Here is a 57,671-nt window from a genome sequence, read left to right as displayed (position 1 = left end):
TCCAGCCCATCATCCATTTCATCCCAAAGCCAAGCCCTCCAAGGAAGGTAGGCCGTGAAACACCATAGAAGGAAGTGGATTCTTCCGCTATGGTTTGAACATCCGGATACAGGGCATAGATGGTTTCATTCAGTTTTTTGACGAAGCTGATCGCTTCCAGATTTTCATTTCCACCAAATTCATTCGGGTCCCATGCGCCTCTTTCCCTGCTGTAGTCGAGGTGAATCATGGAAGCCACCGCATCTACCCTCAGTCCATCTGCATGGTATTTATCCAGCCAGTAAACGGCATTGCTGAGCAGGAAGGAACGCACTTCATTACGTCCATAATTAAATATATAGCTGTTCCAGTCGGGATGGTAACCCTTACGCATATCCGCATATTCGTAAGTATGAGAGCCATCAAACCGGAAAAGTCCGTGCGCATCATATGGAAAATGGGAAGGCACCCAGTCGAGGATCACACCGATGCCGGCTTCATGAAAGGCATCTACCATTTCCATGAACTGTTGTGGTGTACCGTATCGGGAAGTGGGGGCATAATAACCGGTGAGCTGGTAACCCCAGGAGCCATCGAAAGGATGTTCCATGATGGGCATCAGTTCCACATGGGTAAAGCCCATTTCCTGTACATATGGCACCAGCATTTTGGTGATTTCCGGGTAAGAATAGAATTTCTCATCTGCCATAGGATCAGGTTTGCGCCATGATCCTAAGTGTACTTCATATACGCTGAAAGGTTTTTTCAGTGAGTTATGCTGGTGGCGTTTTTCCATCCAGGCTTTATCTTTCCATTTGTAGTCGAGCGCATGAACGATGGATGCTGTTTTAGGGCGCACTTCCCAATGGGTGGCGTAAGGATCTCCCTTAAACAATTCTTCTCCGCTGTTGGAGCGGATAAAATATTTGTAGAGGCAACCATCGGCTACGTCCGGGATAAATCCTTCCCAGATGCCTGAGCTGTCCCAGCGGGGTAACAAGGTATGACTGTAATGGTCCCATTCATTAAAATCGCCGGTAACGGAAACGTATGCTGCATCCGGCGCCCATACGGCGAAATACGTACCTGCGATCCCATCGCAGTGCGTAGATCTGGAGCCAAATTTTTCGTATAGCCGGTAGTGTGAGCCTGCCTGAAACAGGGCAATATCTGCGGATGTAAAAAGGGAAAAGGGTATAACGGACTGTTTAATGCTATAGGAATCTCCGGTCATAGCTCTGCTTGGTTGAATTGTCTGGATTAACAAGATAGTTTAATTTTCAAAGCAAAGAAAAAAATTTCGGATTCCCATAAAAAGAAAGAGTCGCCATGTGGCGACTCTTTACTTATATATGCTGCTTAGGCATTGTACTTACGTTTGAATGGAGGTCTGCTACCACCGCCGGAGAATTCTCTTTTTTCTCCGCGGTTGCCGCCACCACCTTCGGTGCTGTGCCAGCGTTTGCGTGGACCGCCTTCTTCTCTGCGTCCACCGCCGCCGCCGCCACTACGACGTTTATCGCCGTCCTGGGACATTTCGATCCTTACGGAGCGACCGTTGTATTCCACTTTCTTGAATGATTGTGTTACTTTTTCAACGGCATCGTTTTCTACTTCGAAGAAGGAGTAAACGCCTTTCAGATCGATACGGCCGATTTTGTTACCACGTAAACCGGTGTTATCGCACAGGTAACGGAGCATATCGCCGCGGTTGAAATCGTCAACAGAGCCGAGGTTGATGAACAGGCGGGTAAACTTACCGTCACCACGACGCTGTCTTTCTTCGAAACCACGTTTTTCTTCTTTCACGTTCAGATCAGCTGCATCCTGGTAGTATTCCAGGAACTGGTTAAATTCCAGGGAAGCGAAACGCTTGATCAGCTCTTCTTTGCTCATATTGGCAAATTCTTCGTTGATGCGTTCCAGGTATGGTTCGATCTGTTCTTCGTTAACGGTTACGTTGTGTACTCTGTGTACCAGGCCGAAGAGTTGTTTTTCGCAAACGGCGAAACCGTCCGGAACATCACCTTTGGTAAATTTCTTACCGATTACTCTTTCGATCTGACGGATTTTACCGATGTCGCGGCTGCTGATGATAGCGATAGAAATACCGGATTTACCAGCTCTGGCAGTACGGCCGGAACGGTGGGTGTAGTTTTCTACGTCATCAGGCAGTTCGTAGTTGATAACGTGTGTAACGTTGTCGACGTCGATACCGCGTGCTGCCACGTCAGTAGCTACCAGTACCTGGAGTGCTCTTTCGCGGAAGCGTTTCATCACTTTATCGCGCTGTTGCTGTGTGAGGTCACCATGCAGGGCATCTGCGTTGTAACCGTCTTTAATCAGTGATTCAGCGATTTCCTGTGATTCAATTTTGGTACGGGTAAAAACGATACCGAAGATATCCGGGTTGTAATCAACCAGGCGTTTCAGTGCCGCATATTTTTCACGTGGGCGTACCACGTAGTATTCGTGTTCGATATTGGCGTTACCGCTGTTTTTGTTACCTACAGTCAGTTCAAACGGATCCTCCATGTATTTCTGGGCGATACGGCGTACTTCCTGTGGCATGGTTGCGGAAAACAGCCAGGTTGTTTTTTCTTCAGGGGTGTTGGAGAGGATGCTGTTGATGTCTTCCTGGAAGCCCATGTTCAGCATTTCATCTGCTTCATCCAGTACGGCGTAGCGTACGTTGTCGAAGTTGATGGCGCCACGATCGATGATATCGAGCAGTCGGCCCGGAGTTGCTACAACGATGTGTACTCCTCTTTTCAGTTCGCGCAGCTGCTGTACGATGCTGGAACCGCCATAAACGGCTACTATACTTACATCACCGAGGTGTTTGCTGAAGTTTTTCAGGTCATTGGTAATCTGCAGACAAAGCTCACGGGTAGGGCAAAGTACCAGACCCTGTGGTTTATGCAGATTTACGTCGATTTGCTGGAGTAAGGGCAGGCCGAAAGCTGCCGTTTTACCAGTGCCCGTCTGGGCAAGACCTACAAAGTCGCGGTCACCACTCAATAATACGGGAATTGCCTTTTCCTGAATAGGGGTTGGAGCAACAAAGCCCAAGTCTGTAATTCCCTTTAAGATGGACTCTTTTAAGCCCAGAGATTCAAATGTTGTCATTGATTTACATTGATCAAGCTCCGTCGGGAGCTGTTGTAATAGGCCCCTTTTATTGAGGGGACTGTTGAAATATTTTTTCTGTTACCGGGCCTTTTGCCCGGACAAAGAGGCAACGCCTGCTGTTGCGTTCTTACACCAGTTCTCCTTCGAGGTCGTAGTCGAATGCCTTGGTGATGCGTACTTCCACGAAGTCGCCGGGTTTCAGGCGTTTGGTGGTATTAATGATCACTTCGTTATCTACTTCCACAGAGTCAAATTCAGTGCGGGCAAGATACCTGCCAGACTCTTTTTTATCTACGATTACTTTGAAAACCTTCCCTACCATTTCCTGGTTTTTCTCCAGGGAGATTTCCTGTTGCACGGCCATAATATCCTGTGCTCTTCTTTCTTTTTCCTCAGCCGGGATGTTGTCTTCCAGCTCGTAGGCGCTGGTGCCTTCTTCATGGCTGTAGGTGAATACGCCTACACGGTCGAAGCGCATTCTTTCGAGGAATCCTTTCAGTTCTTCCACATCATCTTCGGTTTCACCAGGGAATCCGGCGATGAGGGTTGTACGTAAGGCGATACCGGGTACTTTTTCACGAATGGCATGTACCAGTTCTTCGATTTCCTCGCGGGTGATCTGGCGTTTCATGGCTTTGAGCATACCGTTGGCGGCGTGCTGCAAAGGCATATCCAGGTATTTGCAGATGTTCGGGAACTCGTTCATCACATCCAGAATTTCCATTGGAAACTTGGTAGGATAAGCGTAGTGGAGGCGAATCCACTGCAGTCCTTCTACCTGGGCGAGGGCGCGCATCAGGTCGCCGAGGCGACGCTGTTTATACAGGTCCAGGCCATAGTAGGTGAGTTCCTGCGCGATGAGCATGATCTCTTTCACACCGAATTTTACCAGCTTTTCTGCTTCTGCCACCAGTTCTTCAATTGGTTTGGAAACGTGCTGACCACGCATCAGCGGGATTGCACAGAAAGCGCAGGTACGGTTACAACCTTCTGCGATTTTCAGATAGGCGTAGTGTGAAGGAGTCGCTAACAATCGTTCTCCGATCAGTTCTGCCTTATAATCCGCATCAAATTTTTTAAGGATAAGCGGGAGTTCCATGGTTCCAAACCAGGCATCCACGCCTGCGATCTCTGATTCCAGATCGCCACGGTAGCGTTCGCTCAGGCAGCCGGTGACGTATACTTTGTCCAGCTTGCCGCGTTCTTTAAGCTCTACCTGTTCGAGGATGGTGTTGATGGATTCTTCCTTGGCTTTGTCAATAAAACCGCAGGTGTTAACTACTACGATATTGTGATCTCTCTTTGTGCTTTCGTGCACCACGTCGATTTCGTTAGCAGCGAGCTGACCGCTCAATACTTCCGAATCAACCATGTTCTTGGAACAACCAAGTGTAATAATATTAACCTTGTCTTTCTTTAAAGTTTTCGTCTTCAATGCGAATGTTTTAGCGCTTGCGGTACTGGTTATTTACCGGACCGCTTACCGCCACGAAGACACACAGACACTAACATGATAAAACAGCAGACTTACTGTACGTGACTTTGAGCCTTAGTGGGGGTTGAGTAAGGAAGGTGCAAAGGTACAAAAAGAATTGATAATTATGAAATTAAAGATAAACAGCTGCAAATAAACTCTTTACAGCTGCTAAACCGATTTACGCTGAGATCGCTTTTATCAGCCTGTCTGCTTTGTTTTTAGCCAGTTCACGCTTTTTGTGGTACCACCAGCGCGGGGCCATTTTGATAAGCAGGTTGTTCATTCCGCGCAGGCCTACGATATGGTAAAGTCCGTTTAATTTACCGGCCAGGGAGTGATCCAGGGCGCGCAGGCTCATGGCAAAGCCGCTGTCGAGGTACTCCATATGGTGCCAATAGCCACCCGGCATAAACAGGGTGTCGCCGTGCTCCAGAATGGTGGTGAAGCCGGTAGCATAATCCAGTGCCGGAAAATCAGCCGTATTCAGCTGTTGGTGCCAGTTAACGAAGTTGGCGGCGCTTTCCACGGTAAAAGGCATCCGGTAAATGTAGGGCGACTGCTTATTTTCCAGGAGCAGGACCCTTTTGCGACCTACAAACTGGGTATGAAATATATGGGAGAGGTCGATATCGTAATGCATATGTGCTACGGAGCCGGCTCCGCCAACAAACAGCATCGGGTATTTTTTAAGCAGGCCTTTGGAGAACGCCTCGGGCCAGGTAAAATCCTGGGTGAGCTGAGGTGCGTGTTGGAAGATGTTAAACAGGAAGATGCGGAGTGCTACCGGGCCTTGCTGGATGAGGTCGAGATAGTCTCCAAACTGAATATAGTCATCGGCGCCGTTAACGGGTGTATTGGCATCTGCCCGGGTATTATTGTATACACCTACTGTTTTGTCTCCTACGATGGATTTAAAATAATCCCATGTCCACTTCTCTTTCGCTGGCCATTGTTTACTGAGCGATGTAATTACTACCGGTTTACGTGGCAGGTAATAGTTTCTTTTGAATTCCTCCGGTGTAATAGTATCAACTCGATCTATGCTTGAAATATTCATAACTGCGAATTGTTATTAAAAAGGGTACCAAAAAACAACTACTCTAATTTAGCGAAGGCTCGGTTATGCGGCAACAAAAATCTGGTCTAATGCAGAAAGTCAAACAAAAAGCTGACCAATAAGCGTTTTCAGTATAATGCAAAGGTAAATGCATTTGTTCGCTTGCTGGTCAGCTTCGTTTTATGGAAAGATGAATTATCTAAAATTCGAAACAGGAATTATATCAATATCAGTATCAATCATTTACAGTAAACAATGAATCTACGAAGGCGTGCTTGTCAAAGACCTGCAGATCTTCCATTTTTTCACCGATACCGATATATTTAACCGGGATTTTGAACTGGTTGGCAATGGCCAGCACTACCCCACCTTTCGCGGTACCATCGAGTTTGGTGATGGCCAGGGAGGTGACTTCTGTAGCGGCTGTAAATTGTTTGGCCTGTTCAACGGCATTCTGGCCGGTGGAACCGTCCAGTACGAGCAGTACTTCGTGTGGTGCATCCGGGATTACCTTTTTCATCACACGTTTGATTTTTGTGAGCTCGTCCATCAGGTGGATTTTGTTGTGGAGTCGGCCTGCGGTATCGATGATGATAACATCAACATCACGGGCAACCCCGCTTTGTACGGTATCGAAGGCAACGGCGCCGGGGTCGGAGCCCATGGCTTGCTTTACGATGGGCACGCCTACTCTTTCGCTCCAGATGGTCAGTTGATCTACAGCTGCAGCGCGGAAGGTATCGGCAGCACCGAGTAGTACAGTTTTGCCAGCTTTTTTGAAGTTATAGGCGAGTTTACCGATGGTGGTGGTTTTACCTACCCCGTTTACGCCTACTACCATGATTACGTATGGTTTCTTATCTGCCGGGACGTCGAAGTCGCGGAATCCGCTATCGGGAGCATCTACCAGGAGTGCTGCAATTTCTTCTTGCAGTAACCGGTTTAACTCACTCGTTCCCAGGTACTTATCTTTAGCTACGCGTTGTTCGATTTTATCGATGATTTTCACAGTGGTTTCAACACCTACATCGGCGGACACCAATGCTTCTTCGAGGTTATCCAGTACTTCGGTATCGACGGTGGACTTACCAGCGATGGCGCGTCCGATCCTGGAGAGGAAACTTTCCTTTGTTTTTTGGAGTCCCTGGTCCAGGCTTTCCTTTTTCTCTCTGGAGAATAGATTTTTGAAAAAGCTCATATCAGTAATAGTGGGCCAACGATGGCGGCCGGGTTCATTTTTCAATTAGGTCGCTAAAATACGGCTTTTCTTGGAAAGAAGGGCTGTTATCGCGATGGCTCGCGTTTTGATCGCCATAACCACCGCCACCACCACGGTTATAACCACCGCTGCCAGGTTTGTATGTAGGTTTTACCAGCACCTCCGGTGCCGCTAAAAACCGGGGAGAGCGGACCGGGTGGTCTGTTCTCCCGTTAAACATAAGATTGTATGAAGCCATATAGGCAAACACAAAAAGCTGTCCTGTTAAAGGACAGCTTTTAAGTATGATATTAGTAAAGCCGAATTACTTAGCGTTGATATGCTCCTGCACTTTGTCTTTGTGCACGATAGCTTCTTTGAAAGTATAGGCACCAGTTTTAGGAGAGCGTACTGCTTTCACAACTTTAGTCCACACTTTTGCATCAGCTGCTGCTTTAGCGTCTTTTACCTTCGAGTTCTTTGAAACTGCTTTTGCCATTGTATTGCATTTGTTTTATGGTCGATGGCTATATGGCCGTGTATTGCATTACAGCCATTAACCACTAACAATTAACTATTTAATTTCTTTGTGTACAGTCACCTTTCTCATGATAGGGTTGTACTTCTTCAGCTCCAGACGCTCTGGAGTATTTTTCTTATTCTTTGTAGAGATGTAACGGGAAGTTCCAGCCAGACCTGAGGTTTTGTGCTCAGTGCATTCCAGAATTACCTGCACTCTGTTACCTTTTTTTGCCATTTTGTATACAAATTAAGTGAGTCCTAGACTTAAATTTCCTGACCAGCTGCACGCAATTCCTTCACTACTGCATACAAACCTCTTTTATTGATGGTTCTCAAACCGTCAGCAGATATCTTTAAAGATATCCATTTGTCTTCTTCCGCCAGGAAAAAACGTTTTTTCTGCAGGTTAGGCAGAAACCTTCTCTTTGTCTTAATATTGGAGAAGGAAACATGGTGACCTGTAATCGGCTTCTTTCCTGTCACCTGACATACTCTTGCCATGATCTAAAAATTTTAGGAATGCAAAAGTCAGTTTTTTTTGTGGACTTAGCAAATATAATTGCATGAATTTATTCACAAATTCAAAATTTGTCATGTATAACACCCGTCCACAAGTAGTACCTGATCTTACATCAGTTTGATAATCAATTATTTACAGCAGTAATTTTCACAATCCCTGCTTTTCATATATTTTTTAAAGCAATACAATAAGGCTCTTCAGCACAGCGCCCAATCTCACCGCTTCCAGCACACGCTGCGGCTCAGTTCCGTGCTTTACCACCGCTTCTTCATGGGAGGTTACGCACATTTCACAACCATTCAGTGCAGAAATAACCAGGCTCAGCAGCTCGAAAAACTCCTTACCCAGTACCGGATTTGCCATAATGCTCATACGGATACCTGCAGCTGTGGTGGTGTAAAATTCCTTATTTACAAAATGTCTGAATCGATAGTAGATGTTATTGGCATTCATCAGGGAAGTGCAGCTCAGGATCTCGGAGATCTCTTTTTCATTGGCACCTTCCTGTTTGGCCAGTTTCTCAAAGGATGACTGCAAAGCAGCATGCTTTTCGTTAACCGCAACAGACAGTCCTATCAGATAGGCTTCCTTCTTGCTGAGGGTACTTGCACCCAGTGCATTTGTAACGTTAATTTTCAGATCTTTCAGGTAACGCGCATCCGCATTTACCAGCGCCTGTAACTTCTCAGATACCGGCAACTCTGCCAAACCAACAGCTTCTAACAATTGTACAGCGGTATCCTGATTGGTTGTTGCAAACATATTCTATTTCTGATTTAAAACCCCGGGAAACAGCAAGCCGCCTCCCGGGTATGTAAAGTAGTATTGATAATGATTAAGCAGTCAGGGTAGCTTCACCTTTCTGCCAGTTGCAAGGGCACAGCTCATCTGTTTGCAGTGCATCCAGTACGCGCAGTACTTCTTTCACGCTGCGGCCTACAGACAGATCATACAGAGATACCCAACGTACAATGCCCTGAGGGTCTACAACGTAAGTAGCACGGTAAGCCACTTTTTCATTGGATTCCAGGATACCCAGCTCTTCAGCCAGTGATTTGGAAGTATCTGCCAGCATTGGGAACTGCAGTCCACGCAGATCTTCGTGATCTCTTCTCCATGCAGCGTGTACGAACTCACTGTCAGTAGAAGCACCAATCAGTACGGCATCGCGGTCAGCGAAATCCTGTGCATGTTTGTTGAATTCAGCAATCTCAGTTGGACATACAAACGTAAAGTCTTTAGGCCACCAGAACATCACCATCCATTTACCGGAGTTTTTCAGCTCTTCTGAAGACAGTTCGTAGAACTCTTTACCTTTCTCGATTGAAACTACAGCCGTTTTTTTGAACTCAGGAAACTCTGATCCTACGGATAAGATAACATTTTTCATATTCTATACTCGATTTTTGATTTGTTGCTAAGCTATTGTCGTTTTTGCTGGCGCAAAGATCACTTTACATTCATTATTAATCAAATAGATTTTAAAAATGTGATATTGAGTTTGTCTATATATAGGAAATAATACCGTAGTGAAGCATTCCAGCCTCCCTCCCCCTCCCTATATGCAAAAAATTCATCCCGGCACTCACATTTTTATGGGATTTCCGTAACATTTTGGCACGGTAATTAGTTATATAAGTGAGCTTTTATACTTGGAACTAATAAAATCAGCATGGAAATGAAAAAGAAATACTTATTACTTGTGATCGTAACGATTGGACTTGCTTTGATTCCGTTTATTAAAAACAGCATCATTAAACAGGATGAATTTGACGCTACCAAAGATCTGTTCATCTAGCGTTTAGCGGGTCCTAATTTGCCGTTCAAAACTTCCCCACAGCGGGGTCAGGACTCTTATTGCTGTTAGGATCATAGTGCTGCCATATAGCAGAACCCACCTTCCGCATTAGCCGCCAGGCCTCATTCTCTGGTTTCCAGCTTTGATCTGCAATATTTTTCGTGGCTATACAATACACGTAATCGCCATGTGGCCCGTTAACCATAATGACCTCCGATCTGGCATCATCCACCGCACCGTTCTTTGATGCGGTCCTGATATTACAAGGAACCTGCAGTAAGCCCTGGGCATCCCAATGATTGCATGTCAGGTTCCTGTACATCCGCTCGCTACTCGGTTTGTCTACCACCTCCCCTTTGTACACCATTTCCATCAGTCGCGCCATCTCCCGCGGACTCGTTTGCCCCCAGCCATACACTTTCCGGATTTCTTCCCTGCCAGGTGTTCTTGAATTTACCCTCAGCACCTGAAAGCCATGGCGCTCCAACCAGCTGTTAATCGCAACCCCGCCACCAGCCAGCGATTGCAGCCATAAACTCGCCGTATTATCACTCATGGTCAACATCAGCATCATTACCTTGTCCAGGTCTATCTGCTGACTATCCCTGAATGATCCCAGTATATCCACCCCTGCATACAGCAAGGAGTCCCTGTACACCAGCGGCTGCCGGTACTGCAACTCCCCTTTGGCAATCTTGTCGAAAATCCCCACCTGAATCGTTGTTTTAATCATACTGGCAGTCGGGAAAATCGTGTCCGCATTGATTTCCACCACCCTGTCCTTTTTAAGATGATGGACATAAATTCCCACCTCTCCGTGGAAATCCTTCAGCAGCTGTTCTAAAGTTTCCTGTAATTTTTTATCAGTGCGCTGGGCAAACGCAGGTAGGGCCAGTAAGGCGGCGGTAAGGCAGGCTAGTAATGTTTTCATCTCCTTAAGTTAATAAGGATGTATTAAAAGTAAAAGCGCCGGAATAATTCCGGCGCTTTCAATGTTTTTGAACTGGTGCCAGAGGCATCGGTTGGTGGCGTGGGCGTGGGCGCTGCCCGGCCCGTTGAGGCCTGTGAGGAACAGCTGCACTGGCCCACAGGTTATTGATTTAAACGGTACTTCAACCTTCTGTGAGTGGCGTGGGCGCTGCCCGCAGTCGCTACGGTCTGCAGAAGATGTGGCTGAACCCCAGTTTATCAGGTAGTCACATTAATCAAATCCGAGAAATTCCGGATACCGATCTTCTTAGCAGTAGTATATCCTTCGGCATACTCCACTCCTACCATTTTACCAAGCATTTTAGCGCGATACACCACACTATCAAAGAAACCGGAGCCAGAGATATAAGTCTGCGGCTCATGGTCCTTTGCAGCCAGAAATTGTGAAGAAAAAGCCTTGATAGCTTCCAGCTTACGATCCATTACCGGGGTAATATCAAGCACAAAATCGGGTTCATGGAAACGGTCCTGCAGGAAGTGAAATACCTGCTTTGGTCGCCACGCTTCCTGCTCTACGCCATCCACCTGGGTGGAAATTTTTCTGAGCCCTGCCATAAAGCAACTGTCAGCAATCAGCTTGGCCGCACGTCCATGGTCGGGGTGACGGTCATCGATCGCATTTGCCAGTACGATCTCGGGACGATATTTTCTGATGGCGGTGATAATCGCCAATTGCTCCATGGTATCATTGCGGAAAAATCCATCGGCCAGGCCCAGGTTTTCACGTACATCCAGGCCCATAATCTTTGCTGCCGCCTGAGCTTCCTGCTCACGCAGCTCAGGGGTGCCCCTGGTGCCTAGTTCCCCACGGGTGAGATCCACCACTCCTACCTTCATGCCTGATGCCGCATGCATCATCAATGTGCCGGAACATCCCAATTCCACATCATCGGGGTGCACGGCTATTGCGAGTAAATCCAGTTTCATACGCTAAAAAAATTGAGGTGCAAAGATACGGATCAATCTTCTGAGCTGGTAATGCGCACCCCTGCTTTCTTCCCTGTGACCTGGTATTTCTGCTCCAGTTCCTTTGCCGGTACCAACTCCAGGGTCCGGAAGGTCTTCCTGTCCACCGTAAACAGCAGGGCTTCATTTTTATCCGTTACCAGCTGGTCGTTTACGATGTAAACCAGGGCACTGTCTGCCACACCGGTTTTGCGCAGACTATCAAACGCCGGCGCTATTGATTTCAGGAAGTTATTGACTCTTTTACGCGCAAATGGCTTGGTTTCCATGTAAATCACGCCATTTTCGGCCTGTGCGCCATACAGCAGTACAGCCTTACGCCCTTTTGCAATGGTGATGAGCCCTATCTGGTCCGGCGTGATCTGGTTGGCTGCACCGGGCGCTACGAGTACGCTGTCCACCACATATACAGGGTCCCCCTCCTCTTCTGTTTGGGCGAATAAGGCGGTGGGTAACAATATTAATAATGATAATAGAAAATGTTTATAACTCATGTAACGAAGGTAGGCATTCTTAGTTATAGGCGCGGTACCGCTGGTACATCTCGAGCTCCTGTACAATCACCTCGATATCTTTATCTTCCTGCATATCGTAGTCACTTTTCAGGTTGCCTCCAAAGAAGAAGGCGACCGTTTGCCATACGCGGGCATTGAAGCCGCCCTTAAGTTCCTTGATGATTTCAAAGCAGTTCTGGCCGGTTTCGCGGTCGATCAGCTTCATCAGCACTTTACCCTGGTAAACGGACAGGTTGGTCAGCTTATCGCCAAACTGGGCCTTTAACTCTTTTTCCTTGCTGGCCAGGTAGGCTTTTCTGGCGCGACCATTCGGCAGCTTCGCCAATTCCACGCTTACATCCTTCAGGATGCGGGCAGCCGACTTAGCATAAGGATAAGTTACGTATACGGCATTACGTAGCCTGGAATAACGCTCCCGTTCTTTTCTCAGGCGCTTCGGCAATTTATCTACTACATCAATAATAGCGAGGGTAATTACAGGGATGGTATCAGTACCCACCACTACCGCATGCAGGGGGATTTTATCTGCACCATGCGCTTCCTGGGCCGCAGCAGACTTGCTGCAAGCAAAGATGCCTGCTACCAGGGATAAAAAGAGGATGGACTTTTTAAGCGGATGCATAACCATTAAACGCAACTTACTATCTGATTGTTACCACAAGTTAACTAAAGATTTGACATTTAGTACACCTGGTTGACGGGCCTCATTTTCAGCACGCCGGTGGCAAAGCTGTCGATCGTACGGATCACTTCCGGCACTGCCTTGCTGGTGAGTGAGGAGCCCATCACATGTGCACCTGCGCCGGGTATTGCTATAGCAGCCTTCTGTCCTGCAGCCGTACCCAGTTCCTTTTCCATGGCCAGGATGGCCTCCACTTTTACCGTTGGGTCCTGGTGCTGCTCATTCTTGTAATAATACAGGTTCAGCACCGGTTGCTTCACCTTTTCGAACGTGGCTCGGGTCATGGTGGTTTCCAGCAATTCTTCCAGCTGCACTACGGCCTCAAGGCGATAGCGGTTGTACCAGTATTGATTACGGATGGTATTGGTATCATGGCCGTCGCGGTATTCGCCTCTGCTGATCAGCCGCGCCAGTTGCAGCCCCCAATGGTCGTTGGCGAGGAACGCAAACTTATCATTGATGGCAATGTTGGGCGACATATTCACCAGCGCATACACCTCCTGCGGATATTCAGCGGCCAACTTCAGCGCCAGGGTGCCGCCCGTGGAAGTGCCCATCACAATCACTTTATGCCCGATGGCCTTACCAATCGCCAGCGCCTTTTTAGCATCCTGCCACAGCCCCTCTGCTGTCATATGCAGGAGCGGACTATCAGACCGGAGGCCGTGCGCATCCAGGCGTGACAGATAGAGATTACAGCCGAACCGGCGGGCAACTTCCCGATGCACCGGGTTACCTTCTTCCTGACTGGCAGAAAAGCCATGGAGGTACACTATCGCGTAGGCTGTTTTTTGGTGAAGACTATCGGCCCACACAATACGCGCTTCGTTATCCGGTTTCAGTGGTAATGCCGACTCACTGTTACGGATATACGCATCCAGGCTGTCAGCCTGCTGCGGAACGGCAGGCAACTGGTCATCATATACAGGTGTAGCGGGCTTAGGGCCCAGCATATATACCACCAGCAGGGAGGATATAACGATCAGGAATATACGAAACGGGCGTCGTTTCATGGTCAGGGTTTTATGGGGTAAAAGTAAGATTTTTTGTTGGGAGGAGTTATAGGTTATAGCGAATGGGCAACTGAGACCTTCGGTCTCAGTTGAGAGAGTCCGCGCTGCGCGCGGCGGCGCTTGTAGTTTGTAACAATAGCATTGCCCACTCACGCGTACTGTTTTCCAACAGCACTGACATCTCCATAAAGCAAAACAAAAAACTGCGGGGAGCAAATAAAACCGAAGGTTTCATTTGCTCCCCGCATATAATAAGATAATAATAATTTAAACTTTCTCTTTCACGCGTGCAGCGGTTGCTTTCACACTCCCTTTGTTGAGTTTCACGCGGTACACCACGGCGATCAAAGTACCTACAATCATCACGATTACGCCCAGCCACAGCACATTGATGTATGGGAAGACGATGGCTTTCATGATGATGTAATCACTATTCTCATCCGCTTCTTTCACTTTGATTTCGATCTTATTTTCTGCCGGCAGAATTTTGCTGAAGCGTACCTGCAGGGCCAGTGGCGCCAGGGTATCTTCAATGCTGTACTGATAAGCGCTGTCGCGGATCAGGTACACCGGTTGCAGGTTAAAATGATCATCTGTTTGCGTGTAGACTTCCAGATCCGCTCCTACTGCCAGATCGCCTTGTCGCGGCTGATAGTTTTTGTTAGTAGGATCTTTCGCGATACCACGCATAATCATGAAACCTTTGGAGAAGAAGATGGAGTCGCCTTCGGCCACCACGTGAGTGGTATAGTTAGCCGTATCGTTGGCAGGCGTTGTTCTATCCTTCAGCGGAGGAGTAGCGGTGATATAGGTGAAGATATCTTTATGCAGATAGTGCCTGGACGCCGGGTTGGAAGTCAGGGCATTTTCCTTACTGTTAACGAACGCGTTTGGATAGAGGCGGAACCGCTCTACGATTTTGCCTGCTTTATCTTTACGTTCATAGTCCACTTTAAAGTAAACTTTTGCATCACCAGGCGCGATGGAATCGCCTACAAAGGTGGCATGGTATTCACCCATTTCCACCGGCACACCGCGCGGCAGCATGATATTTTCGCGGGCATTCTGTTTACTTTCCTTGCGGAAGATGTCCTGGCTCAGCATTTTCATTTTGTCCAGGGAGATCACTTCCTTACGGGAAGATGACAGGAGTGCGCCCAGCAGTACCATTCCGAAGCCCACGTGCGCGATAGAAGCACCGGCAGCTTTGATTTTACCCTTCTGTTCAGTGATGATATAGAGCACGTTGGCTACCACGGCGTAAACTGTTGCAAACAGCATGAGGTAAATAGCACCGAGGAAACCTGCGCCATAGTCGGTATAGTTCACACCACCAGCAAAAATAATGGCCAGGGTGATCAGCAGGGACAGTGCGGTAGGCACCAGGAGCTTTTTACCCAGCACGCGGCGCGGTGTATCTTTATAGCGCATGTATTGCACCACTGCCGTCAGCAAGCCGAGAATGACAGCCAGCCAGATCTGGATCTTATTATAGTGGAACATGGCATCTGAAGGAGGCGCCATTTCGTCGAGGTTGAAGAGTTTTTTCAACCCAAAGAGGTCCAGCAGTTTATTCCACACCGGAATGGAGGTGGTGAAGGTGATCTGGATAGCTGAAATCAGCAGTACCAGTGAACCTACGAACAACCAGAATTCGCGGGAGTACGTACTTTCTTCTTTGTGGAGGGCTGGAATTTGTTTTCTGCGTGCGATCATCAGCCAGATAGCCGGGATGGTGAAAGCGCCCATGAAAATCAGCAGCTGTCCGCTCATACCGAGGTCGGTGAATGAGTGTACGGAGGAATCGCCCAGTACACCACTTCTGGTAAGGAAAGTAGAGTACAGTACGGTGATGAAAGCCATGAAGAAGAAGAAGACGGTAGACTTCAGTGCATGGCCGGTTGATTTATAGGCCAGGCAGGTGTGTACACCAGCCACCATGAGTATCCAAGGTACCAGGGAGGCGTTTTCTACGGGATCCCAGGCCCAGTAGCCACCGAAGTTGAGGGATTCGTATGCCCAGGCGGCGCCCATCATGATACCGAGACCGAGAACGGCAACGGCGAAGAGGCCCCATGGCAGTACGGGTTTGGTCCAACCGGTATAATCGCGGGTCCAGATACCTGCAAAGGCAAAGGCAAAAGGCACGATCATAGAGGCGAATCCGAGGAACAGCACCGGCGGGTGAATAACCATCCAGTAGTTCTGGAGGGTGAGATTCAGGCCGTTACCATCATGAATGAAGGAGAGGTAGTCGGGTGACTGGAATATTGGTGCAACCTGGTTTTCTTCGGCCTGGCGCAGGAGCATAAACGGATTACTTCCTACTTTATAGCCCAGGATGAAGATACCGAGGAGCATACTGCTCATCATCAGCTGCGACAGGGAGATCACTGTCATCACAGGACTTTCCCATTTACGGCTGGTGCGGATCAGGATGATACCGAGTACGCTGTTCCAGATACTCCAGAGCAGGAAGCTACCTTCCTGGTCGGACCAGAGGCTGGACAGCAGGTATTGTATAGGCAGGTCGCGGGAGGTATTACGCCACGCGTATTTGTATTCAAAGAAGTGATTATACAGAATATAGTAAAGACAGCTGAAAACGGCCAGAACGGCGATGGATTGGATAAAGAATCCCCAACGTGCTATCTTTTTCCAGGACTCGCGCACCGGCTCTTCTTTGTTCACCACAGCGCAATAGTAAGCCACGGTGGCTACTAAAGATGCTACAAACGCTAAAATGGCGGCAAAGTGGCCGATCTGGCCTGGTAATAAATGTTCCCCTACAAAATTCATGATGCTTCAGATAAAGATTAAAGTGGCTTGTTTGCCGGCTCGGTTTTGCCCAGCACAACCTGATCGTTCTTATACTTTGACGGACATTTCATCAGGATTTTGCTGCAATGAAAGTCGTTGCCATCCATCATACCGGTCAGTACAACAGATTCAGCTTTCTCAAAGTCGGTTGGTTTAGCACCACTGAACACCACTTTGCGGGTTTCTCCCTTTTTATCTTTTACATAGAAACTGAAAAAATTGGCATCCTTCAGCGGATCGTAGGTCATTGTCTGGAGTGTATCCAATGTGCCAATCACATGAAACTCCTTCCCTTCCTTCTGACGGGCGGTCGCGAAAGTTTCATAGGTACTGAAATCACCAACCATTGTGATAATCACCCCTATTGCTACCGCAATAACCACCAGCAGGATAATATTTGTTTTTTTCATATAAAAATTATCTTCCTATTCTTATGATACAAGCTGCAACAAATCCTTACCTAGTCAGTGTTTCAACCCCAATGCAAAAAACCTGTATTTATCTACTCCAGATTAACTGCGCAAAATTAACGCAAAATGACCTTGAAACGACAAAATTTATATAAAAGGCAATTCTTTTTTCAGGAAACAGGGCTGTAAGTAAACATAATAGTATCTTTGCGCGGAATTTTGAATTTAGATTTTTATCATGGCTGATTTAACTCAATTTGACCCTAACTCAGTGGGCCTGCTGTCGAACAACATTTTCGGGCTGCCTTTTCAGGAAGATGACGCTAAGCTGGTATTGCTTCCAGTACCCTGGGAGGTAACCGTTTCCTATAGTAATGGTACCGCCAGAGGTCCGGAGCATATCTTCAGGGCTTCCCTGCAGGTAGACCTCTACGACGCCGACGTAAAAGACGGCTGGAAAGAGGGCTTCTACATGCGCGAACCAGACAAACACCTGCTGCTGCGTAGTGATTACCTGCGTAAAGAGGCAGAACTCTACCTGAAATTCCTGATGGAAGGTGGTGATATTGAGGAAAATGAGTTCCTGAAAAAGACCCTGGTGGACGTTAGTAACGGTACCAAGGCCATGAATGAGTGGGTATACAACCAAACCCGCGACCTGCTGGCAAAAGGTAAGCTCGTAGGCCTCGTAGGTGGTGACCATAGCACTCCTCTGGGCTTCTTCAAAGCAATTGGTGAGCACAAAGGCGATTTTGGTATCCTCCAGATCGATGCACACTGCGACCTGCGCGACAGCTACGAAGGATTCCAGTACTCCCACGCCTCTATCATGTTCAACGCGCTGAAGGAAGTTCCGCAGCTGCAGAAACTGGTACAGGTAGGTATCCGCGATTATTGCGAAGAGGAAGTAAACTACATCAGCGAAAGTAATGGCCGTGTAGTCACTTTCTTTGATAAAGACATAAAAGAAAGACAGTTTGAAGGCGAAACCTGGAAATCCATCTGCGACAACATTATAGATCAGCTGCCACAGCAGGTGTACATCAGTTTCGATATCGACGGTCTGGACCCTAAATTATGCCCGCACACCGGTACCCCGGTAAGCGGAGGTTTTGAAACAGAGCAGGTATATTACCTGTTTAAGCGCGTGATCGCCAGCGGCCGCCAGCTGATTGGCTTTGACCTCAACGAGGTGGCTGCTTCCCACGACGAATGGGATGCTAACGTAGGTGCCCGTGTACTGTTCAAACTTTGCAACCTGTTGGTAAGCGCCAACAAATAAAACCAGCTGCATGTACAAACTGCGCATTATACATCCCAACGCTACCGGCAGACTGAAATTACTTCCGGTCATGCATGGCATCGTGGGCGTACTGTTCCTGGTAAATGCGATTGGCATTTACCGGGGAGCAGCCAATCCCAACTGGGTCCTCGCCCTCTTTTTTGTGGCGGTAGGACTAGCCAGTATGGTGTTCCCGTTTATGTCCAAAAAGTTTAAAAACTTTGCGGCAGCCAATACCATGGTGCGACTGGTACAGATATTTGTATGCCTCACCGGCAGCCTTTATTTTCTGTCGCACCTGCAACCGCTGGCAGCCATGTTCCTGGTACTGGCCGGTTTCGGGCTGGGTTACATTGCCTGGTCGGAATATACTGTATTCCAGCCGGCTCGCATTGTAATGGAGCAAACGGGGATTACTGTGCCTACAGCCTTCAATACCAGGCAGATTGGCTGGAACGAACTGAATAACGTAATTTTGCGTAACGACCTGCTGACGCTCGATTTCAAAACCAATAAAGTGGTGCAGATTGAAATCATCGATGAGCCAGGCAAAGAGGAAAGGGAAGCAATTAACAACTACTGCAAAAGCAGGTTGTAATCTGATAAGGAATACTGATTAATCATCAAATATATTTATGGCGGTATTAAAGCAAACACCTTACATACTTTATTCCGACGGGAATGGTAATATCTTCGAAGATACGTCCATGCATGTAACCGGCCGTAGTGGCTGGGATGCCTGGCCTATTGAGGCGGATGAATGGATTGAATTACCGGAAGGCGGAAACTTGTATGAACTGCCCGGACGCAGAGGGATCGGCATCAATGCCGAAACCGGCGATATGCAGCTTTGTGATAAAGGCTGGGCGGTAGCGGCTTTTATCCCGCCTGCACATACCGGTTTTTACCTGGCAGCCTACGAAACAATGCCGGATGCACCTACCCTCCCGCTGTTCTGCTACACCGCGGTGGGCTGGCTGGATGGTAAGTTCTATGTGCCTGCTACACGCATTGAAGCTGATATCCGCCAGGAATGCGAAGGTTTCGATGATAAAAAAGTTAAACAGGGCGTAAACCAACTCCTGGAAGCATATCCACATAACAGACTGGTACAGCATCTCGCAGAAAACTGCGCGCTGACTTATCACTGTCCTGCTGCCCGTAATTATTTTATGGGGAGATGGGAATGTCCCATTCCTTCTTCCCCTGCGTGTAATGCCAACTGCGTCGGCTGTATATCTTTCCAGCCGGAGGAAGAATCGATTGTATCTACACAAGACCGGTTGAAGTTTAAACCTACTGCCCACGAAATTGTGGAATACACCGTACCACACCTGGAAACGGCCCCATTCCCAATCGTTAGCTTCGGACAGGGTTGTGAAGGAGAACCGCTGCTGATGTGGGAAACCTTACGTGAATCCATCATTGAAATACGCAAGCATACCCAAAAAGGCAGCATCAACATCAACACCAACGGTAGTAAACCAGATGCGGTAAGAGCGCTCTGCGAAGCAGGCCTGAACAGCATCCGCGTTAGTATGAACTCCTGCCAGGAGAAATACTATACGCCTTATTACCGTCCTAATAACTATGTGTTTGATGATATCGTGGAAAGCCTGAAAGTGGTACGTGAGTTTGGTGGCTGGACCAGCATCAACTACTTCGTGTTCCCGGGTATTACCGACAGTGCGGATGAATATGAGGCACTGCGTAAACTGATTCGTGAAACGGATCTGCAAATGATCCAGTGGCGCAACTTCAATATCGACCCTGACTGGTACATGGGCCGCATGAACATCACCGATCCGGGCGAATGCCTCGGTATGAAACAGTTACTGGAACTGATTCACGAGGAATTCCCTCACCTGAAATTCGGTTACTTTAATCCGCCGATGGAGCGTATTAAAGGCGATTACATGCAGGATTTTGCACACTAGCAGCGCCGCAATGCTTGCGGCTATCCGCTTGGATCTTATTGATCAGCGGGTGTAAAGCGAGGTGCTGCAATCGTCAGGTACACCCCTTTGGTTAACCAAGTTCTTCTAAAGTCAATAAAAGTCCATCCCTGTGCGCGTTTTCAGACCCAAAGCGGTACTGACGCGCATAGGTGCTTGGCGACATCCCCGTTACTTTTCTGAATACACGGTTAAACGTAATCGGGTTATTATACCCCGTAGCATAGGCTACAGAAGCGATGCTATCATACTCTCCACTGATTATTTTCTTGCAGGCAGCATTGATTCTTATTTCATTTAAAAACTCCAGGTAGGTTTTGCGGGTGTGCTTTTTGAAGTATTTGCAAAACGCATAGGTTGTCAGGTGTGCCACCTGTGCTATTTTGCCGAGGGTGATATTTTCTGAATAGTGCTCCAGTGTGTACTGGTAAATATCGTTCATGCGTAATCCTTCAGATTCGCTGTAGGCATGGCGGGAAAAGCCGGTGGACAATGACTTCCAGTCCTTCACCTGTCGAGTCATCTGCAATAATAAGTGCATGAATGCCAGGAGTCTTTCCGCTCCTGTTATCCGGGAGATACGAATGACATCGGGCGCAAAACGCTCTTCGTACTGGGGCGGCAGTTGTAAGCTGCTGCGTGCCTGTGTAAGGAACTTACGCACGGCATCCATTTCCGGTAATGCCAGCAATCCCATCAGGGTGTGCTCGTGATCGAAGAAGATATGTATGGCGTGGATATTCTTTTCCTGCTGGTTTTCGAAGTATTTGGCATCTCCTTTAAACATATGAGGCTGGTTGGCACCAATCACATAAATTTCCCCGGCTTTAAAAGGCTGGGTGTAGTTGCCCGCGATCAGTGTGCCCTCTCCTTTGAGGATCAGGGTGATCTGCGCTTCTTTGTGGCGATGGAGATAATGATAGAAATAAGGTAATATGTCCTCCTGTACTACTACGGAGCCCTCATCAGCCACCGGAACGGTAAATTGGATTACTTTCATTTACCAATTTTACTCATTTTCTGGCAAATTTGGATAATTGGGGACAATATTTGTATATCGTTTAACAATTTTTGTTGCGATCAGGCTTTTCTCGCGATGGCGCCTTCGGCGCCAGGAGAGCGATCTTTTTTGCACGCAAAGCAGCAAAGCAGGTAAGCAGCTAAGGATTATGTTTTGTTGTTGATTACAAATATAGGAGCAGCAAAGCAGGTAAGCAGCTAGTGATTTATGTTTTGTTGTTAATTACAAACATAGGAGCAGCAAAGCAGGTAAGTCCTGGATTTTGATCTTACTTTTTGAACGAGACCGAAGGACTCTCTAAACTATTGTGGCCGCCGAAAGTGGACACAATTAGACCTTAATTAACATAACACAATCCTTAGCTGCTTACCTGCTTTGCTGCTTTGCGAGAAAAAAATATCGCGAGGGCCGAAGGCCTATATGCGATACTTCTTCGGAAAATCTATCCGCTGCTGCAGCAACCAAAACCCTGCCGCAGCCACCAGGCAAACGGTAGCAGTAATAATCCACCAGTAAGTAAAACCCAGGTGCCCCACCACAAACGCGCCGGCCGTAGGAGAAACGATATTGGCAACGGAATAAGAGATGGTGTACAATGCCGCATATTGCCCGCGGTTATGCGTTTGACTCCGGGCAATCCAGAAGCTGTTCATAAAAGGCAGGCATAGCATCTCCCCGAAAGTGATAATAACCATAAATACCGGTGCTACTATCCACCAGGCGGGCAGCCCTGCAATTACATAATAAGCTACTGCTACCAGGATACTACCCCGCATAATAAACAGCAGGTTCGGGAAACGGCCGTCCAGCCTGTAGATCATCACCATCTCAATCACGGCGATCATGATACCGTTCATGGACATTGTAAGCCCGATGGCCCATTCCTGCATATGCAATACCTCTTTGAAATACAACGGTACTATGCTGGAAAATTGAAACAGGCAGATAGCGTTGATCATCGCGAAGACGAGGAAAGTGATATAAATCTGGTCTTTCCAGATACTTTCTTTAGGTATGCTATGATCGGCATGACTTTTGGCGGGTGCAGGCACCGGTGGCAGCAGGATGCGCATCATGAAGGCGGCAAACATACAGGTGGCACCGTCCACCCAAAAAAGGAGGTCGTAGCTGAAGCTGGCGAGCAAACCACCGATAGCGGGCCCGACGGACCAGCCTAAGTTAACGGCTAAACGATTTAGTGCATAGGAACGTGTTCTGTTTTCCGGATTGCTATAGGCTGCAATCGCTATACTGTTGGCCGGCCGGAAGGCGTCGCCAACGGAACTCAGGGCAAATACGCAGATGCAGAGTTGCGGAAATGTATGCATCTGACCCAATAAAATGAATAATAAACCGTTAGAGAAGAGGCTCCAGAATTGCACCTGGTAAAATCCGATGCGGTCCGACAACCATCCGCCAAGGGTGGCGCCCACAATAGCACCGGACCCAAAACAGGCCATCACAATACCGGCCTGGGTGATGGTAAAGTGCAGGTGCTGGGTCATATACACCGTGAGAAAGGGTATCACCATGGTACCACTCCTGTTAATCAGCAGGATGAGGGATAACCACCAGGTGGCCGGCGCAAGTCCGGCATAGGCATTGCGGTATAGATCGAGCGTTTTCTTTAGTGGGTTCATATACGAGCCCGTAAAGATAAAATTAATGCAAACATTAGCGTAACTTATAAGGTAATTATTAACTTTGGCCGAAAGATCAAGCAGCAACAATATGCAGGAAAACAAAGGAAAAAAGAATTTACAGGCACTGGGTGTAACCGTCGGCGTACATGCGTTGCTGTTAGTAGCCCTGTTATTTGCCGGTTTTTCTGCACCACCCCCATTACCCAATCAGGACCTTGGTATGGAAGTGAATTTAGGCACTTCCGATGATGGTATGGGAGATGTACAGCCACTTGATCCAAACCCTCCCGCAGCGGAAACACCTGCACCGGCACAACAACCGGAGGTGCAGCAACCGGCACCTGATGCGGATGCTCCTCAGGACATTGCCACAGACAATGATGCCGATGCGCCGGAAGTAAAAAAACCGGAAAAACCAGTTACCAAACCACCGAAAGAGCTGCCTAAAAAACTGGAACCAAAGCCGGAAAAACCTGTTAAAAAACCTGCTGCAGAAGCACCTGCCAAACCAGCACCCGCTGCACCTGCGCCCAAACCTAAAGCGGTATTTGGCGGCGTAGCCAGCAATAACAGCGCGCATAGCGGCAACGGCGCCAACGGCTCCAACAACTCCACCGGTGAAGGAAATACCGGCAAACCGGGCGACCGTGGCCAGATCAACGGCGACCCTAACGCCAAAGGATATACGGGCGGTGGTGGCCTCGGCGGCGGCAGATCCGACTTCCAACTCAAAGGCCGCAGTCTCGTAGGACGCCCCAGCGTTACCTACGACAGTAACGAATCCGGATACGTAGCAATCAATATCAAAGTAGATAAACAAGGGAATGTAATTGCCGCCAATTACAGTATGAGCGGCTCTACCATCAGCAATGATAACCTGATCAGTATCGCCAAACGTGCAGCTTTGCAGATTAAATACAATGCCAGCCAGGATGCCCCTGAAGTTCAGTTCGGGCTCATCCGGTTCTATTTTAAAGCCGAATAAACCAAAAATATATATCATGAATTAGCAGTAAGACCAGCAAGCACCTGATCTTCCTGTGATTTATTAGTCCTTAAACACGCTATCAACCTATGAAAACCATGAGTGTATCATGCACAGCACAGCTGTGCCATCTGAAAAACCTGTTTCAATTTACTTATCGCCAGCAATGACTATCTTCAGAAGAATTCTGTCAGGGACCATTATCTTTTTAGCCTGCGCCAACAGCGCAGCCGCTCAAACATTTTCAGGTATCCATCAAAGTAATTATGCCGGCGTGTACGGCATCCTGTACAACCCGGCCAGCGCCGCCTCTACCCGGTACAAGTGGGATCTGAATATCGCAGGCGCCGATGCCAAAGCCGGCAACACCTACATGACGATCACCAAAAAAGCATTATTCAACCGATACGATACCATCACCAGGAATGTTGATTACTTCCTGGACACGGCCGCCAACCGCCGTCAGAACGGCTGGGAGATGGCCGAAATCATGATGCCTTCCATCATGTACTCCATCGATGAAAGGCAAACCGTTTCCTTCATATGGCGCATACGCAGCAGCAGCAATGGTGGAAACGTACCAACAGAACAAGCTAACTTTTTCGGCAATAGTTTTCCGAACAGAGCCTACCTCAACACCAACTACACCATCCAGCATGCAGCAGCGTCCTCCAATATCTGGCACGAGTTCGGACTCAGCTATGCCCGCATTATCCGTAATTCCTACGGTGGCGTGTGGAAAGGTGGGGTTACGCTCAAATACTTAAGCGGCATCGCAGCAGGCTATGCCTCGGTTGACAACGCCACCTTCAGAATGAACACCACCCGAGATGCCTCGGTGAGCAGCGGCACCATGCGCTACGGCTACTCCGAAAACCTGGACCACTGGGACAAACCTTATATCAACAACCTTAAGCCCAATGGTAATTCCGGCTTTTCTGCCGACCTGGGCGTGATCTACGAACACCGCCCGGATAACGATGGCTTCGGCGATTACGAAGGAGATCACTGGAACCCGGCAGCCGACTTTTACCAATGGCGTATAGGCGCTTCCATTACCGATATCGGAAGCATCGGCTATAACAAAGCGCCCGGCAATACCGACCTGGATCTTACTTCGGAAAGCATTGATCCGTACAGCATCACCTATAAGAAAAATCAAAGTCTGCGACAGTTTGCGCGACAGCTGAATAACGCTTTCACCCCTATTGCATCGGACTCTGTTTTTCGGATGGCATTGCCCGCCACACTGCACCTGATGGCCGACTATAACATTGACGGACGTTTCTACATTTCTGCCAACGCAGACATCGCGCTGAACGGCGGCCCTAACAATATTTACAAAACCTACGGCATGACGCAGGTACAGGTAACGCCCCGCTACGATGTAGACCTCTTTGGTGCTTACATGCCCATCATCGTCAATAAAAACGGGATGGCAGATGTGGGGGCCGGTTTCAGAATAGGCCCGCTGATCGTAGGCTCGAATACGTTATTTACAAACCTTTTCCGCAAAACGGTGAACCGCGCAGATGCCTATGTGGCTTTACGTTGGGTGCCAATCAAAAGAAGCGATCCAAATGGTGGTGGCATCTTCCACATGCGTAAGCGGCAGCTGCGTTGCCCGGTCAACAATAACTAATGGTTGGCGCGGGAAATGGCCGAAATATTTATCTTCGCCGTGAAGATTTTATATAGCCATGCAGAAATATCAAGACACCCTGGACTTCCTGTATCAGCAGCTGCCCATGTTTAGCAGAGTAGGCGCCAGCGCCATCAAGAAAGATCTTGATAACACCCTGGCCCTACTGGAGATCATTGATAATCCACAACATAAATTCAAATCTATTCACGTTGCCGGCACGAATGGTAAAGGTTCTTCCAGCCATATGCTGGCAGCTATCTTTCAGCAGGCAGGGTACAAAACAGGCCTCTATACCTCCCCTCACCTGCTCGATTTCAGGGAGCGTATCAGAATAAACGGGCAAATGGTCAGTGAAGATTTTGTGGTCTCCTTTACAGAGCAGATGAAATCTCATATCGCGGAAATCCAGCCGTCTTTTTTTGAGCTCACAGTGGCCATGGCATTCGAACATTTTGCGCAGGAGCAGGTGGACATCGCCATCATTGAAGTAGGGCTGGGCGGGCGTTTGGACAGCACCAACGTGATCACTCCCGAACTCTCTCTTATCACTAACATCAGCTATGATCACCAGCATTTGCTAGGCGATACCCTGGCACAAATTGCAGGTGAAAAAGCCGGGATCATCAAACATGATGTACCGGTGGTGATCAGCGAGCGGCAAGCAGAAACTAAGGATGTATTCATCGCGAAAGCTGCTGAAACCGGCGCCCCCATTTACTTTGCTGATGAAGAATGGATGGGCGCTGCCAACGGCACCAACATCACCAACACCCATTTGGAACTAACGTTACTGCATATACGTCAGCAACAAACGCATCACTACCAGCTGGACCTCAGCGGCCAATACCAGGAGAAAAATGTAATGGGCGTGCTTTCTGCCACTCATCAGCTTATTGCCCGCGGCTGGAAAATTACAGAAGCAGATATAGCAACAGCACTCAGTCATGTAAAGAAACTGACCGGCCTGCGGGGTCGATGGGAAGTGGTAAACCACCATCCGCTCACCGTGCTGGATGTAGGCCACAATGAAGCGGGTATCACCGAAATTGTGCAGCAGCTGCACCATGTTACCTATACCGCATTGCACGTTGTAACTGGTTTTGTGAAAGACAAAGAGGTAGAAAAAGTGCTGCCACTGTTTCCGAAAACAGCAAAATATTATTTCTGTAAAGCACAGATACCACGTGCACTCGATGAGGTGAGTCTTGCTGAAATGGCCGCCAGAAATGGCCTTCAGGGCCAGGCATATCCTACTGTGCAGCATGCCTTACAGGCAGCCAAACAACATGCCCAGCCCGATGATATGATATTGGTTTGCGGCAGCTTCTTTATAGTATCTGAAGCGATGTAAATTATTTAAACTGTAGCCGGCCCATATGCCGTAAGGCATAGAATACACAGGTTACGTGCAGACTTTGCAGCAGCTTATTTTCCAGGATGAGTTGCTGCAAGGCTTCAATCGACATCAGTTCAATTTCGATCTGCTCATTATCGTCCAGCTCCTGCTCTTTCACTTTAACGCCACCAGTGGCGAGGAACATATGCGTAAGGTTGTTCGTAGAACCAGGATTGGCTGACACGCTTCCCAAGGGTATAATTTCCTTAAATGCATAACCGGTTTCCTCCAACAGTTCACGCTCCATGGCAAATGCCGGTGAGGGATCTGTATCGTCCATAGTGCCGGCGGGGATTTCGATCAGCGTTTGTTTAAGGCCATGGCGGTACTGCCTGATCATGATAGCCTGGCCATCTTCCGTTAATGCCAGCCCGTTTACCCAGTCGTTATACTCCAGTACATAATAGGGATCTACGATACGGCCATCGGGCGTTTCACATTTATCTCTCCTGGCTGTCAGCCATGTATCCTTGAAAAGGTATTCAGACGACAGTAATTTCCAATCCATATGATTCATGATCTCTCCTTTTAATCCCAGTTCATACGCTCTTTCAACCCTGTTACGTGCGCCAGATGGTGCAGTCCGTGCCAGGAATAGGTAGCGGCGAGTGTTTTCAGGTTTATTTCTTTTTTGCTTTCCGGATGAAACACGGTACGCTCCCACTGCTCTCCTTCTATGCTTTTCAGCAAAGCAGTCCAGCGGGTATGCAGTGCATGCAACAATGTAAGGGAAATGTTGATCGGCGTGGTTTTCACGTCTTCCAGTTCCGCCCATGCTGCCTCATCGTACGGCTTAATGGTAGGGTTATCTTCTGTGAGTGCGAGTTTAAACCGCATATAGGCGTTGAGGTGAGAATCTGCCACGTGGTGTACCAGCTGGGTAACCGTCCATCCTTCCGGGCGGTATGGCGTATCCAGTTGTGCCTGATCGAGTGTTTGCACAGTAATTTCAAGCAACGACGGCAGATACCTGATATCATTGATAAAGCGTTGCAATTCTTCTGGGGTATAGTCGGCCTTCGCCTGGAAACGGCCGATTGGATATTTCAATGCTTCCATTATATACGGTGTTAGTTAGTCTTCTCTTAATTCTTTGCCGGTGAGGTGGATGAACACATCTTCGAGGTTGGCTTTCTTCACTTCTTTCTTACGCTCAAAACCTTGTGATACCAGCTGGTCTATCAGGGTGTCGGGAGATGCCAGTGCTATTATTTCTCCGCTGTCTACGATTGCGCAGCGATCGCACAGGAACTCGGCTTCATCCATGTAATGGGTGGTGATTACGACGGTGGTGCCTTGCGCTCTAACCTGCAAAATGAGGTCCCAGAGGCTGCGGCGTGCCTGCGGGTCAAGGCCGGTGGTAGGCTCATCGAGGAAGATGATCCTGGGCTTGTTGATCAGTGTGGTGGCGATGGAAAAGCGTTGTTTCTGGCCACCGGAGAGTTCTTTATACTTGTTTTTAGCCTTATCGGTGAGGTTGAATTTCTCCAGCAGTTCCAGTGGCTTCACTTCCTGGTTATAGAGTCCGCCGAACATTTCAATCAGTTCCGTAAGGGTCAGGTTCGGGTAGTAGCCGGAGCTTTGGAGCTGTACGCCGATGATCTTTTTTATTTCGTTGGGTTGCTGGTCCAGGTCATAGCCATCTACCTGGATGGAGCCGCTGGTCTTATCCCGCAGGGTTTCTATGATTTCGAGCGTGGTAGATTTTCCAGCGCCGTTAGGGCCCAGGAGGCCGAATATTTCCCCTTCATACACTTCGAAGCTGATGCCTTTCACAGCGGTAAAATCACCGTACTTCTTCACCAGGTTGCTCACCTCGATGATCTTTTTCTTTTCCATGGTGCCAAATTAGACATTAATTGCCAAAAGATAAAGGCAAGTCCTTGCGTGGACTTGCCCTTATTATTTGATGTAAGCCGAAATTAAACGCTACACTATTTCTTAATAAACACCTGTGTAAAGAAGGTGATGCGGCCATTGCCCTTGGCGGCGCCTATGCCGATGGTGTTATAGTCGCCCAGCATATTGCGGCGGTGGCCCGGACTTTTAATCCAGCCATTCACTACTTCTTCTGCATCGAGTGTACCATAGGCCACATTTTCAGCGGCGGCATTTACTCTTCCTATTTTTTTGGAGATGTTGGCCACTCGTTCTTCGAAGCCTTCGTGTCCGAAGCCGGTGCTGCCGTTGGCCATATCACGACTATGGCGTTCTGCCTGCTGGCTGCAGTAAGAATCGAGTTGTAAAGGCTTCAGGCCTTTGGTAGCCCTGAATTTATTGGTATAAAAAAGGATCTGCTCCTCCAGGGTGCCGCCCGCGTCAGTAGTATGACGGGTGGTAGCCCGGGAGCATGCACTTACCTGAAATGCAGTGAAGATGGCTACCAGTAAAGCAAAGATGCTGCGGCTTTTCAAAACGAACATAAAAATAATGGTTAATAATAAAAAATGATTAATGTGTATGTATAGAGACTAAAAAATTGTGCCAGAGTTTATTTTTAGGGAGATATAGGATGAGATTGTTTGAAAACCAGCGTTCACGGCAGGTTTGCATCCATAGGGATGACGGCACTGGTGTATGGCCGTATCACTTTCCAGCCCATGGATTCGTACAGGGAGCGGCCCATAGGAGTGGCTACGAGCACGCCATTGGATATGCCCATCTGATAGCCTTTTTCGGCGAGGGCGGTCATGATGCAGGTGCCCAGGCCCTTGCGGCGGTGGTTATCGTCCACCATAATACGGTCGAATATCAGCTGATCGCTTACGGGTATCAGGCGGCCGTTGCCGGCGGTATCACCTTCGGGCGACTTAATAACCGCCAGGAGGCCACCGGGAACGATGGTGAAGCTCAGGGTATAACCGGCCGGTAAAGGAGCGGCAACCGGTGCCCGGTGCCAATGGCAGGTCATCATAAAGCCTGGTTCAAGTATTTTCCAATGTGCGGGTAGCAGTGGCCGCACCGCCTCAACGGCAGCGCAGACCTTGATAAATACCAGCGGCCGGGTAATGGCGTTGGCTACCACCGCTATTTCCGGACATACCTCCGGGAATAGATAGCGGGCTACCTGGTCGGGCATATTTACATCAATGCGTAATGCGCCCTGACCGGCCACGGGAGCAGGAACTTCGCGGGAGATGGCCCAGCCCCGTGCCCATTTTTGGAGTAAGGAAAGGGAAAAACGCGTTGGCATCAGTAGTTTTTTTAAGCTGAAGAGCCGGAGTGCCTTCGGCACTCCGGCTCTTCAGCATTAGCCCGCCGCCAGAGGCGGCGGGCTAATGCTGAAATTATTTCTTATTCACAATATCTTTCCAGGTTTCCATCATATTCTTAGAACCTATGAAGATAGGTACGCGCTGGTGCAGTTGTGCCGGTTTCAGCTCCAACAGGCGCTGGCGGCCATTAGCCATCGACATTCCTCCGGCCTTTTCCATCAGGAAGGACATCGGGTTACACTCATAGCATAAACGCAATCTGCCTGATTTGTACTTACCGAAAGCAGGGTACATGAAAATACCACCCTGGATCAGCGTACGATGGATTTCGGCCACCATACAGCCAACGAAACGGTGGCGGTAGATGCGGTCGTTTTCATCGCGGGCCATGAAATGATCGATGGAGTCGCGGATATTTTTCTCGTAGAGATGGTAGTAGCCTACGTTTACAGAGAAGATATCGCTTTCCGGCGGGCATTTCAGGTTAGGGTGAGAGAGGCAGAATTCACCGATAGAAGGGTCCAGCGTAAAGCCCTGTACACTTCTGCGGGTAGCATATACCATCATGGTAGAGGAACCGTAAATGATATAGCCGGCTGCAATCTGCTGGGTACCTGGCTGCAGGAAGTCCTCCAGGTTACACTCCTCTCCTTCTGCCGACAAGCGGCGGTACACGGAGAAGATAGTTCCTATGGATACGTTCACATCGATATTGCTGGAACCATCCAGCGGATCGATCAACACCACATATTTCGACTTTTTGGAATGCTCATCGTTGAAGGCAATGAAGTTTTCATTTTCTTCAGAGGCAAGTCCACAGCAGTAAATGCTGGATTGCAGGGAGGCAATGAACTGATCATTTGCAAACACGTCCAGCTTCTTAACGGATTCACCCTGAACGTTGGTGGTACCGGCTTCGCCAAGGATATCGGCAATACCGGCCTTGTTAACTTCCACGTTTACTCTTTTTGCTGCGAGACCAATATCCCGCAGAAGGCCAGACAGCTGACCAGTAGCACCCGGATAGTTACGTAACTCCTGGATGGTGAACTCATCCAGTGTCATTACTCTTTGCTTGTGATTCATAACGTTAACTATAAGTTTCGTCAACGAAAGTACGCCAAATGGATTTTATTTTAATGAAACTGTCATTTCTCTGTAATCAGATTTTAAAACAATTCTAAACTTGACTTACTTTGCCAATTATTTGTTTAATAGATTCCAAAATATCATATGAAGGTTTTTAAGTTCGGAGGCGCAAGTTTAGAAAGTGTTGAACGCATCCGCCAGGTAGGTCAAATTATCCAGTCTTTCCCGGAAGATAAACTGCTGATTGTAATATCGGCCATGGGCAAAACCACCAATGAGCTGGAAAAGGTAGCACAGAACTACTTTCTGCGCAAGCGCGAAATCGCCGCCCAGTTGCTGTATAACGTAGAGCAGCAGCATATGGTGGTAGCGGAAGCCCTGCTGGGCAACCGGGAAAACCCATTGTTCACCCAACTGCAACAGTTTTTCACGGAGGCAGAATGGACCCTGGGCGAAAAACCAATGCGGACATATGATTATTATTACGATCAGCTGGTAAGCCTGGGTGAGCTGCTGAGCACCGCTATTGTGAGCGCGTATTTCAACAGTGTAGGTATCCGCAATACCTGGCTGGACGTTCGGGATGTATTTCGTACGGACGACAACTTCCGCGATGCCAACATCGATTGGGACTTTACCCAGCGCCAGGTCACCGAGAAAGTAGTGCCGCTCTTCAACAACACCAGCATTGTCATCTCCCAGGGATTCATTGGTAGTACCGACCAAAACGAAAGCGTAACCCTCGGCCGCGAAGGCAGTGATTACTCCGCTGCCGTATTTGCCAACATGCTGGATGCCGAAAGCCAGACCATCTGGAAAGATGTGGAAGGCCTGAAAAATGCCGATCCAAAGCTGTTCCCCAACACGGTAAACATCCCGGAGATTACCTACGGTGAAGTAATCGAAATGGCTTTTTATGGTGCACAGGTCATCCACCCTAAAACCATTAAACCACTGCAGAACAAACAGATACCACTGTATGTAAAATGCTTCCTGGATAAAAACCTGCCAGGTACCGTGATCAAGGAAGTAGCCGATATCAAGCAGCTGCCACCGATCATTGTGCTGAAGAAAAATCAGGTGTTGCTACATATAACGTCTAAAGACTACTCCTTCATCACCGAAGAGAAAATCAGCGGTATCTACGAGATTTTCCACGGTCTGAAGATTAAGATCAACCTGATGCAGAACGGCGCTATCAGCTTCTCCTGCTGTGTTGATAATAACCCGGAGAAGATAGAGCTGCTAATCAAAACATTACACAACGACTTCAAGATCAACTACAACGAAGGACTGGAATTACTGACCGTTCGTTACTACCAGGACAGCCTTGTGGAAGAACTGAGCAACGGCCACCCGGTGCTGCTGGAACAGCGCTCCCCTGCTACGATCCAGCGTTTGTGGAAGAAATAAACTTATCCCTAAATTATTATTTTTGACAGGCGGTGCAACTTTTTTCATACATGGGCGTCTTTAGAAAAACAGCCGTATGAAAAAAGTTGCTTTTTTATTTATTGGAATAGCGGGGGCCGTGGCCTGCGGGGGCAGTATGCTGGCTAGCCACGGGCCTGAATTATCCCCCGATGTACTCCCTTTCTACTTATTTTCTGCCGGCAACATCACCAAACCTGCCGGAACAACTGACCCGGAACCAGAGAAAAAATATTGCAATTCAAACACGGAAACCAAGGAATCACCCTGTAAAGTGTTGATGAGTAGCTTTTCAAATTTTAACATCAGATAGTCCACAAGGTTTTTAGCCTGAGATTTTGCTTGGAGAAAAATATATAACCGCCTCGATAGTATGAGAAAACTAATGATTGCGTTGGGAATGCTAATGCACCTAATGTTAACCGCCAATGCTCAAAAGTCTGCCGCCGTAAACGGTACCGTTTCGGTAAAAATCAGTGATAAAGCAGGAAAGCCCTTGCCTTTCGCCAGTATTCTGTTACGTAAAACACAAGACTCCTCTCTCGTTAAAGGAGAATTATCTACCGAAAATGGCACCTGCCACTTCAGCAATATCCCGGAAGGGGAATATTTCATCCAGGCATCACAGATGGGTTACAGCACCCGCTTTATTCCCAATTTCCTGATTGATGCATCCCATAAGAAATTCAGCTTCGACAGCATTGCGCTGGAGCCACTGACCAAAAGTTTACAGACCGTTAATGTAACTGCCCAGAAACCTTATATAGAAAGAGAACCCGGTAAAACCATCCTGAATGTGGAAAGCAGCCCTACCGCTGCCGGTAATACGGCCCTCGACTTACTGCGTAAGGCGCCGGGCGTGAACCTGGATAACAACGAAAACGTAATTCTCCAAGGCAAGTCCGTGCAGGTAATGGTAGATGGTAAGCTTACCTATCTCTCCGGAGAACAACTCACGAACCTGCTCAAAAGCACGCCCGCAGAAAACATTGCGCAGATTGAACTGATGACTACTCCTCCCGCCAAATACGATGCTTCCGGTAACGGTGGTATCATCAACATCAAAACCAAAAAAGGTAAAATGACCGGCATCAATGGATCTGTGAATGGTACCTTTACGCAAGGCTGGTACCCACAGATCAATGGTGGCGGTAACTTCAACTGGCGTACGGAAAAATTCAACCTCTATGGCAATGGTAGCCTGGGTGAGTACCGCAACTTTGTGCAGCGCGATTTCAGACGCACCTTCCGCGATGTGAATGATACTTCCATGCTCTCTCAGGATATCAAGCAAAAGAATAAATTCAACGACCGCAGCTATAAAGCAGGACTGGACTATTTCCTCAACGACAAACATACGGTGGGAGTACTGGTGAACGGTTATAACAACTCCTTCTCCTCCCGGATACCGAGTACCACCAACCTGTTTAAGCCAGGTATGGTACCGGATTCCATTCTGTCTTCCTATACTACAAACGACAATGACTTTGACAACATTGCCGTAAACCTGAACTACAAAGGTGTGCTGGATACCATGGGCAAAGAAGTGAGTGTGGATGCCGACTACGCCAGCTTCCGCAACCAGCGCCATATGATCCTCAATGATAGTATGCTGGACAATCATACCCACCAGTACCGTAACATGAACGGGGTGCAGAACAATGCTGAAACTAACATTACTATCAAAAGTCTGAAGACGGATATGGTTTTTCCATGGGGTAAGCAAGGTAAGCTCGAAACGGGCGCCAAAGTGAGCTTTGTGTCTACCAATAATGTCATGTTATATGATTCCTTACAGGGTGGCAAGTATGTAAGAGCATTTTCACAAAGTGATGAATTTGATTATAAGGAAGATGTATATGCTGCGTATGCGAGCTACAAGAAAAGCATCAACAAAACCAGCTTCAACCTGGGCGGGCGACTGGAATACACCCGCTCTAACGGTTACTCCCACACGATGGACAGCACGGTGGAGAATAACTACCTTAACTTCTTCCCGAATATCAGTGTGGAACAAAAGATCAATGATAAAAATAAACTTAGTCTGAGTTATACCAGGAGGATTGACCGCCCTGAATACGGCCAGCTGAATCCTTTCATTTTCTATCTTGACCGGTATACTTACCGCCAGGGAAACCCTTTCCTGAAGCCACAGTACACCAGCACCGGGGAGTTGAGCTATGTGCTGAAAGACAAATATATTTTTACGTTCAATGCGAGCAGGATCAATCATATCATTGAAGAGTTCCTGACGCAGGATAACGATACGAAGATTACAACGAGTACCGATGTAAACTATGACCATGCTGATTTCATGAACCTGAACGTAACAGTGCCGGTTGATGTAACCAAGTGGTGGCATATGGATAACAACGTGAATCTGGCTTATGCCAGTTACCTGGTGCAGGTAGGCAGTGGCCCGCTGGAAACGCGTACGAATTATAGCTACAGTGCCAATACTACGCAGTCTTTCAGCTTACCGAAGGATTACAAGATTGAGCTGACCGGCTTCTATCAGTCACCTTTTATCTTTGGTATATTCAAGGGGGATCCGCAATACAACGCCAACCTTGGTATCCAGAAAACATTCCTGGAGAAAAAGGCAACGGTAAAGTTGAATGTAAACAACCTGTTATCAGTGCAGTATTTTCGTGGAAGAGCGCAGTATGGTTCGTTGGATATGAGTATTTATAACATCTGGCAATACAGAACAGTAGGGATCTACTTTAGTTATAAATTCGGCAGTAACACCATTAAAGCCGCACGTGACCGTCAAACTGGTGCCAGTGCAGAGGCGAAACGCGCTGGTTGATTCCGTCATAATCAGTTTCAAAGGGCTGGTTGTTCGGTGGAGCAACCGGCCCTTTTTCGTTTAGCCGTGCGAACCATTGATATACAGCTCCAGGTTGGAGATGATATGTTTTTGGTCGTTAATAATATACTTCACAACATCGCCGATAGAAATAATTCCGATCAATTGATTTTGGTCATTTACGACAGGCAGGTGGCGGATATGTTTGTCCGTCATTTTCACCATACAGTCTTCAATAGAGCTTTCTACTGTAACGGTGTAAGGATCTGCTGTCATAATTTCGCTGATAAGCGTGTCTTTGGATGCCCGTCCCTTGAGGATAACGCGTCGGGCGTAGTCGCGTTCGGAGAAAATTCCAAGGCAATGATCATTTTCATCTACAACCGTTAATGCCCCAACATTACGATCTACCAGCATCTGAATTCCTTCGTACACGGTGTTGTCAGGACGAATAGCGTAAACTGCGTGACCCTTGGCCTCCAGGATGTTGCGTACTGTTCCCATGGTAAGCCTAATTTGGTGTTAAAAAATAGAAAAACGACTCTAACCTAAGATAACGAATTTTTCTGAAAATTAAAAGGCAGTGAATCCGGAAACGAATCAGGCCGGAAAACGGCAAAAAATGCTGTTTTCCGGCCTGAAATGTGTTAAAATATGCTATTCGAGAGTTTTCTCGCCTTTTACGGTGGCGGCCTCCTGCTGGTGCAGGTCGAACACCACGATTTCATTGCTGCCTTTTTTCAGCCAGGGGGCCGGGCAGTATAAGCGTTTCTGCGGGCCTATTTCCCAGTAGCGGCCCAGGTTATGGCCGTTTACCCATACAATGCCTTTTTTGAAGGCCGACAGGTCGATATATGTATCATTGGCTGCTGGGAGGTCGAAGGTGCCCTTGAAGAACTTACCTTCACGGCTATCCGCTGTGGAGGAACCTTTAGCCAGTTCCTGTACGTACTGCTCTGTCATAGGCAGGCGGTATTGTTCCCAGTTCATGAGGGTCATCCCGTTGAGGGTCACGCGGTCGGTGATGCCTTTACGGTCGATCATGGCTTCTGCAAAGTTGATACGTCCCATACCTTCCACCAGTATTTCCAGCACCGGATCTTTCACTTCAGATTTAGGCAGGGAGATGCTGTTTTCCCCGAGTCGGCGGTCGATCTTTCCTACATATTTTCCGTTGAGAAATACCGTGGCGTAATCATGCAGTTCCCTGATGGTCAGCTTCCCGCTTTTATGGCCGATAAGGGTGGTTTTGTACACCATAAAGCCATAGTCCTGCCCTACTGCTTCAAACGGTACCGGCTGTACTTTTTTCACGGCGGCAGGCAGGTGTTCCCATACTGTGGTAAATGGTTGCAGGGTTACCGGCGCAAAAGTAGTAGTTGGTATCGCTTTAGGTATGGCTGGTAATTTTTTTCCCTTCGGGAGATAGGAAGCCATCAGGTTACGCAGGGCCATGTATTTGGCAGTAGTATCCCCTTGCTCATTGATTGGGGCATCATAGTCGTAGCTGGTAACATCAGGTTCATAGCCCTTTCCGCCGGAGTTGGCGCCGGCCATATAGCCGAAGTTGGTGCCACCGTGGATCACGTATAAGTTAAAGGAGCGTTTGGTATCCATGAGGAACTTTACTTCCTTCACAATACCATCTGCGCCCGGGCGCTGCCATTTTTCACCCCAGTGGGTCAGCCATCCCGGATAGGATTCGCTGCTGAATGCCGGCACATTTGGGTTTTGTTTTTTCGCCTGTTCAAAGTCGGCTTCAGAGCTGCCGGAATCGAGTCCGATGGCTGCGCCGTCCACAGATCCTGCTTCCAGCATAAACGGCGTAGGGCCGTCGGCGGTATAGAACGGTACATTTATACCATTCTTTACCCACATATCTTTCAGTGTATAGAGGTATTGCTTATCGTTGCCGTAGCTGCCGTATTCATTTTCTACCTGCACCATTACGACAGGTCCGCCGTTGGTAACCAGCAGCGGCTTCACTTCTGTAGCAAGCGCGTTTACATAGCGCTGTACATTTTCAATGTAGCGCGGGTCCATGCAACGCACTTTGATGTCGGGCGTTTGCAGCAGGTAGGATGGCAGTCCGCCGAATTCCCATTCCGCACACACGTAAGGGCCGGGGCGCAGCATTACCCACATATTTTCCTCCTGCGCTATTTTTACGAATTCCGCAATGTTGTGATTGGAGGTGGTGAAATCGAATTTGCCTTTTTCTGTTTCATGGTAATTCCAGAAAACGTAGGCAGCAATGGTGTTGCAGCCCATGGCTTTGGCCATCTGTATTCTATGGCGCCAGTATTCGCGCGGGATACGGGCAGGGTGCATTTCCCCGCTGATGATCTGGTATGGTTTACCATCCAGCAGAAACTCAGATTTTCCAAGGGCAAAGGTATGTTTGCTTTGTGCATTCACGTCCTGACACAGCCAGCAGGATAAGGCTAACATCCCGCTTAGGATCACTTTTTTCATTGCTCTAAGTTGTAGTTGAAGTTAGGATAAGTGTACAAAATACGGCTTTTTGCGGAGGTAACATTTTTTTTGTGCCCGAAATTACCTGATGCTTTCGGCATCGGAGAATTTTGGGCAGGGAAGTTGGCGGTGCCCCTCCCCTGATAGAAGGTAATACCGCATTCAACGGCAGGCAGCTGGGCGTATAACACCCGACGTAGAAAAGCCGTAACTTAGTTCACATGGACCCCTACAAAGAAACCTTCTCCACCTGGGATAAAATAGCGCAGTTATACAAGGACAAGTTTATGGACCTGGATTTGTATAACGATACCTATGACTTGTTTTGTGCGCACATACCCGCGCAGCATGCCGCGATACTGGAGCTGGGCTGCGGTCCGGGAAATATTACCCGGTACCTGTTGTCAGTGAGGCCCGATTTTCGTATAGCCGGCACTGATATCTCCCCAAATATGATCAGCCTGGCGCAGGAAACGGTGCCGGAGGCCACCTTTCAGGTGATGGACAGCAGGGACATTCACCTGCTGCCACCCGGATATCATGGGATTGTAGCAGGGTTTTGCGTGCCTTATTTGTCGGCAAATGATGTGGCAAAGTTATTCCGGGACAGCTATGCTTTATTATTACCCGGCGGCGTGTTTTATTGCAGCTTTGTAGCAGGAGATCCGGTACAGTCGGGGTTTAAAGCTGGCAGTAGTGGCGACAGAACTTACTTTTATTATCACGATATGGAAGTAATTCAGCAGGAACTGACGGCCAGTCATTTTAAACTGATGGAGGTAATGCATAAAACATTTTACCGTGGAGACGCTACAGAAATACATACAATAGTAATGGCCCAAAAATGAAAAGCGCCGGCTCGGAGCCGGCGCTTTTCATTTTTGGGCTTACTAAAAAGTATAACGAAAGTGAGGAGAAGTGCGTAATAGCGGCATTGTTTCTATCACCCTTTTCAGTCAGCCCCTAACTATTAAATATTACCTTTTTTCAGTTCACTCACTGCGTGATCCGTTGCCCTGGCGGTAAGCGCCATGTAGGTGATACTTGGATTTACGCAGGATGAGGATGTCATGCAGGCACCATCGGTCACAAACACATTTTGTGCAGCATGTACCTGGTTGAAGCCATTGAGTACGGACGTTTTAGGATCGCGGCCCATGCGTGCGGTACCCATTTCGTGGATACAGTGGCCCGGAGGCGGTGCGCCATCGTAGCCGTGTACATTTTTAAGGCCTGCTTTTTCCAGCATTTCGATTGCACTCTCTTTCATGTCCTTACGCATTGCCATCTCGTTATCCTTGAATTCACAATCAATATCGAGGGTAGGCAGTCCGTATTTATCTTTCTTCTCTTTGTTGAGGGTGACTTTGTTTTCATAGTAAGGCAGGTGCTCGCCCCAGGAGCCGATGCCCATGCTCCATTTGCCAGGGTAGAGCTGTGATTCTTTGAACTCCACACCGATACCATCGGCGCCGTTGCCTCTGCCACGGCCTGCACCACCCTGATAACCGAAGCCACGAACGTAGTCTTTCTGCATCGTAGCTGCGTTCACGTTACGGAAGCGTGGGATGTAGATGCCGTTAGGACGGCGGCCTGCGTTGGAGTACTGATCTTCGAAGCCTTCAAAATCACCGCCGGCACCTACGCCGTAGTGGTGATCCATCAGGTTATGACCCAGTTGTCCGCTGTCGTTACCAAATCCGTTAGGGAAGCGGTCGGACACGGAATTGAGCATTACCTGTGTAGTACCTAATGTAGAGCCATTGAGGAAGATCACTTTTGCAAAGTAATCTACGGTCTGGTTCGTATGTGCGTCGAGGATGCGTACGCCGGTAGCCTTTGCCGTGTCTTTATCGTACAGTACTTCCAATACGATGGAGTCTGGGCGCAGGGTGAGGTTACCGGTAGCTGCGGCGGCAGGGAGGGTAACACCGTTGCTGCTGAAGTAGCCGGTATAAGGGCATCCGCGGGCACAGAGGTTGCGGGACTGGCAAGGTCCGCGACCGTTATGTTTTTGTGTAACGTGTGCTACACGGCCGATGGTAATGATACGATCGTTAAACTGCTCTTTTACGCGGGCGGCCACGTGTTTTTCGAGGCAGTTCATTTCCATGGCAGGCATGAAGATACCATCAGGCAACTGTGGCAGGCCTTCGGCCTGGCCGCTCACGCCGATGTAGCGTTCTACATACTCGTACCAGGGAGCAAGGTCTTTATAGCGAATAGGCCAGTCCACGCCATGGCCATCTTTAGCGTTGGCTTCAAAATCGAGGTCGCTCCAGCGGTATACCTGGCGGCCCCACATGAGGGAGCGGCCACCTACGTGATAGCCACGCAGCCAGTTGAAGGGCTTCACCTGGTTGTAAGGATTTTCCAGGTCGTTTACCCAGAACTGCTGGGTAGCTTCATCGAAAGCGTAGCACTGACTCTGGATAGGGTGCTTTTCCCGCATTTCATTGGTCTGACGGCCGCGGTGTTTGAATTCCCATGGGTCCATCATGGCGGTGGTGTAGTCCTTGATGTGTTCTACATTCCGACCTCTTTCCAGTACCAGTGTTTTAAGGCCTTTTTCGCAAAGTTCCTTTGCTGCCCAGCCACCACTGATGCCGGAGCCTACCACGATGGCATCGTAGGTATTTTCTTTTTCAGCTTTTATATTCAGGTTCATGTTGGCAAATTAGAAAAGGGTGAGCTGCCAGCAGATAACGTTAATGAATATACGTACTATGCTGCTGTCAGTCACCCTCGGTCAAATGAATTATAAGTTTCCTTTCTTCAGTTCTTTCACTGCAAAGTCAGCTGCGCGGGCAGTCATGGCCATGTAGGTGAGAGAAGGATTCACGCAGGCTGCGGAGGTCATAGAAGCACCGTCGGTAACGAATACGTTAGGCACTGCATGCAGCTGGTTGTTTCCGTTGAGCATAGAAGTTTTAGGATCGCGGCCCATACGTGCGGTACCCATTTCATGGATAGCCATACCTGGGTAGGAGCCGTTGTCGTAAGTCTTGATATTTTTCATGCCAGCTGCCTCGAGCATTTCTGCGGCGTCGTTCATCATGTCCACGCGCATTTTCTTTTCGTTCTCTTTGAACTCCACGTCGAATTTCAGTACCGGCTGGCCCCATGCATCTTTCACGGAGGTATCGAGGGTGACCTGGTTATCTTCGTAAGGTAAGCATTCGCCGAAGCCACCGAGGCCCATGGACCATTGTCCTGGTTCTACGAGGGAATCTTTGAAGTCTTTACCCACACCGATTTCAGCGATCCCTTTGCTCCACAGTGCACCGCGGCTGGCACCACCCTGGTAGCCGAAGCCACGGAGGTAGTCGCGCTTATCACTGCCAACATTGCGGTAGCGTGGGATATAGATACCGTTTGCACGGCGGCCGAAGGTGTATTTATCATCATAACCTTCCGCCATGGCAGAGGCGCCGGTGCGGAAGTGGTGATCCATGAGGTATTTACCCAGTGTACCGCTGTCGTTGCCCAAACCATTCGGGAACCGTTTGGAGATGGAGTTGAGCAGTACGAAGGTGGTACCAAGTGTAGAGCCGTTCACAAAGAAGATCTTCGCGTAGTACTCTGTCATTTGCTTGGTGTGTTTATCGATTACGCGAACGCCGGTAGCTTTACCTTTTTGTTCGTCGTAGATGATAGAATTTACGATAGAATCCGGACGCAGGGTCAGATTGCCGGTAGCCACAGCTGCAGGCAGTGTGGAGGACTGGGTACTGAAGTAAGCGCCGAAAGGACAACCGCGGCTGCAGAGGTTGCGGAACTGGCATTTTTCACGACCAGGCAGTGCCTCGGTGATGTTTGCCACGCGACCCATGGTCATGATACGGCCTTTGAAGGAAGATTCGATTTTTTTCTTCACATCGATTTCTACACAGTTCATGGGCATTGCCGGCATAAACTGTCCATCAGGCAGTTGCGGCAGGCCTTCGCGGGTACCGGAGATACCAGCAAATTTTTCTACATAGTCATACCATGGTGCCAGGTCCCGGTAGCGGATAGGCCAGTCTACGGCGATACCATCTTTCAGGTTGGCTTCGAAGTCGAGGTCGGACCAGCGGTAAGACTGGCGGCCCCACATGATCGACTTACCACCTACGATATCCGGGCGGTACCAGTCGAAACGTTTTACTTCGTTGTATGGAGATTGTGAATCGTTGATCCAGAATTTTTCGTTGTGTTCCGAGTATGGATAGTCGCGGCTCAGTTTAGGATGTGTTTCGCGCTGATCTACTGTGAGGCGGCCACGGTGAGGAAACTCCCATGGATCTTTCATCGCAGTATCGTAGTCTTTTACGTGCTCGAGTTGTTTACCACGATCCAGCATCAATACTTTGAGGCCTTTTTCAGTGAGCTCTTTAGCGGCCCATCCACCGCTAACACCGGAGCCGATTACGATAGCATCGTAAGTATTCTGCTCCTGTGCTTTAGTATTTAAGTTCATTGTGTACGGATTTAATCAATAAGAAAGAATTGGTATGGCACGGTGCCAAACCTACATCAACCATTAGCAGGGAGATAACCCGTTGTTATCAGGTAGCCCAAGCTTTATCACCTTTGTTATAAGGTACACATCCTTCGTATTTACCTGGTACGCGTACATAGCGTAATGCCTGTGTAGCGCCTGGCTCAGAAGTGAAGTAGCCAACCAGGGTCAGGTCTTTCATTGCCTGGAAGTAATGGGCAGCATCACCTTCTTTCTTATTATCACGTTTGTTGTACGCCACACGTTCCTTATCGATTTCGGTAAGTACTTCCGTGCGTTGTTCAGGAGTCAGCTCCAGGAATGTTTTCTGGAATTTCTTTTTGCTGGCTTCATCGATTTTTTTCAGACCGCTGAGGAACAGTTCCTGGTCCTCTTTCTTATAGCAATCGTTCATCATGGTGATGATGAACTCATCTACCTTAGCCGCCTTGGCACCTGGCGTATCGGTGGTAGGAATGATGGTATCCGCCACTTCAGCCACCATAGCTTTGGTCTGTGGTGTGTGAAGGTCATAATTTTTCGGTGCGGACCCTGTGCAGCTCTCTAAAGCTGATAACGTGGAAGCGGAAATGGCTGTACCCAACAAAATCGCCACATTCCTTATTGCGTCTCTTCTGTGCATAATGATGAATTGATTTGACCGGCTGGTAAGTTTAGAAAAAATTTAATAAAAACCAAATTAACATGGATGAAAGCGGAGGTTTTCTTGCGAAGCGGTAGGAGGATGTTAAGAAGGGGATGTTTTTTTGTTAATCTGTCCAGGATATACGTTTGCCCAAGGCAAACGTATATCCTGGAGCAGGCGGGCCGATGGGCCGCCTGCTCCGGGAAAATTGGGAACGATTGCAGCGCGTGAAGCACTGAGGAATGATTCACCGTTCTTTTGAGAGGGAGACCGCAGGTTTCCTCTCAAAAGGAACAGGGTCGGGACCAACTGGTCCCGACCCTGTTCCTTTATCTCTTATTATTTTCTTACAGCGTGTATTTGCCCTTATCATCGATCATCACCACCGGCAATTTGTGGTGCTTTTCGAAGTAGTCGTAAGCGGTACGGAGGTCAGCCCAGAAAGGGCGACTGATGGAATCCACCACTGGTACGCCTGACAGGTAATCGACCGACCTGCTGTTGCTGAATTTAACAGGAAACACATGCACTGGAATAAAGTCCTGGCCTGAGTTCTTGGCATTTACCGCGAGGATATACACCTCATCGATAAACTCATCAGTGAGCGGGATACAGCCTACAGTTATGCAGTTACCGTGGATATAGATCTCACTGCCCGGACGTTTGGGATCGCTGAGAATGCGGTCGGAAAAGTTCGGGTAATTGATACCGAGCGACAGGTGATAGTTGCTGTTAGGGTTGAAATCGTTGATATAATAGAACCCTTCAGGTACCTGGCGATCGCCTTCCCTGCGTTTAGGGCCCATTTTACCGGACAAGGTGCACACCCTGTAGGATTTAAAAAGGCGGAAGGTATCCTGGGGATTGTTTTTCACCCAGATTTCCATTTCGCTGTCCAGCTTGAAGGAACGGATAAAGATATACCTCGCAGGGTAAGCCAGTCCTTTCTTTTCAAACTCTTTACGGATCAGTTCTTCCTTCTGACGGTACGCCTCTCCTACTTTAGGGTACATCTTCTGGTTCTCAAGAAAAGATTGCTGGGCATATAAACTGCCCCCTGCCAACAACATCAATGCGAGTGCTAAAATTCGCTTCATACAAATTCAACAAAATTTTAAGTTAAGCCAGATTAATATACGCCAGGAAAAATAAGAAAAAGGCAATAAGGGAATAAAGTACCATGGCCACTTTCCTGCTTATAAACCGTAAAACATAGCTTTTGTGCCCAAGATAAATCAATATGACTGTGATAGCCTGAAAAATCCCCGCCAGCAAAAACAAAATCCCGAACAGCGTCTGTATACTCATAGACAACGAAACAATTACAAATTATATTGCATGTAAAGTTAAGTTATTGTCGGGGTACTTACAACCTTGTAAATTCCATTTTAACAATTTCGCGATCGGCATCGGAGGAATAGGTCGCCTTTAACGGGAACTTACCGCCGGAATAAGAGTAGGTGCAGGTGGAGGTTACCGCACGTGAAGACCTGCTGCTGGTCAGTGTTTCAGAGACCACGTTATGAGCCGATAAATTGGCCGGCTGCAGCTCAAGTATCCAGCGGAGGCCCGGGTGCTGCTGACGGGAATTTACTTTATTATCATAACGGTAACTGATACTGGAAAGGCGCAGAAACTTTGAAAACCCTGGCTGTTTACCATAATTATCCTGGCGGATGATGTCGCCGGCAGCATCCCAGGTAAACTCCTGGTAACCACTGTTGTCAAAATTGCCTTTCGATGGCTGTGCGGTAAACTGGTGGCGGGTGGTGAGCTGGCCGGCCTCGTTATACACCAGCGAATCGTAGGCATAAACGACCTCATTACGGTAATAACTGATGCGGGTTACCTGCCCTTGGGGGTTATAGTCCAGGCTGGTATTCACCTCATCTGCGGAGGTGCCATCTGAAGCCATGGTTTTCACCAGGCGACCATTGTCGTACACCGGCTTAATTACCTCATTGTAGTCACCACTCTCCCCTTTGTGCACTTGCACCAGGCGACTAATGGATTTGTCGGCATTGTACTCTACGGTGGTACGGCCTCCTGACGAGCTGATACTGGTCAGGTAAGTGGGTTGCGGTTCTCCAGGCACTGTAAAAGCGGAGCTTAGGCCTAAAACGGCCAGCAGTAAGGCATTAGCAGCCTTACGGGTCAAGTTGTTGTTGGACATAGGTTATCAATTAAAAATATATATTCTTATATATTCGGGTTGATATACGGAAAAATGGCTGAGTTGGATTGCTTTGTGGCAATAATTATATATTAATAAAATGTTAATAGGTGGAAATTATTGATAAGGAGTGCTATCGGGTTGCAGTGGGTTATGGATATAGTATTTGGTACAGACAATTCCCAGGTGAGGCCTAAAAAAATCCGGGACTGCGCAAGGCAGCCCCGGATGCAGGCTCTATTTTGTTGTTGTGATAAGCAGTTATTACAGGTTACCTCTCAGCGCCTGTTCTCTTTCGATAGACTCAAACAGTGCTTTAAAGTTTCCTTTACCAAAGGATTGTGCTCCTTTACGTTGAATGATTTCAAAGAAAACGGTAGGTCTGTCCTGGATAGGCTTGGTGAAGATTTGCAGCAGGTAGCCTTCATCATCGCGGTCTACGAGGATACCGAGCTTTTGCAGCGGTGCAATTTCTTCATCAATGGTCCCTACTCTTTCGAGCAGTGTTTCATAGTAGGAAGAAGGCACGGTGAGGAATTCCACACCACGGGCCTGCAGGTCAGAAACGGTTTTCACGATATCGTTGGTAGCGATAGCCACGTGCTGTACGCCGGGACCACCGTAGAAATCCAGGTACTCTTCGATCTGGGATTTCTTTTTGCCTTCTGCCGGCTCATTGATAGGAAATTTAACACGGCCGTTACCGTTACTCATCACCTTACTCATGAGAGCGGAATATTCCGTAGAGATATCGCTGTCATCGAAGGAAATCAGGTTCCTGAAGCCCATTACTTTTTCATAGAAGTCAACCCAGGTATTCATTTCATTCCAACCTACGTTACCCACGCAATGGTCTACATACTGCAAACCGGTATCGGCAGGATTGAAGGTGGTTTTCCATTCTTTATAACCTGGCAGGAATGCGCCTTTATAATTTTTACGTTCCACGAATACGTGAACGGTGTCACCGTAGGTATGGATACCGCTGCGTACCACTTCACCAAACTCATCTTTTTCAACGGTTGGTTCCATGTAAGGTTTAGCACCACGTTTTACGGTTTCTTCGAAGGCAGCACGTGCGTCATCAACCCAGAGGGCCAGCACTTTCACACCATCGCCATGTGCATTTACATGTTCCGCCATGGGATTGTTTGGCTGTAACGGGGAAGTGAGTACGAAGCGCAGCTTATTCTGCACCAGCACGTACGACACGCGGTCTCTAACGCCGGTTTCAGGACCTGCATACGCTACAGACTGAAAACCGAAAGCGGTTTTATAATAATGAGCAGCCTGTTTGGCGTTGCCAACATAAAATTCTACGTAGTCAGTTCCGTTTAACGGCAGGAAGTCCTGCTGGTTTTTTACTGTGGAAGCATTTGCAGTTGCTGTTTCCATAACTTTCAATTGAGTGGTTTAATGATTTTGTTGTTGTATTAACTATGGTTGTTTTTTGTGCGGATGTTATTCGGCCCAGCTCATGGTGTAGGACGCATCTTCTATACCCAGTGCTGCTTCGGTGATCTGCAGCGGATGGAAGGTATCTACCATTACCGCCAGTTCTTTCGTTTCTTTAGCGCCGATGCTCTTTTCCACTGCGCCCGGATGAGGGCCGTGCGGGATACCTGCCGGATGAAGGGTAATCATCCCTCTCGTTACATGTTTGCGGCTCATAAAATCACCATCTACATAATATAATACCTCATCACTATCGATATTACTGTGATTGTATGGTGCAGGTATGGCTTCAGGATGATAATCAAACAGCCGCGGGCAGAAAGAACAAACTACGAAGTTGGTACCTTCGAAAGTCTGGTGCACAGGCGGTGGCTGATGCACGCGGCCGGTGATTGGTTCAAAATCGTGGATAGAAAAGGCAAACGGGTATTCGCAACCATCCCAGCCGACAACGTCAAAGGGGTGGTGTTTATAATGAATAGGGTACATGACCCCTTTCTTTTTGATGTTGATGAGGAAGTCGCCCTCCTGGTCAATGGTTTCCAGGTTTTCCGGCTGACGGATATCCCGCTCGCAGAATGGTGAATGCTCCAGGAGCTGACCGTATTTGCTGAGGTAGCGCTTTGGATAACGGATAGGACTAAACGACTCTACAATAAAGAGGCGATTGACTTCCGTATCAAAGCTGATCTGATAGATGGTACCACGGGGAATCACAAGGTAATCGCCATATCCGAATTTCAGCTGGCCGTACTGAGTTTTCAGCGTACCGGAACCTTCGTGCACAAAGATCATTTCATCTGCATCTGCATTTTTATAGAAATAGGCCTCCATACTGTTGCGGGGGGAAGCCAGCACAATATGCAGGTCGTTGTTGACCAGCACCGCCTTACGGCTTTTCAGAAAATCCTCTTCCGGCTGGATGTTAAATCCCTGGAAACTGCGGTGCTTCAGCATTTTTTCTTCTGCTACCCTGGGCGCTACGCTGTAGGGTTCATCTACGCTTACGATTTCGGTAGGCGGGTGACAATGGTATAAGAGGGACGAATGGGACGAAAATCCTTCTGTAGAAAAGAGTTGCTCCGAATACAGGCTGCCATCCGGTTTGCGGAACTGGGTATGGCGCTTATGCGGAATCTGTCCTAGTTTATGATAATGTGGCATAACAGGAATTATTGAAAGAAATAAGTTGATTGAATTGGTGTATGATTATAATATACCGTCTGTGAATAATAAATGGTGCTGTTGAATGAGTTACCGTAGTGATTAACGAATCGCGAATGCGACCGGAATAGGCAGGTTATGAACGCTGCTGTAAAGTTACGCTAATTAAAAGGGTAATAGCCCTGCGGGGCAGGTAAAAGGAAGATTATGCCATAGCCGAATCCATGGCGAGGGTAGCCATAAGAAAATAGTAGCGAAGCTGACTATTGGAAGTATATTTTAATAACTCCGGCAATGCAGTTTGATTTACCTGTTAAAGTTAATGGATTTTTGTTTCAAAGCAATTTTTTGCGGATGGGTTTTAACAGCATAACCTTCGGTTTTGCCGGAACGGGTGCTGCGCTTCGCGCAGAAAACAACAAAGAAGACACCTAAAACGCGAATCAATGTCACAATATTGTCACCAAATGATATGAATTAATCATTCAGGTTACGTAACATTGATTTAACGCCTGCTATCAATTTACCTGAAATTCACAATAAAATTCAATTAACATCTACCTAAATTTTAAAATCACTAATAAAACATACAAAATTTGAAATTTTCATAAATATCCCCACTGCGCTTTAATTTACCGTTGTAATTATAGACTTTTGTAACGTAATCGTCATACAAACAATAGTGCTACAGAAAAATACATATCACTCCTCCTTCACTCCCACCTCTCAGCGGGAATGCATGAGCACTATTATTACCACCACCATTATTACAACCCCAGTGCGGGGTTAGTTTTCACATATCATCCAATGACCACCCAGGTGGTAACCAAACCGGAAGGATCGGAATATTTCTACGTATAAATTTTATTCATTATGCAAGTTTTAAAATTCGGCGGCACATCCGTTGGAAGCTCCAAAGCAATAGAACAAGTATGCCAGATATTAGTGAAGCATAAACCCGCAGGTAAATACGCCATCGTGGTATCTGCCATGGGTGGCATCACCGACAAACTCATCAACGCAGGTCAACTCGCCGGCGCTGGTCAGGAAGCATATAAATCTGTATTACAGGAAATCGAGACACGCCACCTCGATGCTATCCGTGAATTATTCCCGATTACTGCTCAAAGCAGCCAGATAAGCCAACTGAAAAAGAAACTCAATACCCTGGAAAACCTCTGTGATGGCATCTTCCAGGTGGGTGAACTGAGCGCACGCTCCCTCGATAAAATCATGAGCTTTGGAGAACTGATCTCCTGCGTACTGGTAGCAGAAAAGCTGAAACAACAAGGCCTCAACGCTACCTGTAAAGACAGTCGCCAGCTAATCGTTACCGACAGTAACTTCGGCCACGCCGCCGTGAATTTCCCTGCTACCAATCATAACATCAACGCATACTTTGCCGATTCCGCCGCCGACTACACCGTACTCCCGGGCTTTGTAGCCGCTACTGCCGACGGTGATACCACCACCCTGGGCCGGGGCGGCTCTGACTATACCGCCGCCATCATTGCGGCAGCCGTAAACGCCAGCGTACTCGATATCTGGACAGATGTGAGCGGCATGATGACCGCCGACCCACGCCTGGTATCACAGGCCATTCCTATTGCCCACATCTCTTATGAAGAAGCAATGGAACTCTCCCACTTCGGCGCTAAAGTTATTTATCCGCCTACCATCCAACCGGTAATGGATAAACGAATTCCGGTGTGGATCAAAAATACTTTTGCCCCGGAAGACTATGGCACCCTCATACAGGACAGCTCCGAACGCAGCATGGCCGTAACCGGCATCAGCGGTATCCAGCAGATAGCCCTGCTCACACTCGAAGGCAGCGGCATGGTGGGCATACCCGGCTTCTCCAAACGCCTGTTTGAAGCCTTACTACGGGAACGCATCAACGTGATCCTCATCACACAAAGCTCCTCAGAGCACTCTATCACCGTGGGCATACACGAAGGGCAGATGCTGCGCGCAAAAGCCGCCGTAGATGAGGAGTTTGCAACAGAAATACACGAGAAAAAAATAGAACCCCTGCTGGTAGAAAAAGACCTGAGCATCGTGGCAGTCGTAGGTGATAAAATGAAAAACCACCACGGTACCAGTGGTAAACTCTTTGGTACACTGGGCCGTAACGGGGTCAACGTGCGCGCGATTGCACAGGGATCTACCGAAAAAAATATTTCCGCTGTCATCAACAAAGCTGATGTTAAAAAAGCACTCAACCTCATCCACGAAACCTTCTTCGAAAAACCACTGAAACAAGTGAACCTCTTCGTAGCAGGCGCCGGCAACGTAGGTGGCAAGCTCCTGGAACAACTGCAACAGCAACAAAACTTCCTTCAGGAAGAACTGGGCCTCCAGATCCGCGTAACCGGCCTGGCCAACAGTAAAAATATGCTGCTGAGCGAATATGGCATCAAACTGAGCGACTGGAAAGAACAGCTGCCACAGGCAGATGCCAGCGACATACCGGGATACATTGCCCGCATTAAAGCACTGAACCTGCGCAACAGCGTATTTGTAGACAATACCGCCAGCGCTGAAGTAGCTAAAACCTACCACGAGTTCCTCCAACACGGTATCTCTGTGGTGACCTGTAACAAAATTGCCTGCTCTTCCGACTATCAATATTATAAGGAACTGAAAGAACTGGCGAAGAACTACAACGCCTCCTTCCTCTTCGAAACCAATGTGGGCGCAGGACTGCCGGTGATCAACACCCTAAATGACCTGATCCGCAGCGGTGACCGTGTACACAGCATTGAAGCAGTACTCAGCGGCAGCCTGAACTTTGTGTTCAACAATTTTGTAAATGGTGCTAACTTCCGTAACGTGGTACAGGCAGCGCAGGATGAAGGATATACCGAGCCAGATCCACGCATCGACCTGAGCGGCGTGGATGTGATGCGCAAAATCCTTATCCTGGCCAGAGAAAGCGGTGCCAAAATGGAAATGGACGATATCACCAACAACCTTTTCCTGCCACAAGCCTGCCTGGATGCCCCCACTGTTGCCGATTTCTACGATCAGCTGGATGTGCACGCCGACCACTTCAAACAGTTACTCAGTAACGCGGTGGCCGCAGGCAAACGCCTTAAGTTCGTAGCCCGTTATGAAGAAGGCAAGGCTTCCGTAGGATTACAGTGTATCGCACCAGAACACCCCTTCTATAACCTGGAAGGAAAAGATAACATCGTACTATATACCACCAGCAGGTATCGTGAACAGCCGCTGATCGTGAAAGGCGCCGGTGCAGGAGCAGATGTTACCGCTTCCGGCATATTTGCTGACATTATCCGTACCGCCAGGTAACGATTAACAATCTGATAATTTCCGTACCTGAAAATCAATGATTAAATTAAGTATATGGATTCTATAAAAGTATTTGCTCCCGGCACTGTTGCAAATGTTGCCTGCGGCTTTGATGTAATTGGACTGGCTATGGACGCACCCGGCGATGAAATGATCCTGCGCAGGAGCAATGAACCCGGCATCCGTATCACCGCCGTTCACGGGGCAGATCTTCCCCTGGACCCGCTGAAAAACGTGGCAGGCGTAGCTGTACAGGCACTCCTGCAGAAATATGAAAACCCCGAAGTAGGCATAGAAATTGAAATCTTCAAAAATATTCATCCCGGCAGCGGTATCGGCTCCAGCGCCGCCAGCAGCGCTGGCGCAGTGGTGGGTGTCAACTACCTGCTTGGAGAACCATTTACACGTAAACAACTGGTGCGCTTTGCCATGGAAGGTGAACGCCTCGCCTCCGGCTCGGCACATGCCGACAACGTAGCCCCCGCCATCCTCGGTGGTTTCACCATGGTGCGCAGCTACCGCCCGCTGGATATAATCGCCCTCAACTCCCCCGCCGAGTTATGGGTATCCGTTATCCATCCGCAGATAGAAGTGAAAACTTCTGATGCCCGCGAGATCCTCAAGCAAAAAGTGCTGATGACAGACGCGATCCGCCAGTGGGGCAACGTAGGCGCCCTGGTGGCAGGCCTTTTCCAGGAAGACTATGAACTCATCAGTCGCTCCCTCGAAGATGTAATCGTAGAACCGGTACGCAGCATCCTCATTCCTGCCTTTCATGAACTGAAAGTAAAATGCAAGGAAGCAGGCGCCCTCGGCGGCGGTATCAGCGGCTCCGGCCCTTCAGTGTTTATGCTAAGCAAAGGCGAAGCCAATGCCCGCAAAGTGGCGGAAATGATGGACAGAGTATATGCACCCCTGGGTGTCGATTATAAAATATACGTTTCCCAGATTAATACTGCAGGAGTAAAAGTGATTGATTAACTAATTTAAAGAATGCATTATGCAATACTACAGCTTGCAAAATCCAGCTCTCAAAGTATCCTTTGAAACCGCCGTTACACAAGGAATGGCGCCCGACAAAGGACTGTATTTTCCAGAGCAGATTCCACAACTGGACCCTACGTTTCTGAAAAACCTCCATCAGTATTCTGACCAGGAAATAGGTTATGAAGTCATCAAAGCATTCGTAGGAGACGAAATTCCTGAAGCACAGTTAAGGAAGATTGTGGCAGACACGCTGCACTTTCCTTTCCCTATACAAAAAGTTTCCCGCGCTACTTATGCGCTGGAACTGTTTCATGGCCCCACCCTCGCCTTTAAGGATGTAGGCGCCCGGTTTATGGCAGGCTGCCTCGGCTATTTCCGCCGCAACAGTAAAAAGCCGGTAACGGTACTGGTAGCCACTTCCGGCGACACCGGCGCTGCCGTGGCCAGTGGCTTTTATAATGTACCCGGCGTAGAAGTAGTAATCCTGTATCCATCTAAAATGGTCAGCACCCTGCAGGAAAAACAACTCACCACCCTCGGCGGAAACATCCGTGCACTGGAGATCCTGGGCACTTTCGATGACTGCCAGCAGATCGTAAAAACGGCGTTCCTGGATCAGGATATCCAGTCCAAACGCCCGCTCACCTCCGCCAACTCCATCAACGTAGCCCGCTGGCTACCACAGATGTTCTACTATTTCCTCGCTTACCGGCAAATGAAGGCAGCACATCCTAAACTGGTATTTTCCGTGCCCAGCGGCAACTTCGGCAATATCTGCGCCGGTATGATGGCTGCCGCCATCGGTTTGCCGGTGTCCCATTTTATTGCCGCCACCAACGCCAACGATACCATTCCACGCTTCATGCAAACGCAGGAATATAAGCCGGCGCGCGCCGTGCCTACGCTTTCAAACGCCATGGACGTTGCCGATCCGAGCAACTTCGTGCGCGTACTGGAGCTATACGGAAAAAACTTTCCGCAGCTGGCTGCCAGCATGAGCAGCTACAGCTTCAACGACAAGGATACTGCCCGCGTCATGGAACGCGTATATAAGGAATATCATTACATGCTGGACCCCCATGGTGCCGTTGGCTACCTGGGCTTGCAGCAGTACCTGGCGGAAGATCCGGATGCTACCGGCGTTTTCCTTGAAACCGCCCACCCGGTTAAGTTTGAAGACACCGCTCCGAAAGCGATCCGCGATGATATTCATACACCCGCCAAAGTAATGTCACTCTACGGCAAAGAGAAATCTTCCATCGTATTACCAGCAGATTACCAGGCAGTTAAAAAAACATTATTACAGTTAGAATTTCAGAATTCAGAATTAAGCCATTAACTTGGCGCTGTATGAGAAAACTAACTATCCTTGCCATAGGACTGGCTATTGTGGCCTGCAACCAACAGCAGGCACACAATAGTCAGCAGCAGGAGCCCACTGTTGACTCCGTACTGCATGCGGATATTATTCAACCTATCACCGACTCCCTGCAACAATTCCCTGATAACCATCAGCTGTATTATCGCCGGGCCTTACTATTATTCAACACGCATCCTGAGTTGGCGCTGAAAGACTTTCAGCAGGCGGCCACCCTCGATGCAGGCAATACCGACTACTGGGCCGGTGCCGGCGAAGCCGCACTCGTAACAGGTAACAACAAACTTGCGGCTGATCTTTTTACCAAAGCGCTGGGCACTGCCCCCGGCTATCCTTACCTGCAATACAAACTGGCCATCGCTCAGGTGGAAGAAAAACAATATGCGGCTGCCGATAGCCTGGCCGACCTGCTCACACAGAGCAAGGAAGGCAGGGACCAGGCCTATTACCTCAAAGCCCGTATAGCCGAAGATCATCAGGACACCACCAATGCCATTCAATACCTGCAACAAGGTGTAGCCGTGGCGACTAAGCCTGAATATGAAGCTTTGATGGAGCTGGCTGATCTGATGAGTACCCGCCGCGATGCAAAGGCCATTCCTTATTACGTGCAGGCGTGGAGGTTAGACTCTGCCAATGCATCCCCGATGTATTGCGCCGGGCAATTGTATGAGCAACTGAAACAGACGGATGCCGCAATGGATGCCTATAGAAAGAGTATAGTGGCTGATCCCGGGTACGAAGCCTCCTACATGGCGCTCGCCCACATCTACCGGCAACAAAATAACTGGAAAGATGCTTTTATATTCTATAACCTGGCAGCTAAAGCCGCGCCTACAGATGCAACCGCCTATTATTACCGGGCAATGAGCAACGAAAAGCTGGGCAAAAAAGAGCTGGCCCTGGAAGATTATATCAAAGCTTCATCCTTCAGAAAAGATTATGAAGAGGCGAAAGCTGCCATCAAAAGACTGAGCAAGTAATTGCTTAAATTTACACTGACCAAAAATATTTGCCTTTGGAAAACAGACCTGTATTGATTGCCCCTTCGCTGTTGGCGGCTAACTTCCTGAAACTGGGAGAAGAAGCAGCTATGCTCAATGAAAGTGAGGCCGACTGGTTTCACCTGGATGTGATGGATGGAAGATTTGTACCCAATATTAGTTTTGGTTTGCCCGTTATTTCCCAGATCAGTAAGGTGGCGAAGAAAACCTGTGATGTACACCTGATGATTGAAGAACCGGAAAAATATGCTGAAGCCTTTCAGAAAGCCGGCGCCAATATGCTGACCGTGCATTATGAAGCGTGTCCTCACCTGCACCGCAATATCCAGCAAATCAAAAGTTTGGGCATGAAAGCTGGCGTGGCATTGAATCCGCACACCCCGGTGGGATTGCTGGAAAACGTGATCCGTGATGTGGACATGGTGCTGATCATGAGTGTGAATCCGGGTTTCGGCGGACAATCATTTATAGAGCAGACCTATCATAAGATTGCGCAGTTACGCCAGCTGATTACCGACAGCAACGCACATGCACTGATTGAAGTGGATGGTGGCGTAAGTGCAGACAATGCCGGCCAGCTTATTCAGGCAGGTGCGAATGTTTTGGTGGCAGGTAGTGCAGTATTTGCGTCGGCGGACCCTGCTAAAACAATCAGCGAGCTAAAAGCTGCTGCTGTGGCAGGTTTAGGAAAGATGTGATATAATCTCTTTCGACAGAGGCTTGGTAAGATAACCACTTACAAACGAATAAGAACGGACTCTTTCCTTGTCTTTTTCATCAATGCTGGAGGTGAGCACAAAGATCTTAATAGACTTAGGCAGCTCCGCCTGGAATGTGGCATATTCTTCCAGGAATTCCCAGCCGTCCATCACGGGCATGTTCAGATCAAGCAAAATTAAATCAGGCAGTGCAGCTGCCACATTCGTGTTTTCTCTGAAATAGTCCAGTACATCCTGGGCATCAGAGAACACACGGATATTAGTGCTTATACCCTGCCGCTCAATCATAATTTTGGCGATTTGCTGGTGAATAGGGTCATCATCCACAATAAAAATCATATCGATCAGGTTCATATAAGCATATTATTCAGGCCTAAAAGTAATAATAAATTTTGTTCCGTAACCGGGCTTGCTTTCTGCTTTGATGATTCCGCCCATTGCTTCCACCTGAGTTTTGGTAATAAACAGGCCTATCCCCTTCGCATCTTTATTCTTATGAAATGTTTTTCTGAAGCCAAATAACTTATTGCCGAACCGTTCCATATCAATACCTACGCCGTTATCTTCCACGGTGAGAATGATGGATTCATTTTCTACCCACGTCTGTAAACGCAGTGCAGGTGTGCGTTCCGGCGATCGGTAACGGATCGCGTTGGTGATGAAGTTTTGGAGGATGCTGTCGAGGTATACTTTGGAATATACCAGTGCAGGTGCTCTTTCAAAGTCGGCGATAATCTGGATTTTGCTATTCTCAATATCTACCAGCAAAATATCTTTTACTTTTTGTAGTCTGTCGGCAAAGGAGAGTTTTTCTTTCTCCACGTTCACATCTTTTCTGATTTGCACTACTTCCACGAGGTCATTAAGTGTTTCATCTATCTTTTTGATCACTTCGTGCAGCATACCCAGGTAAAGTTCGCGCTCCTGGCTGGAGGTAGCCTCGTTATGCATTTGCATCAGGGCTTTCAGGTTGGCGATAGGTGCACGCAGGTTATGGGAGGTGATATGGGCGAAGTCTTCCAGTTGTTTATTCTGGTTAACCAGGTTTTTATTCAGGTTAGATAGCTGATCATTCGCTTTCCGCAGTTCCTTCTGCATTTTACGGCTTTCGGTGATATCGCGGATAAACACGGAGATGCCGCCGTCCTGCATGGGCGTGAGGAGGAAGTCGTACCATTTATCCGGAATCGGAAAATAGATACCGAATGACTGGGAGGTATTTTGTTTGATACATTCCTGGAGTCGCGCGTAGAACACGGTACCGCTGAGTTTCGGAAACACTTCAAAGATATTGGCGCCGGCCAGTTCCTTGTGGCCGATCATCTTTTCTGCTTTCTGGTTTACGAAGTTGAGGAGGCCATCTGGCTCCATAGCGGCGTAGCCCATGTCCATGGTATCAAAGAAAAGGCGCATCAGCTCTGTATTTCGGGAGAGTGCGTCTCTGATAGCAGATTGTTCAGTGATATCCTGTACAACGCCGTATATGCGTTGGGGTTGTCCGGTACTTACATCTGCCCGGCCTATGCATCGTATACGTTTGGTAATATTTTGCTGTAGGGAGATGGTCAACTGCACATCGAACGGTTTACCCGTACGGATACATGTTTCAATGTGATGTGCGAGGTTGATGCGTGAATCTTCCTGGTAGAGTTGCAACACGGCATCCAGGGTGAGGCGGGTACCGGGTAAGCATTCGTGTATATGATAGGCCTGATCGGACCAGCGGATGGTATTGGTTTCTACTTCCAGCTCCCATCCCCCTATTTTACCGATCTGCCCTGTTTGCAGCAGGAATTCCTGGTTTTTGATATTTTCCAGTTCCTGTGTTTTTTTATCGGTGATATCATTTACCAGGGCTACTACGATGCGTTCTTTATCGACCGGGTTTTCGACGGGGAACACGGTGAGATCCAGGTATACTTCCCTTTCTACGGATGTCCAGCGGGCGTCTTTGGTGAAGTCCACTTTCTTTTCCAGGCGCAGGGGTTCGTTTTCCTGCAGGGCGCGCTGGAAGAGGTCATCGAGTTCAAAGGTGGTGGCAAATTCGTCGTTCATCACGTTAAACTGCCGGCGTGCGGCGGGATGTGGCGAATTAAAGAAGTTGCGTTGTGTTTGGTTTATGCGGCGGATAAATCCGAAGTTGTCGAATTGAATGTAGCCTATCGGCAGGTTTTCGATGATGTTATCGAGCAGGCGTTCGCTCTTCTGGAGGCTGATTTCGGCGAGTTTCTTTTCTGTGATATCGTCGAGGATCAGGAAGAGGTTGGTCATATTGGACTGCTTATCTACCACGGGGAACACGGTTGCTTCGTAGTATACCGG

Annotated in this window: 53 protein-coding genes (2 of these 53 running past the window's edge); 16 read left to right on the top strand and 37 right to left on the bottom strand. The window is 48.2% G+C overall.

Annotation, left to right across the window (positions count from 1 at the left end):
• The 18 genes from glgB to KW844_RS15630 form a co-directional block, all read right to left on the bottom strand.
• Positions 1-1,213 carry the 5' portion of a 1,4-alpha-glucan branching protein GlgB gene (gene glgB, locus KW844_RS15715; protein WP_218377737.1) on the bottom strand. The gene continues 731 nt to the left of window position 1, outside the view, so 1,213 of the gene's 1,944 nt are visible here — the first part of the coding sequence; the start codon lies at positions 1,211-1,213; the stop codon falls past the left edge of the window.
• 125 nt (positions 1,214-1,338) lie between these two features.
• Positions 1,339-3,108: a DEAD/DEAH box helicase gene (locus KW844_RS15710; protein ID WP_255578483.1), complete on the bottom strand. Its 1,770-nt coding sequence runs from the start codon at positions 3,106-3,108 to the stop codon at positions 1,339-1,341.
• A gap of 130 nt (positions 3,109-3,238) precedes the next feature.
• On the bottom strand, positions 3,239-4,546 hold the full coding sequence (gene rimO, locus KW844_RS15705) for a 30S ribosomal protein S12 methylthiotransferase RimO (protein WP_218377736.1): 1,308 nt from the start codon (positions 4,544-4,546) through the stop codon (positions 3,239-3,241).
• Between the two features lie 220 nt (positions 4,547-4,766).
• A complete protein-coding gene (locus KW844_RS15700; RefSeq protein ID WP_218377735.1) occupies positions 4,767-5,645 on the bottom strand; it encodes a cupin-like domain-containing protein in 879 nt (292 codons plus the stop codon).
• A gap of 235 nt (positions 5,646-5,880) precedes the next feature.
• Positions 5,881-6,843 (bottom strand): signal recognition particle-docking protein FtsY, encoded by a 963-nt coding sequence (gene ftsY / locus KW844_RS15695; RefSeq protein ID WP_218377734.1) that lies wholly within the window; start codon positions 6,841-6,843, stop codon positions 5,881-5,883.
• Positions 6,844-6,877: 34 nt separating this feature from the next.
• Positions 6,878-7,084 (bottom strand): hypothetical protein, encoded by a 207-nt coding sequence (locus KW844_RS15690; protein ID WP_218377733.1) that lies wholly within the window; start codon positions 7,082-7,084, stop codon positions 6,878-6,880.
• Between the two features lie 84 nt (positions 7,085-7,168).
• Entirely contained in the window at positions 7,169-7,342 is a 174-nt protein-coding gene (locus tag KW844_RS15685) for a DUF4295 family protein (RefSeq protein WP_073086210.1), read from the bottom strand.
• A gap of 75 nt (positions 7,343-7,417) precedes the next feature.
• Positions 7,418-7,600 carry a 50S ribosomal protein L33 gene (gene rpmG / locus KW844_RS15680; RefSeq protein WP_073086208.1) on the bottom strand — a complete coding sequence of 61 codons (183 nt, stop codon included), beginning with the start codon at positions 7,598-7,600 and terminating at the stop codon, positions 7,418-7,420.
• A gap of 29 nt (positions 7,601-7,629) precedes the next feature.
• Complete coding sequence (rpmB, locus tag KW844_RS15675; protein WP_218377732.1) at positions 7,630-7,866, bottom strand: 50S ribosomal protein L28; 237 nt, start codon at positions 7,864-7,866, stop codon at positions 7,630-7,632.
• Between the two features lie 193 nt (positions 7,867-8,059).
• The gene (locus tag KW844_RS15670; protein ID WP_218377731.1) at positions 8,060-8,647 is read right to left on the bottom strand and encodes a carboxymuconolactone decarboxylase family protein; all 588 of its coding nucleotides are present in this window, start codon (positions 8,645-8,647) and stop codon (positions 8,060-8,062) included.
• A gap of 73 nt (positions 8,648-8,720) precedes the next feature.
• Positions 8,721-9,275: a peroxiredoxin gene (locus KW844_RS15665; protein ID WP_218377730.1), complete on the bottom strand. Its 555-nt coding sequence runs from the start codon at positions 9,273-9,275 to the stop codon at positions 8,721-8,723.
• 433 nt (positions 9,276-9,708) lie between these two features.
• Positions 9,709-10,614 (bottom strand): serine hydrolase, encoded by a 906-nt coding sequence (locus KW844_RS15660; RefSeq protein WP_218377729.1) that lies wholly within the window; start codon positions 10,612-10,614, stop codon positions 9,709-9,711.
• A gap of 257 nt (positions 10,615-10,871) precedes the next feature.
• A complete protein-coding gene (gene bshB1, locus KW844_RS15655; protein WP_218377728.1) occupies positions 10,872-11,600 on the bottom strand; it encodes a bacillithiol biosynthesis deacetylase BshB1 in 729 nt (242 codons plus the stop codon).
• A gap of 32 nt (positions 11,601-11,632) precedes the next feature.
• A complete protein-coding gene (locus KW844_RS15650) occupies positions 11,633-12,133 on the bottom strand; it encodes a hypothetical protein (RefSeq protein WP_218377727.1) in 501 nt (166 codons plus the stop codon).
• Between the two features lie 19 nt (positions 12,134-12,152).
• Positions 12,153-12,776 (bottom strand): DUF4294 domain-containing protein, encoded by a 624-nt coding sequence (locus tag KW844_RS15645; RefSeq protein ID WP_218377726.1) that lies wholly within the window; start codon positions 12,774-12,776, stop codon positions 12,153-12,155.
• A 59-nt stretch (positions 12,777-12,835) separates the two neighbouring features.
• Entirely contained in the window at positions 12,836-13,849 is a 1,014-nt protein-coding gene (locus KW844_RS15640; RefSeq protein WP_218377725.1) for a carboxylesterase, read from the bottom strand.
• A 267-nt stretch (positions 13,850-14,116) separates the two neighbouring features.
• On the bottom strand, positions 14,117-16,648 hold the full coding sequence (gene ccsA / locus KW844_RS15635) for a cytochrome c biogenesis protein CcsA (protein ID WP_218377724.1): 2,532 nt from the start codon (positions 16,646-16,648) through the stop codon (positions 14,117-14,119).
• 17 nt (positions 16,649-16,665) lie between these two features.
• Positions 16,666-17,079: a cytochrome c maturation protein CcmE gene (locus tag KW844_RS15630; protein WP_218377723.1), complete on the bottom strand. Its 414-nt coding sequence runs from the start codon at positions 17,077-17,079 to the stop codon at positions 16,666-16,668.
• 238 nt (positions 17,080-17,317) lie between these two features.
• Here KW844_RS15630 and KW844_RS15625 point away from each other — a divergent pair, with 238 nt between their 5' ends.
• Genes KW844_RS15625 through KW844_RS15615 form a run of 3 tightly spaced genes read left to right on the top strand, consistent with a single transcriptional unit; the run spans position 17,318 to position 20,298 of the window.
• On the top strand, positions 17,318-18,361 hold the full coding sequence (locus tag KW844_RS15625) for an agmatinase family protein (RefSeq protein WP_218377722.1): 1,044 nt from the start codon (positions 17,318-17,320) through the stop codon (positions 18,359-18,361).
• A 10-nt stretch (positions 18,362-18,371) separates the two neighbouring features.
• Positions 18,372-18,959 (top strand): hypothetical protein, encoded by a 588-nt coding sequence (locus KW844_RS15620; RefSeq protein WP_218377721.1) that lies wholly within the window; start codon positions 18,372-18,374, stop codon positions 18,957-18,959.
• A gap of 37 nt (positions 18,960-18,996) precedes the next feature.
• Positions 18,997-20,298: a radical SAM protein gene (locus KW844_RS15615; RefSeq protein ID WP_218377720.1), complete on the top strand. Its 1,302-nt coding sequence runs from the start codon at positions 18,997-18,999 to the stop codon at positions 20,296-20,298.
• A gap of 91 nt (positions 20,299-20,389) precedes the next feature.
• Here the strand turns inward: KW844_RS15615 and KW844_RS15610 are convergent, their stop codons facing one another.
• The gene (locus KW844_RS15610; RefSeq protein ID WP_218377719.1) at positions 20,390-21,316 is read right to left on the bottom strand and encodes an AraC family transcriptional regulator; all 927 of its coding nucleotides are present in this window, start codon (positions 21,314-21,316) and stop codon (positions 20,390-20,392) included.
• Positions 21,317-21,753: 437 nt separating this feature from the next.
• The gene (locus tag KW844_RS15605) at positions 21,754-22,977 is read right to left on the bottom strand and encodes an MFS transporter (RefSeq protein ID WP_218377718.1); all 1,224 of its coding nucleotides are present in this window, start codon (positions 22,975-22,977) and stop codon (positions 21,754-21,756) included.
• A 64-nt stretch (positions 22,978-23,041) separates the two neighbouring features.
• On the opposite strand from KW844_RS15605, the gene KW844_RS15600 reads away from it, so the two are divergent.
• From KW844_RS15600 to KW844_RS15590, 3 genes are all read left to right on the top strand, one after another.
• On the top strand, positions 23,042-23,965 hold the full coding sequence (locus KW844_RS15600; protein WP_218377717.1) for a hypothetical protein: 924 nt from the start codon (positions 23,042-23,044) through the stop codon (positions 23,963-23,965).
• A gap of 109 nt (positions 23,966-24,074) precedes the next feature.
• Entirely contained in the window at positions 24,075-25,607 is a 1,533-nt protein-coding gene (locus KW844_RS15595) for a DUF5723 family protein (protein ID WP_218377716.1), read from the top strand.
• Positions 25,608-25,665: 58 nt separating this feature from the next.
• A complete protein-coding gene (locus KW844_RS15590; protein ID WP_255578482.1) occupies positions 25,666-26,961 on the top strand; it encodes a folylpolyglutamate synthase/dihydrofolate synthase family protein in 1,296 nt (431 codons plus the stop codon).
• Between the two features lies 1 nt (position 26,962).
• Here the strand turns inward: KW844_RS15590 and KW844_RS15585 are convergent, their stop codons facing one another.
• The 6 genes from KW844_RS15585 to fbp form a co-directional block, all read right to left on the bottom strand.
• Positions 26,963-27,523: an NUDIX hydrolase gene (locus KW844_RS15585; RefSeq protein WP_218377715.1), complete on the bottom strand. Its 561-nt coding sequence runs from the start codon at positions 27,521-27,523 to the stop codon at positions 26,963-26,965.
• A gap of 11 nt (positions 27,524-27,534) precedes the next feature.
• On the bottom strand, positions 27,535-28,065 hold the full coding sequence (locus tag KW844_RS15580) for a YfiT family bacillithiol transferase (protein ID WP_218377714.1): 531 nt from the start codon (positions 28,063-28,065) through the stop codon (positions 27,535-27,537).
• Between the two features lie 15 nt (positions 28,066-28,080).
• Entirely contained in the window at positions 28,081-28,845 is a 765-nt protein-coding gene (locus KW844_RS15575; protein ID WP_218377713.1) for an ABC transporter ATP-binding protein, read from the bottom strand.
• A 95-nt stretch (positions 28,846-28,940) separates the two neighbouring features.
• On the bottom strand, positions 28,941-29,429 hold the full coding sequence (locus tag KW844_RS15570; protein ID WP_218377712.1) for a CAP domain-containing protein: 489 nt from the start codon (positions 29,427-29,429) through the stop codon (positions 28,941-28,943).
• Between the two features lie 113 nt (positions 29,430-29,542).
• Positions 29,543-30,199: a GNAT family N-acetyltransferase gene (locus KW844_RS15565; RefSeq protein WP_218377711.1), complete on the bottom strand. Its 657-nt coding sequence runs from the start codon at positions 30,197-30,199 to the stop codon at positions 29,543-29,545.
• 94 nt (positions 30,200-30,293) lie between these two features.
• Complete coding sequence (fbp, locus tag KW844_RS15560) at positions 30,294-31,307, bottom strand: class 1 fructose-bisphosphatase (protein WP_218377710.1); 1,014 nt, start codon at positions 31,305-31,307, stop codon at positions 30,294-30,296.
• 147 nt (positions 31,308-31,454) lie between these two features.
• Between fbp and KW844_RS15555 the strand changes: the two genes are divergently transcribed.
• The 3 genes from KW844_RS15555 to KW844_RS15545 all read left to right on the top strand — a co-directional run bounded on the left by KW844_RS15555 (position 31,455) and on the right by KW844_RS15545 (position 35,553).
• A complete protein-coding gene (locus KW844_RS15555) occupies positions 31,455-32,723 on the top strand; it encodes an aspartate kinase (RefSeq protein WP_218377709.1) in 1,269 nt (422 codons plus the stop codon).
• Positions 32,724-32,799: 76 nt separating this feature from the next.
• A complete protein-coding gene (locus tag KW844_RS15550; protein WP_218377708.1) occupies positions 32,800-33,054 on the top strand; it encodes a hypothetical protein in 255 nt (84 codons plus the stop codon).
• A gap of 60 nt (positions 33,055-33,114) precedes the next feature.
• Complete coding sequence (locus KW844_RS15545; RefSeq protein ID WP_218377707.1) at positions 33,115-35,553, top strand: outer membrane beta-barrel family protein; 2,439 nt, start codon at positions 33,115-33,117, stop codon at positions 35,551-35,553.
• Positions 35,554-35,613: 60 nt separating this feature from the next.
• Here KW844_RS15545 and KW844_RS15540 read toward each other — a convergent pair whose 3' ends face one another.
• Both KW844_RS15540 and KW844_RS15535 read right to left on the bottom strand, forming a co-directional pair.
• The gene (locus KW844_RS15540; RefSeq protein WP_073086155.1) at positions 35,614-36,057 is read right to left on the bottom strand and encodes a CBS domain-containing protein; all 444 of its coding nucleotides are present in this window, start codon (positions 36,055-36,057) and stop codon (positions 35,614-35,616) included.
• Between the two features lie 153 nt (positions 36,058-36,210).
• Positions 36,211-38,028: a glycoside hydrolase family 35 protein gene (locus KW844_RS15535; protein ID WP_255578481.1), complete on the bottom strand. Its 1,818-nt coding sequence runs from the start codon at positions 38,026-38,028 to the stop codon at positions 36,211-36,213.
• A 221-nt stretch (positions 38,029-38,249) separates the two neighbouring features.
• Here KW844_RS15535 and KW844_RS15530 point away from each other — a divergent pair, with 221 nt between their 5' ends.
• Positions 38,250-38,876 carry a trans-aconitate 2-methyltransferase gene (locus KW844_RS15530; RefSeq protein ID WP_218377706.1) on the top strand — a complete coding sequence of 209 codons (627 nt, stop codon included), beginning with the start codon at positions 38,250-38,252 and terminating at the stop codon, positions 38,874-38,876.
• A gap of 122 nt (positions 38,877-38,998) precedes the next feature.
• Here the strand turns inward: KW844_RS15530 and KW844_RS15525 are convergent, their stop codons facing one another.
• The 7 genes from KW844_RS15525 to KW844_RS15495 form a co-directional block, all read right to left on the bottom strand.
• A complete protein-coding gene (locus KW844_RS15525) occupies positions 38,999-40,696 on the bottom strand; it encodes a GMC oxidoreductase (RefSeq protein ID WP_218377705.1) in 1,698 nt (565 codons plus the stop codon).
• A 90-nt stretch (positions 40,697-40,786) separates the two neighbouring features.
• On the bottom strand, positions 40,787-42,487 hold the full coding sequence (locus tag KW844_RS15520; RefSeq protein WP_218377704.1) for a GMC oxidoreductase: 1,701 nt from the start codon (positions 42,485-42,487) through the stop codon (positions 40,787-40,789).
• 88 nt (positions 42,488-42,575) lie between these two features.
• Positions 42,576-43,151, bottom strand: coding sequence for a gluconate 2-dehydrogenase subunit 3 family protein (locus tag KW844_RS15515; protein WP_218377703.1), 576 nt, complete (start codon positions 43,149-43,151; stop codon positions 42,576-42,578).
• Positions 43,152-43,501: 350 nt separating this feature from the next.
• Positions 43,502-44,251: a murein L,D-transpeptidase family protein gene (locus KW844_RS15510; RefSeq protein WP_218377702.1), complete on the bottom strand. Its 750-nt coding sequence runs from the start codon at positions 44,249-44,251 to the stop codon at positions 43,502-43,504.
• Positions 44,252-44,520: 269 nt separating this feature from the next.
• A complete protein-coding gene (locus tag KW844_RS15505; RefSeq protein WP_218377701.1) occupies positions 44,521-45,327 on the bottom strand; it encodes a hypothetical protein in 807 nt (268 codons plus the stop codon).
• A 264-nt stretch (positions 45,328-45,591) separates the two neighbouring features.
• Positions 45,592-46,722, bottom strand: coding sequence for a 4-hydroxyphenylpyruvate dioxygenase (gene hppD / locus KW844_RS15500; protein WP_218377700.1), 1,131 nt, complete (start codon positions 46,720-46,722; stop codon positions 45,592-45,594).
• A 66-nt stretch (positions 46,723-46,788) separates the two neighbouring features.
• Complete coding sequence (locus KW844_RS15495; protein WP_218377699.1) at positions 46,789-47,946, bottom strand: homogentisate 1,2-dioxygenase; 1,158 nt, start codon at positions 47,944-47,946, stop codon at positions 46,789-46,791.
• Positions 47,947-48,240: 294 nt separating this feature from the next.
• Between KW844_RS15495 and KW844_RS15490 the strand changes: the two genes are divergently transcribed.
• From KW844_RS15490 to rpe, 6 genes are all read left to right on the top strand, one after another.
• Entirely contained in the window at positions 48,241-48,381 is a 141-nt protein-coding gene (locus KW844_RS15490) for a hypothetical protein (RefSeq protein WP_218377698.1), read from the top strand.
• A gap of 438 nt (positions 48,382-48,819) precedes the next feature.
• Positions 48,820-51,261: a bifunctional aspartate kinase/homoserine dehydrogenase I gene (gene thrA / locus KW844_RS15485; protein WP_218377697.1), complete on the top strand. Its 2,442-nt coding sequence runs from the start codon at positions 48,820-48,822 to the stop codon at positions 51,259-51,261.
• A 54-nt stretch (positions 51,262-51,315) separates the two neighbouring features.
• On the top strand, positions 51,316-52,242 hold the full coding sequence (locus KW844_RS15480) for a homoserine kinase (protein ID WP_218377696.1): 927 nt from the start codon (positions 51,316-51,318) through the stop codon (positions 52,240-52,242).
• Positions 52,243-52,261: 19 nt separating this feature from the next.
• Positions 52,262-53,587 carry a threonine synthase gene (gene thrC / locus KW844_RS15475; RefSeq protein ID WP_218377695.1) on the top strand — a complete coding sequence of 442 codons (1,326 nt, stop codon included), beginning with the start codon at positions 52,262-52,264 and terminating at the stop codon, positions 53,585-53,587.
• A gap of 11 nt (positions 53,588-53,598) precedes the next feature.
• Positions 53,599-54,609, top strand: coding sequence for a lipopolysaccharide assembly protein LapB (locus KW844_RS15470; protein WP_218377694.1), 1,011 nt, complete (start codon positions 53,599-53,601; stop codon positions 54,607-54,609).
• 35 nt (positions 54,610-54,644) lie between these two features.
• Positions 54,645-55,328 carry a ribulose-phosphate 3-epimerase gene (rpe, locus tag KW844_RS15465; RefSeq protein WP_218377693.1) on the top strand — a complete coding sequence of 228 codons (684 nt, stop codon included), beginning with the start codon at positions 54,645-54,647 and terminating at the stop codon, positions 55,326-55,328.
• Here the strand turns inward: rpe and KW844_RS15460 are convergent.
• Positions 55,314-55,703 (bottom strand): response regulator, encoded by a 390-nt coding sequence (locus KW844_RS15460; RefSeq protein WP_218377692.1) that lies wholly within the window; start codon positions 55,701-55,703, stop codon positions 55,314-55,316. The two genes, rpe and KW844_RS15460, sit on opposite strands and share 15 nt — an antisense overlap.
• A gap of 9 nt (positions 55,704-55,712) precedes the next feature.
• Positions 55,713-57,671, bottom strand: the 3' portion of a protein-coding gene (locus tag KW844_RS15455) for a PAS domain-containing sensor histidine kinase (protein WP_218377691.1). The gene runs 690 nt beyond the window's last position; 1,959 of the gene's 2,649 nt are visible here — the last part of the coding sequence; the start codon falls outside the window, past its right edge; it ends in the stop codon at positions 55,713-55,715.

It is taken from the genome of Chitinophaga sp. sic0106 (assembly GCF_019219075.1).
Taxonomy (GTDB): Bacteria; Bacteroidota; Bacteroidia; order Chitinophagales; family Chitinophagaceae; genus Chitinophaga.
This window is presented reverse-complemented; position numbering and strand designations above follow the sequence as displayed.

What these genes read in the sequence shown, in the direction of transcription:
- KW844_RS15510 (WP_218377702.1), bottom strand. Translation starts at nt 44,251, where the DNA reads ATGAAGCGAATTTTAGCACTCGCATTGATGTTGTTGGCAGGGGGCAGT.
- KW844_RS15615 (WP_218377720.1), top strand. Translation starts at nt 18,997, where the DNA reads ATGGCGGTATTAAAGCAAACACCTTACATACTTTATTCCGACGGGAAT.
- KW844_RS15525 (WP_218377705.1), bottom strand. Translation starts at nt 40,696, where the DNA reads ATGAACCTGAATATAAAAGCTGAAAAAGAAAATACCTACGATGCCATC.
- KW844_RS15605 (WP_218377718.1), bottom strand. Translation starts at nt 22,977, where the DNA reads ATGAACCCACTAAAGAAAACGCTCGATCTATACCGCAATGCCTATGCC.
- KW844_RS15590 (WP_255578482.1), top strand. Translation starts at nt 25,666, where the DNA reads ATGCAGAAATATCAAGACACCCTGGACTTCCTGTATCAGCAGCTGCCC.
- KW844_RS15585 (WP_218377715.1), bottom strand. Translation starts at nt 27,523, where the DNA reads ATGAATCATATGGATTGGAAATTACTGTCGTCTGAATACCTTTTCAAG.
- KW844_RS15670 (WP_218377731.1), bottom strand. Translation starts at nt 8,647, where the DNA reads ATGTTTGCAACAACCAATCAGGATACCGCTGTACAATTGTTAGAAGCT.
- KW844_RS15495 (WP_218377699.1), bottom strand. Translation starts at nt 47,946, where the DNA reads ATGCCACATTATCATAAACTAGGACAGATTCCGCATAAGCGCCATACC.
- KW844_RS15565 (WP_218377711.1), bottom strand. Translation starts at nt 30,199, where the DNA reads ATGCCAACGCGTTTTTCCCTTTCCTTACTCCAAAAATGGGCACGGGGC.
- KW844_RS15570 (WP_218377712.1), bottom strand. Translation starts at nt 29,429, where the DNA reads ATGTTCGTTTTGAAAAGCCGCAGCATCTTTGCTTTACTGGTAGCCATC.
- KW844_RS15650 (WP_218377727.1), bottom strand. Translation starts at nt 12,133, where the DNA reads ATGAGTTATAAACATTTTCTATTATCATTATTAATATTGTTACCCACC.
- KW844_RS15555 (WP_218377709.1), top strand. Translation starts at nt 31,455, where the DNA reads ATGAAGGTTTTTAAGTTCGGAGGCGCAAGTTTAGAAAGTGTTGAACGC.
- KW844_RS15630 (WP_218377723.1), bottom strand. Translation starts at nt 17,079, where the DNA reads ATGAAAAAAACAAATATTATCCTGCTGGTGGTTATTGCGGTAGCAATA.
- KW844_RS15505 (WP_218377701.1), bottom strand. Translation starts at nt 45,327, where the DNA reads ATGTCCAACAACAACTTGACCCGTAAGGCTGCTAATGCCTTACTGCTG.
- KW844_RS15550 (WP_218377708.1), top strand. Translation starts at nt 32,800, where the DNA reads ATGAAAAAAGTTGCTTTTTTATTTATTGGAATAGCGGGGGCCGTGGCC.
- thrC (WP_218377695.1), top strand. Translation starts at nt 52,262, where the DNA reads ATGCAATACTACAGCTTGCAAAATCCAGCTCTCAAAGTATCCTTTGAA.
- KW844_RS15595 (WP_218377716.1), top strand. Translation starts at nt 24,075, where the DNA reads ATGCACAGCACAGCTGTGCCATCTGAAAAACCTGTTTCAATTTACTTA.
- KW844_RS15690 (WP_218377733.1), bottom strand. Translation starts at nt 7,084, where the DNA reads ATGTTTAACGGGAGAACAGACCACCCGGTCCGCTCTCCCCGGTTTTTA.
- KW844_RS15710 (WP_255578483.1), bottom strand. Translation starts at nt 3,108, where the DNA reads ATGACAACATTTGAATCTCTGGGCTTAAAAGAGTCCATCTTAAAGGGA.
- KW844_RS15700 (WP_218377735.1), bottom strand. Translation starts at nt 5,645, where the DNA reads ATGAATATTTCAAGCATAGATCGAGTTGATACTATTACACCGGAGGAA.
- KW844_RS15580 (WP_218377714.1), bottom strand. Translation starts at nt 28,065, where the DNA reads ATGGAAGCATTGAAATATCCAATCGGCCGTTTCCAGGCGAAGGCCGAC.
- KW844_RS15470 (WP_218377694.1), top strand. Translation starts at nt 53,599, where the DNA reads ATGAGAAAACTAACTATCCTTGCCATAGGACTGGCTATTGTGGCCTGC.
- KW844_RS15660 (WP_218377729.1), bottom strand. Translation starts at nt 10,614, where the DNA reads ATGAAAACATTACTAGCCTGCCTTACCGCCGCCTTACTGGCCCTACCT.
- KW844_RS15645 (WP_218377726.1), bottom strand. Translation starts at nt 12,776, where the DNA reads ATGCATCCGCTTAAAAAGTCCATCCTCTTTTTATCCCTGGTAGCAGGC.
- KW844_RS15540 (WP_073086155.1), bottom strand. Translation starts at nt 36,057, where the DNA reads ATGGGAACAGTACGCAACATCCTGGAGGCCAAGGGTCACGCAGTTTAC.
- KW844_RS15620 (WP_218377721.1), top strand. Translation starts at nt 18,372, where the DNA reads ATGTACAAACTGCGCATTATACATCCCAACGCTACCGGCAGACTGAAA.
- thrA (WP_218377697.1), top strand. Translation starts at nt 48,820, where the DNA reads ATGCAAGTTTTAAAATTCGGCGGCACATCCGTTGGAAGCTCCAAAGCA.
- KW844_RS15530 (WP_218377706.1), top strand. Translation starts at nt 38,250, where the DNA reads ATGGACCCCTACAAAGAAACCTTCTCCACCTGGGATAAAATAGCGCAG.
- KW844_RS15640 (WP_218377725.1), bottom strand. Translation starts at nt 13,849, where the DNA reads ATGAAACGACGCCCGTTTCGTATATTCCTGATCGTTATATCCTCCCTG.
- hppD (WP_218377700.1), bottom strand. Translation starts at nt 46,722, where the DNA reads ATGGAAACAGCAACTGCAAATGCTTCCACAGTAAAAAACCAGCAGGAC.
- KW844_RS15520 (WP_218377704.1), bottom strand. Translation starts at nt 42,487, where the DNA reads ATGAACTTAAATACTAAAGCACAGGAGCAGAATACTTACGATGCTATC.
- bshB1 (WP_218377728.1), bottom strand. Translation starts at nt 11,600, where the DNA reads ATGAAACTGGATTTACTCGCAATAGCCGTGCACCCCGATGATGTGGAA.
- rpmG (WP_073086208.1), bottom strand. Translation starts at nt 7,600, where the DNA reads ATGGCAAAAAAAGGTAACAGAGTGCAGGTAATTCTGGAATGCACTGAG.
- KW844_RS15685 (WP_073086210.1), bottom strand. Translation starts at nt 7,342, where the DNA reads ATGGCAAAAGCAGTTTCAAAGAACTCGAAGGTAAAAGACGCTAAAGCA.
- KW844_RS15610 (WP_218377719.1), bottom strand. Translation starts at nt 21,316, where the DNA reads ATGAAAGTAATCCAATTTACCGTTCCGGTGGCTGATGAGGGCTCCGTA.
- KW844_RS15515 (WP_218377703.1), bottom strand. Translation starts at nt 43,151, where the DNA reads ATGCACAGAAGAGACGCAATAAGGAATGTGGCGATTTTGTTGGGTACA.
- ftsY (WP_218377734.1), bottom strand. Translation starts at nt 6,843, where the DNA reads ATGAGCTTTTTCAAAAATCTATTCTCCAGAGAGAAAAAGGAAAGCCTG.
- rpmB (WP_218377732.1), bottom strand. Translation starts at nt 7,866, where the DNA reads ATGGCAAGAGTATGTCAGGTGACAGGAAAGAAGCCGATTACAGGTCAC.
- KW844_RS15665 (WP_218377730.1), bottom strand. Translation starts at nt 9,275, where the DNA reads ATGAAAAATGTTATCTTATCCGTAGGATCAGAGTTTCCTGAGTTCAAA.
- KW844_RS15575 (WP_218377713.1), bottom strand. Translation starts at nt 28,845, where the DNA reads ATGGAAAAGAAAAAGATCATCGAGGTGAGCAACCTGGTGAAGAAGTAC.
- KW844_RS15460 (WP_218377692.1), bottom strand. Translation starts at nt 55,703, where the DNA reads ATGAACCTGATCGATATGATTTTTATTGTGGATGATGACCCTATTCAC.
- KW844_RS15480 (WP_218377696.1), top strand. Translation starts at nt 51,316, where the DNA reads ATGGATTCTATAAAAGTATTTGCTCCCGGCACTGTTGCAAATGTTGCC.
- KW844_RS15545 (WP_218377707.1), top strand. Translation starts at nt 33,115, where the DNA reads ATGAGAAAACTAATGATTGCGTTGGGAATGCTAATGCACCTAATGTTA.
- KW844_RS15625 (WP_218377722.1), top strand. Translation starts at nt 17,318, where the DNA reads ATGGCTGATTTAACTCAATTTGACCCTAACTCAGTGGGCCTGCTGTCG.
- ccsA (WP_218377724.1), bottom strand. Translation starts at nt 16,648, where the DNA reads ATGAATTTTGTAGGGGAACATTTATTACCAGGCCAGATCGGCCACTTT.
- KW844_RS15535 (WP_255578481.1), bottom strand. Translation starts at nt 38,028, where the DNA reads ATGAAAAAAGTGATCCTAAGCGGGATGTTAGCCTTATCCTGCTGGCTG.
- fbp (WP_218377710.1), bottom strand. Translation starts at nt 31,307, where the DNA reads ATGAATCACAAGCAAAGAGTAATGACACTGGATGAGTTCACCATCCAG.
- KW844_RS15490 (WP_218377698.1), top strand. Translation starts at nt 48,241, where the DNA reads ATGCAGTTTGATTTACCTGTTAAAGTTAATGGATTTTTGTTTCAAAGC.